The organism is Sporosarcina contaminans, assembly GCF_042679045.1.
In the GTDB taxonomy this organism is placed as follows: Bacteria; Bacillota; Bacilli; order Bacillales_A; family Planococcaceae; genus Sporosarcina; species Sporosarcina contaminans.
The window spans coordinates 1-57,671 of record NZ_JBHTLT010000001.1 but is presented as its reverse complement, the minus strand read 5'-3'; the positions used below and the strand labels follow the sequence as shown (position 1 = coordinate 57,671).

Genomic DNA, 57,671 nt, shown 5'->3' with positions numbered 1-57,671 from the left:
GCAAGAAGGACATTTATTCCACACTATCAGATTATCACCTTATGATTGCCCTGTATAATGCCGGCTAATTGCCCTACTCCACTTTTAAACCATATACCCCGAATAGCAATAGTGAAAGGCGCTCAGACGCTGAATCTATCAGCTTGTAGACGGTTCTTTCATTCACCAAATATTCCTTTGCGATTTCCTCAATTGCCCTCTGCTCTATGAAGCGTTTATGCAGAATATCATAGTGCCTACTTGTCGGCTTGTCCTCTTTCTCTTCCTGGAGACAGATAAACTGCAAAGCTTTCAGGGCATTGTCCAGGTGACGGATCATGATAATTGTCCGTTTCGTAGTCATCCGGATGGACGCCACGATATCTTGGCTATTCAAGATTAATTCGCGGATCGGCGTCTCTTCCGTGAAATCTTCCCCCTCATGCTCTTCCGCATATTGCCGGAAAGAGTGATAGTTTCGCAAAAGAAGCTTCGTGTTGCGTAGTCGCTTGTCTTTTTCCTTTTTCGCTTCCACCCGTCTGTTCTTCTGATCCTCTTCCCGGACGGATTGCTTCACCAGCTCGACGATTTCTTGTAAGTTAGCTTCCATTCCCGATTTCCTCCAATCTTGCCTTGACGGCTTCCAGCAACGCGTCTTGGCCTTGTTCTTTTCCTTGCAGCACTTTCAGAACCTGTTCGTCCGCCGAATCTTCGACAAGAAGGTGATGGACGATGACACTGTTTTTCTGCCCTTGCCGGTCCAGTCTTGCGTTGGCCTGCTGATACAGTTCCAAGCTCCAGGTCAGCCCAAACCAAACGATGATATGCCCACCGTCCTGAAGGTTCAGGCCATGGCCGGCTGAAGCCGGATGGGCGATAAGCAAAGGGATTTCACCTTTGTTCCAGCGGGAAATGGAATCGTCCTGGTTCAACTCTTCGGCAAATTTGAAGCGCTCCAGGATCCGATCCCGGTCATGCTTGTAGCTGTAAAAAAGCAGAATCGGCTGTCCTTGGCTTTCCTCGATGACTTCTTCAAGCGCGTCCAGCTTCCGGTCGTGGATATGTACCGTTTCGCCTGTATCGTCATAGATTTCACCATTCGACAACTGAAGAAGCTTCCCGATCAGACCGGCAGCATTGTTGGCCACGACGTCCTGCCCGTCAAATTCAAGCAGCTTGTCGCGCTCCAGTCGCTTATACAGTTCGCGCTCTTTCGGGCTTAGCTGGACGCTTATCACATTGTCAATCCGTTCCGGTAGCTGCAAGTAGTCTTTCGCCTTCATGGATATGCAAATGTCACCTATGCGCTCATGAATCGCTTCTTCGGCCCCGTCTTTCGGCTCCCAGGTGTAGACGATGAACTTCGACGGATCCCGGCGCCCCGGGTTGAAATACTGATTGCGGTAGCCGGTGATTGTCGTTCCAAGCCGTTCGCCCCGGTCAAGTAGATATACTTGCGGCCATAAATCTATCAGGCTGTTGGGTGCAGGCGTTCCGGTCAGTCCTACAATCCTTTTGATAAACGGACGGACTTTCCGCAACTGCTTGAAACGTTTTGCGGACGGTGACTTGAAACTGGATAGCTCGTCAATCACCACCATGTCAAACGGCCAATCCTTTCCGTAATGCTGGACAAGCCAGTCCACGTTCTCCCGGTTGATAACGTACAGATCAGCTTTCTTTTCAAGGGCTGCCTTCCGGTCTTTCTGCGGGCCTAACACTTTGGCCACTCTCAAATACTTGGTGTGCTCCCACTTTTCTGTTTCACGGCTCCAGGTATCTTCAGCCACCCGTTTAGGTGCAATCACCAAAACCTTATGCACCTCGAAACGGTTATGCAGCAGTTCCGTGATGGCCGTCAATGTCGTCACCGTCTTGCCCAGGCCCATGTCCAGGAAAAGACCGATCTCCGGTTTCTCAATCACTTCGTTGATGGCATACGCCTGATAATTGTGCGGTATGAATTTCATGACAAACCTCCTTGATCCGGTCGATGGAATCCACTACTTCCACCTGGAAGCCCAAAGCTTCAAGATCCTTTTTCCTTTTCAGCTGAAGCGGCCGTAATTTCTCCCCGGGCTTTTTCAGTTCAGCGAATACTACCTTGCCCCCCGGAATCAAGACGATCCGATCCGGCACCCCAGCCATCCCCGGGCTTGTAAACTTCAATGGCAGCGACCCTGTTTTCTTAATCGCTTCCGCAAATTTCTTTTCCAGATAGCTTTCCAACATTTCTATCCCTCCCGTTCCGAAAAACAAGGGCGTAAACAATGTAAACAATGTTAAGCGATTTCCTATGATACATACGTATATAAGGATTTTAAGAATATATACACGTGTATATGCGTATATGTTTTCTTATTTCTTACTTATACTACTTTAATAGAAAATATTGTTTACATTGTTAACGGTAGCCCCTTAACCGTTGGTGCTATTGGCTTAAAGGCGTTAACAATAGGTGTAAACAAACTGAAAAACTTTGTTAACATTGTTTACGCTCCACACTTCAGGTGTTAACAATGTAAACAAACTATTCACGGTGTAAACAAACTTTGTTAACGCTCTTTACGCCAAAAAGTCGAATAACTGTTCCTCTTTTCCGGCTGTTTCCTCCGGAATTTCCTCTCTCACATACGCCCTTTGCGTGCCGATTTCCGGGCCGAACCGAAGAAGTCCGGACTTGCTTCCGTCATGCTGCTTCCACCCAGGCATACGTCTTAATATGGAATTGATCTCCCGGCGTTCCAGCATCGGGAACTTTTCGGGGCGCCCATGAAGCAATTCAATCCATATTTCAAGGGCGCATACCCGGTCACGTTTCACAAGTGTTTCCCCGTCGTCCGTCAAATCAAAAGCGTCATCAAAGAAGGAACGGCGCTCCTGCATGTCCATGCTGTTGAAGTTCGTCGGAACCAGGCGCTCCAGGTGCTCCTGGATTGGCCCGAACAGCGGGCTTTCTTCGGAGTGCCCTTTTTGGATCTCCCACATCTCTTCTTCCAGGTTCTCCGGAAGATAAAGGAGTTCACCGTCCTTGAAACGTTCGACGGCTTCAGCCCATATCTGATTCACTTCGTCTTGCGTGAGGGAATGCCACGGCCTGCGGATCTCCTGCTTGCCCACCGGCATGACCCAAAAGCGGCGGTTGCCGGTTGCATCCCGTAGAAATTCCACGTCGTTGGTCGTACCGACAAAAATACATTGTCGGGGGAAATCGGTGACGTGCCGGCCATACGCGACCCGGAACCTGTCCACCCGTTTGGTGAGGAAATGCTTGATGGATTCCACGTCCGCTTTTCTCGTTGCAGACAGTTCCCCCATTTCAACAATCCAGGCGCCTTGCAGCTGTTCATACGCTTCCTTGCCGGTGACGCTTGTCAATGAATCGGAAAACCAATCGGACCCCAAGCGGCCGAACAAGGAAGATTTCCCAAGACCCTGGGCGCCGACTAATGTCAGCATGTAGTCCATCTTGCAGCCAGGTGTCATGATCCGGGCGACAGCTGCGGCGAACGTCTTGCGCGTGACGACCCGGTTCAGTTCCGTATCTTCGGCGCCAAGCGTGTCAATCAGCAGCGTGTCCAGGCGCTCACGTCCATCCCATTCCAGGCTGTTTAGATAATCGCGGACCGGGTGATACTTATGAGCATGGAACACCTGGGCCAAGGCATCCTGCGTTTTCAACACGGACGATATTCCATAGACACGTTCCAGGTAGTTCCGCAAACCGGCTTCGTCGAAGTCGTTGAAGAAGTCTGCCGGGCCTTCGCATTTGCGCCAAGGAAGATCCCCTTTTATCAATGCCCTTTGGGCGAACTCATTGAGGGCGAATCTGCCTTTCAGGTTCGGATCATTCTCCAAAATCAGCAGCAAGTTCGTCCGGGAATCTTCGAAGTCGCCGCTGTTCGTGATAGCAAGCTTCTTCATCCAGCGGTCGTCCGTCGTGGCTGTTTCTCCTTCCGAAACTCCATTACTATTAATAGAAGGAGCTTCTTCATCGGCAAAGTCGAACTCCGCATCAGCCAGGCGCTCGCTCACAAGCGTCTGCTTGACCCGGCCGTCACTCTTCGCCAGCTTGTTCATGGCCAAAGTTGACGGCATCCGGGAAATCGGCGTTCCTTCCTTCGCGTCATCGTCCAGCACGTTGTACTTGTGCAGCCGGACCAGATCGAACGCATTGACCAACATGCCGCTTACTGGATCCGTTCCGTGATGGGAATAAGCAAACTTGCCGTCATCGTACAGAACCAAACCTCCGGCCGTGCTTCCCTCGTTGTAGGTGTAGCGGCCTTCTGAGTGCTGGGTGTATACATCATTCAGAAACGTTTCGATGGCTTCTTCAATCGAATAAGAACGGCAGAACGCGCCGACCATTCCGGCTTTCTCATGCGGATCCCCCTGCCTGTCGGCCAGGCGCTTCTGTACTTGCTTCTGCCTGGAGGATTCCGGCCACTCCAGCGGATCGCGCCAGTCCTGGTAGCGGGAAAGGACCGTGTCCGGGTCCAGCCATTCGGCATCCTGGAGTTTGAAAAGGTATTCGGCATCCGACGCCGTGGACGGCCAATACATTAACCGGTGCGGCTCATACGTGGTGTCGTCAAACATGTCGATGCCGATATCTGCCGCAAGACGTTTGGCAACGGCCACGTATTCCTCCGGTGTGACGGTCCGCGACAGCGGGATGACCAGGCGGACCTTCTGCCGGTCCGGTCTGTGCGAATGCGTGGAATAAGCTACACACGCACTGTCAAACAGCATTTCCACAAGTGGCCAGAAATCGCCTTTTACAAAGTCTGCATCCAGCGTGACGACTTGGCGCCATCCGACAGCTTCCGCTTTCCGGCGTCCACCCTTCAGGGATCCGCCGACAAAACCGCCCACGTCCTTTACCTTGCCCTGTTCCTTCTTGGTCATCTTCTGATAGTCCGCGTAGGTTTCAGGCGTCCGGGTAGTCTGCGACAGCTTTTTCACAAAATCGGACCAAAGGATCTCCGAGTTCTTCCATGACATGGAGTGCCGGCTGTTTGCCGTGGATATCACGAATGAGCCGTCATGTTGGATATTAAATTTTTGTATGTTTTCCGCTTTCTGCATCATGTGGAACCTCTCCTTTGCCGGGCAATCACTCCGATCTGTTTATGCTGTCAGCTTCGCAAAAGCCATTCGGATATCGTTTTTCCAGCTTTTTAATATTGCTTCTTCCTACCTCTTCAAAATCAATCCCCAGCATGGAGCAAAGACCGGACGCATAGTGCAGCACGTCTCCTATTTCGCCAATGAGTGCGGCCTTGTCGATTTCATGGCCATGGTGAAGATGCTTCTTCAATAAATCCACCACTTCACCGGCTTCCCCGGCAAGCCCCATGGCGTAGTTCGACACGTTCAGCTTGAACTCTTCAGGCGACGTCGCCGGGCCAGGCATTGTCCGTTTGCTGAGTTCCTGGTATTCCAGGAGTGACATTTCTTTCACGTCTTTCAATCTGCGAATCTCTTTCTGCTGATATTGCAGGGCATCGACCAACTCTTCAATTATCATCGTCTGCCAGTCATATTTATTCGGCGGACAATCGTCCAGCGTGTGGGAATACTTATTCACGCCCTTTTCCGTCTGCTGATCTATGCGCCGGCCGATATCGTCCAGAATGGCTGCCTTGATAGTTGAGACAGGTTCGGCCGTTCCGGCTTTGAAATGGTGGACCCCTTCAACCGGCTCCGGCGGAGCTGCGGGAACTACTTCGGCAGCGTTCACTGTTTCTTCATTAAGTACCGTATCGGTGTAGGTTTCTTTTTTCGTTTCTTCCGGTTCTGGAGCCGGTGCCAGGCGTTGGCCAATCAGACCCTCTTTGTGTTTCCACTGATTAAACTTCACGCCATGCCAGCCCAGCTGCTCCTTAATCTGCCTGTCTGTTAGGCCCAGGGCTTTCATATCCAAATACGTTTCCCTTGTCAGATTCTCTTCGGTCAAAGTTTCTAACACGGTCATTTTCCTCAACTCCCTGAATTTTTCTATGATTTTTTGTTTGTTGCCAATCAACACTTGGCCAAGTTCCCGGATCCGCCTTGCAGCTTCACAATCGCATTTTGTCTTATCAGCATAAACGCCCTCCTGGACCCGACCGGAACACACGTCACACCGGAACCGATCCAGGTAGTTGATGTATTGCAGGATATTGAAACGCGCTTGCTTCAGCTCTTTCATCTGCGCCCGTTTCTGCTCCGGCCAGAACGTCATTTTCGGTGCTCCTGCCAAGCCTTGTGAACGGCAGGGAAATGCGCTTTCGTGTAAGCGTCAACCGCAATCGCATAGTCTTGAATCTCTGCCTGGGCATCATGGCCAAGACGCTGATCCAGGAAATGAAGAACGCTTTGCAATGAAGCCGTCCAATACCAACGGACGTACATACCATACGCCGGTAGGAACAGACGGGCTTGTTCCGGCGCAATATCGTTCAGCAATGCAAAGTTATACAATTGTTCGCCTTCTTCTACATACTGCATGAGCGCTTTTGTGAACTTGTTTCCTATTGCAGTTTTAAGAGTTTCACCGCTGCCCTGTTTGCTGTTCTCCGGTTTGCTTCTCCATTCGGTAGGTGCCGGAATGTAAAACTGTTCATCTTCGGAAATGTATCGGCGGCTGGATTCGTTCCAGGCGTCCATTGTGTGGTCGCTGCCCACAACGTATTTCCACCATTGACGAGCTACCATGAGCGGCGCGTACACTTCAAATTGCAGGGAAGCATGGCGCAAAGGCGAAGTGTGACCCTCCCGAATCAAGAAGTTTATGAGCCGTTCATCTTTGCTGTCCATTTCGGCTTTCTGCTTGTCGTAAGAAACACGGGCGCTGTTCACGATTGTCAAATCGCTGCCCATCACGCCGACAAGCCGAACGTACCCTTTATCCAAAACTTGCAATCTATCCATTTAGCAATTCCCCTTCCTCACGTAACCGCCGGATTCGTTTGGTGACGGAAGCATAGCTGCGCTTCAGTTCTTCGGTCATCTGCACGGCGGTTTTCAGTCCGCAGTTGTTTTTCAAATACTGATCTTCCTCTTCAGTCCAGCGCAAATGCTTTTCCGGTCTGTTCGGATCTTCTTCCCATCCAAGCTGTCTGCCGTATTCCCGAAGCCGTCCGCTGATAGGACAGCTCCTGCAATTCTTATGCGGCGTGTTGCCCCCATTAAACGGGCATACGCGGCAGTAGTTATCAAGTGTTGTTTCTACTTGGAACAGGACGGCTACCCTCTCCTGCCTTGTAAGCCTGTCCTTTTTTCTGCGGTTTTCCACGCCGTACACCTCCCCGGAACGTGGTTCCGGCATCGAAAGTGTAGCGGTCGCCGTTCCATTCGATGACCGTAGGAATACCCTTCCTTTCTTTGAGGACAATCACCTGGTTCCGGCGCTTTTCCTCTTCCAGCCGATGCACCACGTTCATGACTTCTCGATAAAGCACTTCATCTACACGGCCGGCAGAATCTTTATAGTTTGCAATCATTTCAGCAAGAAGCTCACTCATTCAGTTTCAACTCCTTTACGTTGTTCCCGCCCAAAAGCCCAGAACAGGAAATTCACAAAAGCGAAAAACATCAGGAAACCTATGTCGAATCTTGAAGGCATATGCCGGCCCAGGAGGAATGCTGCGAAGCATCCCAGCCAGTAACCGGCGGCCAACCCGTAAATTAATCTCATTCGATAAGCGGCCTTTTCGTTAGGATTTCAAGCGCCTGGGCTTCCGTGAAACCTTCATGCAGAAGGCTGTTGTATTTTGCACTGAGTATTTTCGCGTTCACCGCGTTTTGTTCTATAATTAAAGGCAGCATAGCTTTCAGATTGTCCAGGCCTATTTGAATTTCAAGGTTCAAGGCTGCGCTGTTCATTGGTTTATAAGGTTGTTTTTCTTCAGGCATTTCAAGACCCCCAAACTATGTCATAGATTCCGTTCTCGTCCGGTTCCGCTGTCACACGGATTTCAGATGGCAGATTCAAAGCGGGACGAACGCCGCTGATCCCAACGTACGCGGTGCTGTGGGAGATAACCCCAGAAGTGTTCACGCTACGCGCGCTGCTCGAGTGCCCGGCATGCGGGGTTCTGAGCCACCACCAATCAGCTTCATTCGGATCCCCTTCATTGTCGTTTTGCGTACATTCCGGAGTAGGATAAGCTTTCCGGGAATCGTCATCGGTGAAGATGGCCAACGGCTTTCCATCGTCCGACAAGCCAACTTCTCCAGCCGACAGTAGGAACACTTTGCCTTGGACGGAATCATTGATCTGCTGGATGAACTCTTCACTGAAGTTGGCCAGGAAGCCCTTTTCGTCTGCATACGGATTGCCGTATACGTGTTCCGCTGTTGGAGCCTGGTCATATTCATGCAGCGGTGTGAACCAATCGTCTTTATAACTGTTCAGCCAAAGCCCGATATTAGAAACCTGGTATTCGTTATTGCCCCAATCGGCACGTCTTTCATCCGGATTGTTTGGCTCCCTTGCGTCAAACGCTTTGAAGGCCAGGATTCGTTCAGCCAGGATCATTGACTGTGTTGGCCCATAGTAGCCATGGTCAGCGACCAGCCAAACGACAGGAGCACCATAATATTTAGTGTTCTTGTCGCGGATCTTTGCACCGACAGGCAGCTCATGGAGCGCCTGCGTTTTTTCATTACCCATCCGCAATTTAATTTCAAAGATGATGGATTCCATCGTGCCGATGAGCACTTCTGTCGGCTGTTCCTTCAATGGAACTTGCCAGTTCTTTTCGTAAATTTCAGCGATTTTCGTATGAATCTCAGCCAGCGCTTTCTGCACTGCCGGAGTAATTTTTTCGGTTGTCATAGTAAATCCCCCTCAGAAAATAGTTAGTTGCCGTAAGTCCGATTCTTGCAGATCGCTCAGCGTTTCAACGGCGTTCTGCTTCTTGGCCAAGCCCCTGCCCCATCTGAATATGTTGCCGGGTGTTTTCCAGGTTTCATAGAACGTCAAGGCCAGCGTGTCGCCGTGAAGCACTTCTGCGTTCATCCCCAAAAGCGAAAACTGAATGTAACTCATGTGAACGGCCTTCTTGTCAATGTCCTGGGCTATCACCCGGAGGACTTGCTGCGGGTTGTACCCTTTTGCCCGGAGCGCATTGAACAGGGCTATGATTGTCACACCGCCGCCGACCGTAGGCTCGTTCACCGTCACAAAACCTTTTTCCTCAATCAGTTGGATGCTGTCCTGAAGTGTCAATTCAGCCATGAGCTGTGAGACGGACATAGGTGTGAAGAATTGCCCTTTCCAGCTGTCATACAGTTCCAATTCCATGAAGAGCCGGCCAAGGTAGTCATCCGGTCGATGTTCCAGCGCCATGATAAGACGCGCCATCATTTCCGGGAATATATTCACTTCGCTTTTATCGTATTGGCCGATAATTTGCATATAGCGGGCTTCCCGTCTTTTGTATTGAACCAGATCCACGCTGTTGGAAATCGTGATGGCGATAAGCTCCAGGAAGTCCTCAAATACTTGGTGAACGCCGTGCTTGTAGCGCATCGAATTAAAACGCTTGGCCATTTCCTTTACATGATCCACGGCTCTGCCTCCTTAATAGCTACGAACGGGCATAAGCAGGACTTCAACATCATCCGCACTCATGAGAATCGGACGGAAGCCGGAAAGACTTCCCGATACTCCCACTTTGCCAGCGTAGCCTTCAAACACTTTCAAGCATTGCAGAAGGCGCTTGCCGTCAAGGTTTCTTTCCAAGCTCTCGCCTTCCCCGATCTCCCAGCTGCCGCTGGAGCCGTCCAGGAGCTTAAAGGAAAGATATATTTTCCCTTCTTCACCGGATAGCTTCACGACCGGTATCTTCTCAGAAGCGTCCGACTTACTCATAACAGCTATGAAAGCTGCGGCTGCGTCCAACCAAGATTCAACGTCTATCGTAGCGACCGGATCTCTGTCAGGAATCAGCCGGTGCAAGTCAACTTTCTCCGCATCCTTTACGGGCTTCCCTGATAGTGTCAGGATCTTCGGTTCTCCCGCTTCCGCTATTTTTACTTTCAGAAGCTGGATTCCATTTGTAGCAAGACCGAAGCCGTCCTCATCCACCTGATAGCCCCGGACAGCCACTTTTTCGTGTTCCGGATCAACAAAATTTTTCAAGTGTTTATGAAAAAGCGATTCCAAGCTCTTCAAGCAGATCCTCTCCTTTCGGCAGCTTCATTCCCGTATAGAAAGGCTCCAAGTTAAGCAGGGTAAGCCTTCCGGCTTTGTACCGGATTTCCAGCGTGTCGTCCACGAAAACAGCCGACAGTTCCAGGGCAGGAAGCTTCTTGATGAATTGCTTCAGCAGCTTTCCATTGATGACAAAACCGTTTGCAAATTGCACCGGTTCAGATGAAGCCATGTAATACTTTTTGCGCTTCTCCAGCTGTTCGATTTCATGTTCAAGCCGGTTGGCTTCTCTTCTGTTCTCAGCTTTCAAAGCTTTGCGGTATTCCTTCCTGGAATCCGTGATGGCCGATTGAATTTCTTTTTGCATGTCCTTCATTGCAGTTTTCACGTAAAAGCCCCCTCTATTAAGCTTTTGAAATTTTGATTTTTTTCCCTCATATCTTGAACGAAGTTCCCCAAACGATCCCAGAAGCAAAACTCTCTATTAGCCCCTTTGCTGAAGAGCCAGAACTGCATTTTTTCCAGTAAGGAGTTCATAGTCACACTTCGCTTTCGTATTCTGTTTTTCAGTAAAGTTCAAAGCTTCGGCTTCTTTTTCCTTGCCGACCGCAATCAAGGCACAATGTTATTGCAAAAGATACGTAAGACAGACATTTCTCGCAAATATCAATGCCGCAACGATCACACACGAGAATTTCATCATCTTCTTCACCGCATTTTGCGCAACAGTTGTATTTCAGCATAGTTCTCGCCCTCTTTTAATCTTTCATATAAAATTCAGTTTCAAAGCCGTCTGCATCCAGCGGCAGCCCCGGCGCCCAAGGAATCGGCTGTGACATGATTTCTTCAACTTCTGCCAGGCTTCCAAAGCCGTAAGGCGTATCAGTCACCAATTCGTCATGGACGTGCATGACGATCTTGTAGCCGGCTTTCTCGACGTTCATCATGGCGTATGCCAGACAATCCCGGGCGGTAGCCTGGACGATGTTCTCCACAAGCTTTCCGCCGTATGTTTCAACCGGACCCCATTTGTTTGCAGCGTTCAAGCCGTCAAATTCAATGGACGGCTGTCCGAACTTCCCTGTGATGATCCGCGGCTTTACGTATGCCAGCTTCCTGCCGCTTGGCAGTGTGATGTAAAGAATCCCCCTATGATGATGGAACTCCACGCCATGCGTCCGGACTTTCGACTTGTATTGGATCGCTTCGATAGCAGCACGGTTACACGCCCACCAAAAATCTACAATCTTTGGGTTCGCTTTTCGCCAGGCGTCCACCAGGCCTTGCAGCTCCCCTTCTTCAAGGCCCATGTCCAAGGCGCCCATAGAGACAAGTGCACCAGGCCCGCCTTGATAGCCAAGGGCCAATTCGGAGACTTTACCTTTTTGCCGTAACGGTGATCCGCGGTCAATCGTTTCAATCGGTACGTTGAACATTTCCGCGGCCGATGCTTCATAGATTTTCCCGTGCGTCTGGAAAACGTTCAGGCGCCATTTCTCCTGGGCGAACCAGGCAATCACGCGGGCTTCAATTGCGCTGAAGTCAGACACAATCAAACGGTTCCCCGGAGAAGCGACAAGCGCCGTCCGGATAAGCTGAGAAAGGATATCGTTCCGGCTTTCCTTGAAGAGCAAGTCAATGGCATCGAAAGCGCCGGCCTTCACCAGCTTGCTTGCATTTTCAATGTCGTGAATGTAGTTCTTTGTCAGGTTCTGCACTTGCACCAGGCGACCGGCCCAGCGGCCCGTCCTGCCGGCTCCGTAGAACTGAAGCAGGCCCCTCACACGTCCGTCTGAACAGACAGCCCGCTCCATTGCCCTGTACTTCGAAACGGACGCCCTGGAAAGTTCCTGCCGGTGCTCCAGGACCGTGCGAACGGTCGGCGTGATATCATCTTTCAACATTCGTTCCACGTCATCTTTCCGGAGTGTTTCCGTCTTGGCCCCGTTTTCCTTCAGCCATTCCAGCAGCTGGGCGCGGCTGTTCGGATTGGCCAATCCGGTCAACTTCCTGGATTCCTCCATGAGCTGCCCCGCAAATTCTTCATTACAAACGATGGCTTGTTCCATGAGCACTTTATCCAGCTGGACGCCACGGTCGTTTATGTGCTGATCCAGTGACCAAAGATCCTGTTCAAACTTGCTTACTTCAAGCGCCGGATCTATCTTCTGCCGGATGGCCATTTCCACTTCAACATCACGGCGGTTATAGTCAATGTACTGCTGCCATCTTTCCGGATCGTGTTCCGGAAGGTTTCGGGTACGTCCGCCGTTGGTCTTTGTCGGTTTACACGGAAGTGAGAAGTATCGGATCAGCGCCTTACCCGCTGTATCTTTTTGAATGTCCAGCTTCAGCGCCTGGGCCACGCCCTCCAAGTAACCTGGTAAGCCAAGCCGGGAAGCGTCAACCGCTGTACATTTCCATTGTTCGGGCGGCATCGGCTTGTCGAATTGCGCCGCGATACACGTCCGTTCAAAGTTCGCGTTGTATGCGATTTTCTGGATGCTGTCATCTGTCAAGGCTTCAAGAATATCGTCAGGCAACTGTTCGCCCTGGGCCATGTCTACCACCTCAACCGGGCCGCCATCTACGGAGTAGGCAAACAATAGAATCTCAAAATCAGGCGAATCGGCGTAGGCGTACACTCCGGACTTCAACAGATCCACGCCGCTGTATGTCTCAATGTCGATATTTAGAGTTTTCAAGAATCCCCCTCCCTCTTTTCTTGTACAAAAATAGGGAGCCTGGAAGCCCCCTATTCGATTTTATTAAGACAAGAAGTCAGGCTCGTCACCGTCATCTTCAAAGTCAAGCTCTTCAGCGAAGTCATTTTCAGCAGCATCTTTCCCAGCGAAACGCTCGCCGTCACGGGTAAAGAGAAGGTTGTTCAGCCCTGCCGCAATCCCCATGGAGCCGTTGAAGTTGTATGCGTAGAAGTTGATTGCCGCTTTGCAATAGCATCCGCTATAAAATTCATCTTCGCTTGTAATCTCGATTGTCTTGACCGGGCTTCCAGCTGGAGCCTTTTTCACTACGCCCGGTTTCGTTTTAGATGAGCAGTTCAAGAACATGTGGCCTGCATACGCTGGATCATCCGGACGCTCTTCATCGCCGTCGCGGAATGTCGTTTTCGGCTTCAGCGGGAACTTCTTCCCGAACTTTTCAACGCCGCCCTTGCGTGCTGCTTCAATGCCTTCCTCAATCAGTTCGATTGTTTCCGTGTCCTCTTTCGGAATGAGAAGTGAAATGGAATACTTCGCGTCAGAATCACGGTCCGTCATGGAAGCCGGTTCGAATACTTGTGCGTAAGAAGCGCGCACTTCGTTTGTGATGAGTTTAGTTCCTGTCAATTTAGCCATGTTAAAATTCCTCCAGTGATTTTAATATTTTTTGATTTTCAATGTTTCATAGACTGTCGGCAAAGTCGTCCTCAGCCGATTCCCTGGATTGCAGTTCCGGGCGTTTATCCGATACTGGAACAAGGGTAGGCTTTCCAGGCGGCTTCTCAATCAAGTCCGCCAGGACTTCAGCGAATACCTTCTTGCCAAGCTCTTTCTCCAGGGCCGTGATAGTTTTGAGTTCCTGCGGTTTGAAGATGGCAGCAGGCTCATATTCCTGTTCAAGCAGCAGCTCAGCGACTGCTTCCGGATTCGTGTATTTCCGATTGCTTCGACCCTCGACCAGCTTCCAGCCGTCAAACTTGGCGCCGTGCTTCTCAGCCTGTTCAAGCGCATATTCAGCGATATCTTTCGCCCACTTCTGAAGCTCGTCTGCCTGCTCCAGTATTCTTGCAATCTCGTCATGGGAAAGAGTTGGCGGATCCGCAAAATCATATTCAGCCATCTTCAGATTCTCTTCAGCGCGTGCCCGGCAGACCGGAGCTACTTTGCAAAACCGGCAGTGTGATCCCGGAACAAATTCGCCTTCGCCGTTCCAGGCCATTTCCGCTTTCGGTTTCACTTCGTTTTCACCCCAGGCAAGCAAATCAACTGCCGATAGGGTTTCACTTGAAATGCTGTCCAAGCGTGGCTGAACAATCGTCATACGTACCCGGTCAATGTCATACAACATGCTGTACCGGTCATAAGCACCTAAACCGTACAGGCGCATTTGTGAATTGTTCTCAGCGTCCACCGGGACGCCTTTTCCATACTTCAAATCCACGACTTCAAGCTGTCCATCGGCCAAGATCAGCACGTCACCGGTTCCAAAGCCTTCCGGTACCCATTCGCTGAAGTCAAGCCGCTGTTCGATCAAGACAAGTGCGTCCGGCGTGGAAGCGCGGGCTTCATTCACCCGTTCCATTACTACGTCTACATAGGACTGAACGTAGTCCTCCATGGCCTGGGAATAGTGTTCATTCGTCCGTTTGAATTTGTTCAGACGAATGGAGCGCGCCCGTTTACTTATATCTCCGATTTCATGAAGTAAGAAAATCTCTGAAAGCTCATGCGCTGCCGTACCCTCTTCAGCAAATATGGAAGAAGTGTCAGGCTTGTCGCTTTCAAGTGCTGCGGAAGGAGTACAGGCCATCCAGCGGGATGATCCGGAAGCGCTCAGCTTCGCGTGTGCTCTTTCACTGTGTGGTACTGTCATACCGATAGCCCTACAAGTTCAAGCAGTTTCTTGTAATCAGCCGGATTAACATCAGTCAGTTTCTTCACACCGAAACGGCTGAGAGCGTCCACTACTTGCTTTTGATTCTCTTTTCCACCTGCCGAGAAATCGGCCAGCTTGCCGCGGACCACTTCAAGAGAAATCAGCTGTTCCGCTTTTTCATCCCCTTCAGCCTCCGGTGTTGGTGTTGGTTCCGATTTCGTCCGTTGCTTTGGCGCTTCTTTGACCGGATCCTGTTTTGTTTCTTCCTTGGCTGGAGCGTCCTGCTTTTTGGTTTCAGCTTTCGGCTTGTCCTGTTTTGACTTATCAATTTCTTTTGTTTCCTCTTGCTTTGCTGTTGCTGGAGTTGTCAAAGGTAAAGGGTTATTCATTGAACTGAGAGCAGCAGCCAAGCTTTCAATCGCCCCTGCCAGTTCAGGCGCGTCAATTGTAATTTTTAAATTCATTACTGTTTCCTCCCGTTACGTGTTATAATTGTTCAAACAATATTTTTCCAAGCGCCCACTTTGCCGAGTGGGTGTTTTACTTTTCGCCACCAAAGATTTCAAGTTCCTCTTCCATCCGCTTATCAGTGAAATAGACTTTCCCCGCATCACCCATGAAATCTACGTCAACTTTGATGGTTTTTTCATCTTCATCAAAGTAGATCTGAAACAGACCGTCTTTGTAGAATAAGAAGTAGTGGTGATCGTTCAAATTCAACTCTTCACCGTGTTTCTTTTCCAATTCATCGAGGAGCGTTTTCGTCAGTTCATCCATCCGGCTCACCTCCTTTCAGGCGTAGCGCCTGGACCCCAGGAAATACTTACTTCAGGAATCAAGTTGAACGGAGAAGACTTATCCTCATGCTTATGCACATATCCGGCAGCAGTTAGATACTTGCTGATTACATTCAAGGCTTGTCGGTGTTCAAAATCCTGCACCGTAACTGATATTGCTGTTTTGCCTTCAAGTGCCGCGTTTTCAATCCGCTGCATAATATCCCGAAAAACCGGACCCTCCATGACCGCTGTTTCAAATTCCTGTTCCTTCTGCTTCGCAAGATCTGCCATGGAAGCTGCAGAAGGTATGTCGAATTTCAACATTTCCTTTCCCCCTTTAACGTTTAGCTGCAAAGTACAAGAGGCCAAGCTTTTGTTCCAGTGTCAGACCATTCCAGATTTTCGCTTTGATTTTCAAGGCAGTTCCTCCTTTCACTAACCGGTCAGCATGGTTCAGCGTATCTCAGGATGCTCCGCTGAACTTCACCTCTTCGACCGTTATCCCGGGGTTGAGGATTTTAAAGAGACTAACTTCTAACTCCTTCGGGAGTTTCACTTTCGACAAATCCTTTATGATATGACCATTCTTGTCTTTATTGATAATGCGCTTCATAGTTGCACTCCCTTTCATTTCGTTGGGTGCTGAGTATTTCACGTCCATTCCTCAGCCATCCGTTGATGGACTCCGTGCCGTAATGGCCCCCAATATTAAATGCAAGCGGAATCTTTTGTTTCCATATTGGCAACATCAATAGTAAAAAAAATGTTTATATCGTTAGGCGTTATCCCTAACTTGCTTGAAATAACGGAGAAGTCCTCCACCGTGATGGGAAGTTTTCCGTTTTCTTTCTTGGAATACGTTCCCTTTGTTACCTCCAAAACGTCTGCCATGTCCTGTACAGTCAATCCTTTTGCAATACGTTCAGCTTTCAAACGATTGTAGTTGAACTTCAAGACCATCACCTCACTTTCTGTGTGACCTTATATTATATCATTGTTTCCGATGCGTCAACACAATTCCACAAAAATATTCTTTTTTATATTTTTTAAAGACTATTGTTTCCTATTAGGAAACATGTTATAGTGAAATTCAGGAGGTGAAAATATTGAGAAACTCTACTGAAGTGGCTGAATACATTCAAAAATTACTTGACCAAAAAGATATGAAGCCAACTGAATTAGCGAACAGAATCGGTGTCGATAGGAGTACAGTCTCAAGGTATTTGAAGGGAACTCGGAAAATAAACATGGATGATATCCCAAAAATAGCGGCTGCTCTGGGAGTTTCGCATTTAGACATTTTGTTGGATAAAAGCGAAATACCGGACAACTTGAAACCAGCTTCCCCTAATACAGTATTGATCCCTATTCTTGGAACAATTGCTTGCGGTGATCCGATCCTCGCTGAAGAAAACATCAAGGGTTATCGTGAAGAACCGAAAGACAAGCTTCCAAGTGGGACTCTTTACTACTTAGAAGCTAAGGGTGACAGCATGGAGCCGGTTATACCAAATGGCTCTCATGTACTTATCCGTGAGCAGCCAGAAGTGGAATATGGCGAAATTGCTGCTGTACTCCTAAATGGCGACACTGAAGCAACATTAAAAAAAGTGACACGACAAGGCAACACAGTGTTGCTTGTACCTATCAACCGTGAGCATGAGCCTATAGTCGTCACTGAAGAGAACCCGGCACGAATTATTGGTAAGGCCGTGGAAGTGAAATACAAACTTTAATTTTTAGCGCTAAAGATTAATGTAGAGAAGAGTGGCTCATGCGCTACTCTTTTTCTTTAACGGTTTGGAGGAAGGTGTGAGTATGGATGATTAAGAAAACGTCTCTGCGTGTGTTTATCTATATTCGAGTATCTACTCAGGAACAGGCGAAAGAAGGGTACTCTATAGGAGCCCAGGAAGAACGGTTGCGTGCATATGCCAAAGCAAAAGGGTACACCATCGTGAAAGTGTATACCGATCCCGCTTATTCCGGAGCCAATATGGACAGGCCCGCTTTGCAAGAAATGATTAAACAGATAGAGAAAGGTGTTGTAGATCTTGTCCTGGTATACAAGCTTGACCGTCTCAGTCGTTCACAGAAGGACACCTTGTTCCTGATTGAAGAAGTGTTCTTGAAAAACAACGTAGACTTCATAAGTATGAATGAATCGTTCGACACTTCCACACCATTCGGTCGCGCCATGATAGGAATACTTTCTGTGTTCGCCCAGCTGGAGCGTGAACAGATCCGTGAGCGTACAATCATGGGAAAAGAAGAAAGGGCCAAGGAAGGAAAATGGCATGGCGGTGGTGGTGAAACCCGGATTGCGACAGGCTATGACTATATAGACGGGGCTTTATGTATCAACGAATACGAAGCTGAGTGCATTAGAACGATCTTTACTGAATATAACAAAGGTCTTGGCGTTTATAAAATCTTCAAGAAAATCCAGGACAAGTTCCCTGGAGTGTTAGCCTGTGAAACTACAGTTCGGAATATCCTATGCAATCCGCTCTATACCGGGAAGATTAAATATAAGGGTGTTGTATACGATGGACTTCATGAGCCGATCATTGAGGAAGAACTTTTCTCCCGTACCCAGGAGCTTCTGAAAAAGCGTACAGTTACAGAAGAACCTTTTCGGAAGCAATACATCTTCAGCGGCCTGGTCTATTGCGGCCATTGCGGAGCGCGCATGTTCGGGAGAACTGGAGGGAAACTTAAAAATGGAGACAACATGCGATATTATGTTTGTTATTCAAGACAAGGCCACCGCGAAAATATGATAAAGGACAGAAGCTGTCAAAAGAGTTCGGAACGTAAAGAGAAATTTGAGCAACTCATCTTTGATGAGATCAAGAAAGTGAACATGCGGTTTGTAGAGGAATACCGAACAGGTGAAAGTGACGTTTCAGGAAAGATTGAGACATTAGAAAAAGAAGCACAGCAAATAGACAAGCAAATAGCAAAATTGATTGATCTGTATAGCCTGGACAACATTCCTCTGGAAATCATGTCAAAGAAAATGGAGGGTTTGAAAGCGGATCGGGATAAAATCCGACAGCACATAGAAGAAGTAAAAGGTGAAATTGAAGTAAATAATTTAGAAGACATAAAAGAAACAGTTTCCCAGTTGTCCGACTTTGATTGGGACAACGAGGAAACCGACACGAAACGATTGTTAGTCGCCAAACTAATCAATAAAATAATCGTTTCTAATGACCATATTAACATAGAATGGGCGTTTTAATCGCCCTCATATTCTATGTTGCAAATAACTTCAACATGACTCGACTGCGGAAACATATCTACCGGCTGTATTTCCTTCGTTCGATAGCCGCCGTCTTCCAAAATTCGTAAATCCCTTGCTAACGTCCCCGGGTTGCACGATACATAGACAACACGTTTCGGTTTGTATTTCAAAATCGTTTGCAACAGATTTTCGTCGCAGCCTTTCCGAGGTGGGTCAACGACTAATACGTCAAACCGTTTTCCTTCCGCATACCAACGTGGGATAACGTCCTCCGCCGCTCCTGCTTCGAAGTGGGCATTTGTAATGCCGTTCAGTTCGGCATTGCGTTTAGCGTCTTCAATTGCTTGTGGTACGATTTCGACACCATACACTTCCATCGCGTTTTGAGCTAAGAAGAGGGAAATTGTGCCGATGCCGCAGTAGGCGTCAATAACCGCTTCATTTCCGGTTAGCTGTGCATAGTCCAGTGCTTGTCTGTAGAGTACCTCGGTTTGCACCGGATTCACCTGATAGAAGGAACGAGCGGAAATTTCGAATTTTGTGTCTCCAATCTCGTCAATGATGACTGATTTTCCGTATAGATTAATCGTTTCATTGCCGAAAATGACATTCGTTTTTTCGTTGTTAATGTTTTGCATAATCGATGTCACTTCGGGCACGACTTTTTTAATCATGTCAATGACCGCATCTTTTTGTGGGAACTTCTTTTTCGTCATCACAAGTACAACCATCACTTCCCCAGTTGCCCGCCCTTTTCGGACGATCAAATGGCGAAGCATCCCTTTATGTGTTTTCTCGTCATACGCGGATAAGCCCAATTCAAACATATGGTGTTTCAGCGTTGACATGAGTTCGTCTGCTTCTTCGCTTTGGATGATGCATACATCTGTATCGACAATATGATGCGTCCTTGATTTATAAAAGCCGGAAACAATTTTCCCATTCTGTTCACTGAAAGGGATTTGCGATTTATTGCGGTAGCGCCAAGGGTCTTCCATCCCTTTTACCGGATGGACAGGCACGTCAGGAAGCTTCGCAATCCGGTCAATGACGTCACGCACTGTCTTCCTCTTTTGCTTCAATTGACCTTCGTATGATAAATGTTGGAGCTGACAGCCTCCGCATTCCCAAAACACATGGCATGGAGGCTCAACTCGGTCCTCTGAACGTTTCTTTATATTCAATAGACGGGCGAACCCGTAATTTTTCAATGTTTTTCCGACTTCAATTTCCACTTCTTCGCCAACTAAAGCTCCCGGGATGAATAGCGGATACCCTTCGACTTTAGCGACACCCGATCCGTCATGTGTCATATCTTCCACTTGAACGGTAAGGCGGTCATGTTGATTTACAATAAAAGACATAGTTTTTCCTCCAAATTTCGTATGTACACAGTTTATCATGTTTTTCGCCTTAATCATAAAGAAGGACGCCCCTTTTAAGGACGTCCGTCGTTTTGTTCTTCCTTTCCAACCGCCCTATCCATCGGTGCAACGATAAAGCCAATGACAATCGCTGCAATCAAAATAATGAAAGGCGCATAGAAAATAATGAAAGTGGACATGTCTTTTCCTCCTATGCTAAGCATGGAAATTCTTTTTTCCTTTGACGTACGCTTTATTGAACAGGAATAGCCTCATTAGCAAAATGAGTGAAGGGATGAGCAAGCATAGCCCTAATATAAATGCGACGATCAGTGAGATGGCCATTGCGGGATTCGTAAAACTATCGTAAATTGTCAAATATGGGTATAGCAAATAGGGATAATGCGATGCCCCATAGCCGAAGAATGCAAAGGCGAACTGCCCGGCAAGCATACCGAACGCCCAGCCGTAATGGCGCCGCCTCCAAAATAGCCAAACCGTTCCGATGAACAGAATGAAGGAGATAAGAAACATCGGCCAAAACGTTTGGATATTTGCGTAATGTTCGTAATTATGGTTACTCAGCTCAAAAATGATGCCACCCGCCGTAATAATTGTTGGCAATGACCAAATAAGCGCGTATTTGCGCAGCAAGTCCGTCGCTTCACGATCCCCTGCTTTATTTGCATACCATGTTAAGAAAACAGCCGATATATAAAGCGTAGCGGACAAGCTCAAGACGACGATCGACCATGTGAGCGGACTTGTAAATAGCTCCCAATAGTCCAATACCGGATGACCGTCCACCATTTCAATGAATCCGCCTTCTGATATCGTCAAAACGATCGATAACGAAGCGGGTATCAGCAAGCCTGCGAGCCCATACATAAAAGAGTAGCCTTTATGTCTTCTTGCACCATACGTTTCGAAAGCATAATATGAGCCACGGATCGCCAATAGTATGATTCCGAAACTAACCGGCACTAATAGCGTCGTGCCATAATAAAATGCAGTTTTCGGAAAGAAGCCGATAATGCCAACGAAGAAAAACACTAAAAATACATTCGTCACTTCCCAGACTGGGGATAAGTAACGTTGAATTACCTTCGTCAAGATGCGTTCTTTTCCCGTTAACAGGCTATAGGCATTGAAAAAGCCTGCCCCGAAGTCAATTGCGCCGACAAGAATATAGCCAAACAAAAATGTCCAAAGAACGGAAATTCCGATGATTTCAAGGTTCATTGCACATCACCGCCCTTTTCCATGTGACGTTCCTCCAATTCACGTTCCACCGGATTCCGTTTAAACATTCTCCGAAGAACAACAACGCTTCCGATACCTAATATTAAATAAAGCAGCGCAAACAACATCAGCATTACATCAACTTGCCCACTCGTCGTTGCCGCCTCATCAACACGCATAATATGCCTCAAAATCCAAGGCTGGCGACCAACTTCAGCAAGCCACCATCCTGATTCAATTGCCAACACAACAAGTGGTCCGCCTAACACGATCAACCATCTAAACCAATTCGTCCGGACGTTCTTCCAGCCTCTCCTCATGCCGATTAAATACCAAGCGGCCAATAATACCATCCACATGCCGATGAATACCATAATGTTGAATAGGTAATGAATATACAATGGCGGCTGTTCATCAACCGGGAATTGATCTAAGCCGATCACTTCTGCTTTCGGATTATTATGAGCCAAAATAGATAATCCGAACGGCACCTTAATCGCATATTTCGGCTCGCCGTCCTTTAATACACCTAACAACAAAAGCTCAGCGCCTTCCTTCGTTTCAAAATGCCACTCGGCTGCCGCCAACTTTTCCGGCTGGTATTCCGCTAAGTATTTACCTGAAAAGTCACCGATGATTGCGGATGCTATCGCAAATACCAACCCAAGCTTCATCGTTAAATGAAGTGCCTTTTTATGGTATATATGGTTGGATCCTTTTAAAAGGCGGAAAGCCGCAATTGCCGCCAATATGAAAGCTGAAGTCATGTATGCCGTTATAACGACATGCGCAACTTTTGTCGGCATCGCTGGATTGAACATCGCAATGATCGGATTGATGTTGACCAATTCTCCGTTTACAAGATCAAAACCACGCGGTGCATTCATGAAAGCATTCACAATCGTAATGAATACTGCGGAAAATGAAGCGCCGATAGCGACCGGCACTAATAGCAGCAAATGCTTCTTTTGATTTTCAAACCGGTCCCATGTATATAAATAAATCCCTAAGAATATTGCTTCGAAAAAGAATGCGAACGTTTCCATGAAGAGCGGAAGTGCGATGACATTCCCCGCCAATTCCATGAAATTCGGCCATAATAATGACAGCTGTAAACCAATAGCCGTACCCGTTACGACACCTACCGCAACTGTTATGACAAAACCACGCGCCCAACGACGTGCAAGCAATATATAATGCTCGTCATTTTTCTTAATGCCTACCCATTGCGCAATCATAATCATTAGCGGAACACCGACACCGATTGTCGCGTAAATAATATGGAAGGATAATGTCAGTTCTGTTAACACGCGCGAATAAAAAACCGCATCTTCATTCCCCATCTAATGTTCCTCCTTTAACTACCAAAAATTCGCCCTAATATGGATAGGAGCATAATGCCGGCCACGATAAATGACAGATAGATTAGACGCTTCTCCTGTTTTTTATACATAAGCACCCCACCTTTTAAGTCTGTATATATCTTTTCCCTAATTCAGAGAGGAATAACAATGGGTAAATCAAAAACATGTGAAAGTTTTTCAACGTAAACAGCCACTTGAGAAATATATGAATCTTGCGTATAATAGATTAATTAAAGCGAGGTGGACACAATGGAAATTAAACGAAAAGTATTGGCTTACATTACAAAAGGGGAAAATGATGACCGTAAAATCCTTGTGTTCGAACAGAAGGATCATCCAGAAGCGGGATTGCAAGTGCCTGGTGGAACGATTGAGGAAGATGAATTGCTCATCGATGCGCTCTATCGAGAAATCGAAGAAGAAACAGGCTTGCATCGCGAACAGCTTGAGCTAAAAGGGAAAGTGAATAAGAGGAACTATTTTCCCGAAAATCGGGAAGATGTCATACACGAACGAAACATTTTTCATCTGTCATTTACTGGAGAGGGCATCGAGGAATGGGATAACGAAGTGCATAGTACCGGAAAAGACGATGGACTTATTTTCCACTGCAAATGGCTGCCGGTCGACCAATTGCCTGAGCTTGCCGCTGAACAGGATGAGGCGATTGAATTTATTACTTAAATATAAAAGCTGCATGGCGTTGTGAGCCGTGCAGCTTTCATCATTATTCGATCCGATCCTGCTCGCGCAGTTGATCGATCGGGGCAAACATTTCAATATGGCGATAAAGATTTGTGAAAGTAGCTGGAAGTACCCCACCATATTCACCATCCAAGTTGAGCAAAACTTCTTCCGATGACGTGACCTTCACTTTTTCAGCCTGTGTAGCTATAAGAAGTGGGTCATCTAAATGCTCTCCGCGGATTGCCAGTGAAACGATTCTTATGAACTCAGCGATATTGCACTTCTTCAAGATGAATAATGAAAATTTGCCATCATTAATGCTTGAATTGGGTGCAAGCTTTTCCAGTCCTCCGACCGAATTCGTCAACCCGACTAAGAAGAGCATCGCTTCCCCTTCAAACACTTCGTCATCGTATTCAATGCGCACATCACTTGAATGGATGGAAGGCAGCATTTCAATTCCTTTTAAATAATATGCTAATTGCCCTAATAGGGTTTTCAATCTACTTGGCACTTCATACGTCAGCTCGGTCATTCTACCTCCGCCAGCGATGTTAATGAAGTAACGATCATTCATCTTGCCGACATCGACTGGAATTGTATCGCCTTTAATGATAATATCTAAAGCTTCATCTATATCTCGTGGAATGCGTAAAGCACGGGCAAAATCATTTGTCGTTCCAGTAGGTATCAATCCTAACTTCGGACGATTTTCAAATTCGGAGACACCGGATACGACTTCGTTCAGCGTACCATCCCCTCCGGAAGCAATGACTATATCAAATCCTCTTTCAACCGCTTGTTTTGCAGCTTCCACTGCATCTCCTTCACCGGTTGTCGCGTGAGCGGATGTTTCATACCCCGCTTGTTCTAATTTCTCGAGGACTTCAGCTATATGCTTTTTAAATACTTCTCGTCCTGCTGTTGGATTGTAAATTATGCGTGCACGCTTCATCCTACGTCCCTCTCAATTCATACTAATTCTGCTGCATGATTCATGTTCTGTCCGGCAATAGGACGTTAATGCCACTCTATAAGTTGCTTGCAGCTCTATCAAGATATTTCTTGCAGTGCAGGCATGAACGTTTTTCGAATATCTTCATACACAGTGAGCCATAGTTCAGGTGTTGTTGTATATTCAGTCATTAAATTATCAATGAATTTTTTATGCGCTTCTTCATAGTTGGCATCGTCCTTCGCCGGCAATTGCTTTCTTCTTTCCAAAACGTCTTCTTGGATGGAAGCCGCACGTGGTCCCCATTTTGCAATGACTTCTCCATTCGTATCAAGCAGCAAATAAATCGGGATGGATCTGCCGCCATTCGTTAAATAACGATCAATTAAATCCGTATCTTCATCGCGATAAACAGCTTTGACATCCAAATCGGCGGCTTCTGCGATTCGGCGTAAGATTGCATTGTTCATCATTGCGTCTCCGCACCAATCTTCTGTAATAATGAGGACATTTGGCTTCTTGTCTTTTAACATTGTAATAAATTCATCGTCTTGCGGTACTTCAAACTTTTCGTAAATGCCAAAGCTGTTGTCTTTATGCTTCTCCATCCGCTCCATATAATCCGATAAGGCAATTCCACTTTCAAAGTACTCTTTTTCTGTCTTCATGCCCACTCACACTCCTTTTTCTTAAGTGTAAATCTAATGATCCAGCGAATCAAATAAGTGGATTCAAGCAGAAAATCCATCATAAAACGCCCTATGCGGACCAATTCCTCACGCATAGGACGCAACTCTTTATCGTTTGTTAATTTCTTCAAGAAGTAATTTATTCACTAACGGAGGGTTCGCTTGTCCTTTCGTCGCTTTCATTACTTGACCAACAAGGAAACCGACAGCACGGTCCTTACCGTTCTTATAATCTTCAATCGATTGCTCGTTTGCATCTAATATTTCCGTAATGATTTTGCGCAATGTACCTTCATCGGAAATTTGGACAAGACCTTTCGCTTTAACGATTTCGGCTGCATCTCCGCCATTTTCGGCCAATTCTTTAAACACCTTCTTCGCGATTTTCGAAGAGATTGTGCCATCGGAAATGAGCTTAATCATGCCTGCAAGACCTTCCGGCGTCAATGCTGTTTCATGCAATTCCTTTTGCGCTGCATTCAAATAGGCAGATACTTCACCCATCAAATAGTTGGATGCCAATTTAGCATCTGCGCCTGCTTGGACAGTCGCATCAAAGAAATCGGACATTTCTTTCGTCAATGTTAAAACATGCGCATCGTATTCAGGCAATCCTAATTCAGACACGTATCGCTCTTTACGAGCATCCGGCAGTTCAGGAATTTCAGCGCGGACTCGGTCCATCCAAGCTTGGTCAATATGGATCTCAGGCAAGTCAGGATCGTTAATGAAACGATAGTCATTCGCACTTCCTTTTACACGCATAAGGACTGTTTGTCCAGTCGCTTCATCGTATCTTCGTGTTTCTTGCTGAATCGTACCGCCAGCCAATAGAATTTTCTCTTGGCGCTCCACTTCATTCGCAATCCCTCTACGCACGAAGTTAAAGGAGTTTAAGTTTTTCAGTTCCGTTTTTGTTCCAAATTCCTTTTGGCCATACGGACGCAATGAAATATTCGCATCACAGCGAAGGGACCCTTCTTCCATTCGGACATCCGAAACGCCTGTGTATTGGATGATCGCTTTCAGTTTTTCAAGAAATGCGTACGCTTCTTCAGGAGAGCGGATATCCGCCTCTGTAACAATCTCGATAAGTGGTGTTCCTTGTCTATTCAAATCGACAAGCGAATATCCATTTTCAGAGTGTGTCAGCTTTCCTGCATCTTCTTCAAGATGGACGCGTTCAATTCGGATTTTCTTCTTCTTGCCTTCCACCTCGATTTCAATCCAGCCATTTGAACCGACTGGACGTTCATCTTGAGAAATTTGGTACGCTTTTGGGTTATCCGGGTAAAAATAATGCTTCCGGTCAAAATTCATTACTGGAGCGATATCGCAATTAAGCGCCATAGAAGCCTTCATTCCAAAGTCAATTGCCCTTTTGTTCAGCGTAGGCAATGTCCCCGGATAAGCTAAGTCTGTAATATTGATGTTCATATTCGGTTCTGCACCGAAATGGGCTGGTGCAGATGAGAAAATTTTTGTATCGGTTTTCAGTTCAACGTGCACTTCCAACCCGACAATTGTTTCGAAATTCATTATTCATTCCCCTCCCCGATAGATGGAGTTTGTTTATGGAAATCTGTCGCCTGTTCGTATGCATGTGCTGCTTTATAAATTGTCATTTCGTCAAAATGATTGCCAATAAATTGAAGGCCAATCGGCAATCCGTCTGCAAAGCCGCAAGGAACAGAAAGAGCTGGAATACCCGCTAAGTTTACCGGCACAGTTAGGAGATCATTCGCGTAAAGCGTAATCGGATCGTGAACTACACCGCCGATTTTATAGGCAGTCGTTGCGCTTGTTGGTCCAACGATCAAATCATATTTGTCAAACAATGTTGCGAAATCTTGTGCAATCAAAGCTCGCACTTTTTGTGCTTTTACATACAAATCTTCATGATGATCCGCGCTCAATGCATACGTACCGTAAAAAATACGCTTTTTCACTTCTTCACCGAAACCTTCCGCACGGGAGCGTGTATAGATTTCATCTAAATTCGTGACACCTTCAGGGCGATAGCCATAGCGGATACCATCGAACCTAGCAAGGTTCGAAGATGCTTCTGCAGTTGCGATCGCATAATATGTCGGTGATGCGTATTTTGAATGCGGCAACGTCACTTCTTCCCATGTTGCGCCAAGAGATTCCATAACATTCAATGCTTTGCGCACTGCGGCTTTCACGTCTTCTGCAACGCCTTCACCAAGGTATTCCTTTGGAACGGCAATTTTCATGCCTTTTAGGTCACCCGTTAATCCTGCGCTATAATTTTCGACAGCTTTGTCGGAAGAAGAAGAGTCGTGGCGATCAATACCTGCAATCGCCTGCAATAGCAATGCATTATCTTCTACAGTGCGAGTCAGCGGACCGATTTGGTCTAAAGAAGAAGCGAATGCGACAAGACCGTGACGAGAAACTCTGCCGTAGGTTGGCTTCATCCCGACGATACCGCAAAACGCTGCTGGTTGGCGTACAGAGCCGCCAGTATCCGTACCTAATGCAAATGGAATTTCTCCAGCTGCAACTGCAGCAGCCGAGCCGCCGGATGATCCACCCGGAACTGTTTCCAAATTCCATGGATTGCGTGTTGTTTTGAAAGCAGAACGCTCTGTTGTCGATCCCATTGCAAACTCGTCCATATTCAATTTGCCGATTGAGATCATGCCCGCATCATTGATCTTTTCAACAACAGTCGCGTCGTAAACTGGAACGAAGTTTTCGAGCATTTTGCTTGCACAAGTTGTCGTTACTCCTTTTGTGACGATATTGTCTTTAATCCCGATCGGTAGCCCGAAAAGTGGACCGCGGTTTTCCATCGGCGCATTATCTAACTGCTCCGCCTTTGAAAGTGCAGCTTCTTCTGTCACTGTAAGAAATGCTTGCACTTGTCCGTCTAATTTTGCAACTTGCTTCAATGCATCCTCAGTTACTTCTTTGACAGACACTTCCCGATTATGTAAAAGCTTTTGAAGTTCTGTAGCCGTTTTTGTCGTTAACGTCATCTTTAATCCTCCTATAAACCCGATTATGACAGGATATTTGGAACTTTGATCATTCCTGCTTCGTGCTCTTTTACGCTTGAAAGCATTTCTTCACGGTTTAAAATGTCTGCCGGCACATCTTCCCTTAGCACATTGTAAATCTGGAGGGGATGTGTCATCGGTGCTACGCCTTCCGTGTCGGCTTCTTGTAGCACATTAGCGAATTCGATCAGTTCAGCCAATTGTTCCGCATACATTTCCGCTTCTTCTTCTGTAACGGCAATTCTTGCGAAGTTCGCGTAATATTGCACATCGGCACTTGTAAATTTTGTTGTCATCGTTTGTTCCTCCCCGTAACACAATTGTACGATCAATGATACCACCTTCACGGGCGGATGAAAAGCGACGATCCACCCGGCAAAGACATGTTCGCTATGCATTTAAAAAATAAATTATCTATAAAAAGATGTTTCCCTTTTTAACCCATTGTTATGATAAGTTACATTAATAACCGTAAATATGGACGAAGGGCTCTTCTTCGTTCGCTCTTTTAACGATTAATGCTTCTGGCCCGTTTACTGACGTAATGCTCACTTCTATGTCAATTTTCGAGAAATATTTATTGACGAGCGATGTCATATATTGAGTAAATCCGATCGTCTCGCTCGTTCCATAAAACTGAATTGGCACCTGAATTTTCAGCGATCTCATTTGTCCTTCTTTTAAAAATGCGGTACCAATGACATTAACGAAGCTCGGAAAATATTCATCGATATCTTGTTTAAAATTGTTAAAGGTTGTATTGATCTCACGATAATTATCAATGCTTGAAGAAGCTGGCAGCAAGACGTATTGTTCATTCACTTCTTTCCAGCCGCTTGCCGAACTTTTTCCTTTGTCCGCATAAGCAGTCGCAAAATAAGTACCTGGCACGATTGAATTTCGTTTTTCCTGTTTAAACAAACCGATAACAATTGGAATATCACTTAGTCCTTCTTTTGCCCTCAGCCTGCTGACAATCGTGTCCGCCATTTCAATCCCTTTCTTTTGCAGTTCCTCATCAGAAAGCTCTGTCTCCTTGCCATCTGCTCCATAATAGACCGAATTTAACGCGAGACCGATTGAAATGCCTGATAATCGAAGCTTCTTGTCATCCGTCATCGTCAAATAGTTCTGCTCCACAATATGTGCGAGATAGATCGGGGCATCATCCTCTCCTTCTTTACCGGAAGGTGGGTTGAGCCCTGCATCATTCACGGAACTTCTCGCCAGCCATGCATTGGCAGTTTTCCTGTCAATATATTGACCTTCTTGGAAATAATAGTTTTTCGGATCAAAATGCAGTGCGGAAAGCCGTAAAAGACCTTCTTCCGCCTCTTGCATGTCGTATTTTGTGTAAATATTGTTGACGACTAGGCCGCGACTTGCACTTTTCTTGAATGGAAGGACCGTATTATAAAACTCCTCTTTCAATTGCATATCCGGAATCATTACTGTTTCTTCTAATTGCTCTTCGTTTTCTTGTATAACTTCTTCTTGATCTGGACCAAATGACGGCAGGCAGCCCCCTAAGAGAAGGACCGCCGACAAACTGGACATAAACCATAACCTTTTCATTGCTAATTACTCCTTTTCGCCGAGTGCTTCGACCAACTCTGTTTCATTCCAAACGGTAATACCAAGTTCTTCTGCTTTGGATAGTTTGGAACCCGCCTCTTCACCGGCAATGACAAGATCCGTCTTTTTACTAACGCTCCCGCTCACCTTTCCACCTAATGCTTCGATTTTTTCCTTCGCTTCATTACGCGTCAAAATGGATAGTTTCCCTGTTAATACGACCGTTTTCCCGGCAAATGGTCCTTCGGATGGAACCTCACTTCGGGCTCTGCCTTTATAATCCATATTCACTCCATAATCCTTCAGCTTCTTTAATACTGCGCTGACATCTTCATTGCCAAAAAACGTGACGATGGAATCGGCAACTTTTTCACCAATTTCATGGATGGACGTTAAACGTTCCTCATCCGCTGCTGCAATGGCGTCCATCGTGCCAAACTCTTCGGATAAAATCATCGCAGCCCTCGCTCCGACATGGCGGATGCCAAGACCAAATAATAACCGCTCTAACGAATTCTTTTTCGATTGTTCAATCGCAGACAGTAAGTTTGTGACCGATTTCTCGCCCATTCGTTCCAATGAAAGCAAGTCTTCTTTTGTTAAACGGTAAAGATCGGATACATCGTGAACGAGCCCGGAAGTATAGAGCTGCTCAATAACACGCTCCCCAATTCCTTCAATGTTCATAGCATTGCGGGAAACAAAATGGATGAGTGCTTCTTTCATTTGAGACGGACATTGCGGATTCACGCAACGGAGCGCTACCTCTCCTTCTATGCGAATCAACTCGGAGTCGCAGACCGGGCAATGATCCGGCATATCGAAAGGCTGTTCATCCCCAGTCCGTAAGTCGACTATTGGCATGACGACTTCAGGAATAATATCACCTGCTTTACGGATGATGACCGTATCGCCAATTCGAATATCCTTTTCTTTGATCAAATCCTCGTTATGCAAAGAAGCTCTTCCGACAGTCGTTCCAGCTACACGGACTGGTTCCAAAATAGCTGTCGGCGTGACGACACCTGTCCTGCCGACGCTCAATTCGATATCAATCAGTTTTGTTTGCACTTCTTCCGCTGGAAACTTGTATGCAGTCGCCCATTTAGGGCTTTTTGCGGTAAAGCCTAATTGCTCCTGATCTTCGTAACCATCAACTTTTATAACGATGCCATCGATTTCATAGTCCAAAGACTGACGCTTTTCCTGCCAAGCTTCTACAAATTCAATTACTTCCTCAATCGTTTTGCAACGCTTGCTATTGCTATTCGTTTCAAAGCCTAACGAATGCAAATAGTCCAATGAATCCGAGTGGCTATCTTGCCCGTAAGCGCTGCCGTCCCCGCCGATTCCATAAATGAAAATGGATAAGTTTCGACTTGCAGCAATTTTAGGATCCAACTGCCTTAAAGAGCCCGCAGCTGCGTTCCGAGGATTCGCGAATGGCTCTTCACCATTTTCATCGCGCAGGGCATTTAATTTTACAAACGACTTTTTCGGCATATATGCCTCTCCACGCGCCTCAATCGTCACTGGCTCCGTAAGCTTCAATGGGATGGAGTGGATTGTTTTCAAATTGGCTGTAATATCCTCACCGACAGACCCATCGCCCCTTGTCGAACCTTGGACAAATAAGCCGTTTTCATATTTCAACGATACAGCCAAACCATCGATCTTTAGCTCGCAAATATACGTAACCTCTCCCCCAACACCTGCTCGTACGCGCCTATCAAAATCCCGAATATCTTCTTCATTGAATACATTGGATAAACTGAGCATCGGGAATTCATGGACGACTTTTCCGAATCCGGATAGTATTTCGCCGCCCACCCGCTGCGTCGGAGAGTCTGGATAGATCAAATCCGGGTACTGCTTCTCAAGGGATAACAGCTCTTGCATGTGCTGATCGTATACGGAATCGGGTACAAGCGGCTTATCCAAAACATAATACGCATGACCGTACTCATTGAGCAAATCGTTGAGTTCCCGGACACGTTTTTCAATTTCGTTTCGATCCATGATTTCCTCTCCCTATGCTTTTTCTATCGGGGCAAATTTGGCCAACAACCGCTTAATGCCGACTGGCTGCGGGAATGCAATGTCAAGTTCAACATCATCTGCATTGCCTTTGACACTAACGACCATGCCTGTGCCCCATTTTTTATGAACGGCTTTATCTCCAGCTTTCCAACCAATTTTGTCGCCGCCGCTCGCCTTTAAAACCGGCTTTTTAACAGCAGGACGCACCGGAGTTTTCTGTTGAACAAAACCGCCGCCAAATGGATAGTCCTGATTAACAGAAACAACTTCAGTAATGTCTTCCGATATTTCATTAATGAACCTGGACGGATTATTGAAATTCGAACGGCCAAATAACGTACGATAACCTGCGCAAGTTAAAAATAACTTCTGCTCCGCACGTGTAATGGCTACGTAAGCTAACCGCCTTTCCTCTTCCATTTCTGCTTCGTCGCCGATTGATCTTGAATGAGGGAAGATGTTCTCTTCCATCCCGATGACAAAAACGACAGGAAACTCAAGACCTTTTGCGGCATGCATCGTCATTAGGACGATTTTTTCACTTTGTTGGTTCTCCTCTTTATCTAAAGAATCGATATCCGCAATAAGTGCCAAATCGGTCAAGAAAGCGATCAGAGAACGGTCACTATCTTCTTCCTCCGCTCTCTTTTCGAACGCTTCAGTGACGGATAAAAACTCATCGATGTTTTCTAAACGGCTTTCCGCCTCGATCGTCTTTTCCCGTTCCAGCATTTCCCGGTAGCCTGTTTTTTCCAACACTTGCTCCACCAATTCAGTGACTGACAAGTATTCCTGCATCTGTGTAAAACCGGCAATCAGCTCCCGGAATTTTGTCGCTTCGTTTGCAGCTCTCGCAGTTAAGCCCATAAAATGGACTTCCTGTAAAGCATCAAAAATAGAACGGTCATTTTCAAGCGCAAACATGGCCATCCGTTCAAATGAAGTTGCTCCAATGCTACGCTTTGGCTCATTAATGATCCGTGCGAGCGATAAGTCGTCATCATTATTCGCAATCAATCGCAAATAAGCGAGTAAATCCTTAATTTCCTTGCGGTCATAGAACTTCGTGCCTCCTACGATCGTATAATCCAAATTTGATTTAACTAAATATTCCTCAATGACACGCGACTGGGCGTTCGTCCGATATAGGATTGCGAAGTCATTTAATGAAAGATTCTTCTCCTCTTTTAGCTCAATGATCTTCTGAACGATAAATTGTGATTCATCCTTTTCATCGGATGCTTTGTAAACGGTAATTGTTTCACCTTCATCATTTTCTGTTCGGAGTTTTTTATCGTACCGGCTTCGATTGTTCTGAATCACATCGTTTGCCGCCTGCAAGATGCGTTTCGTTGAACGATAGTTTTGCTCCAACAAAATGACTGTCGCGTCTTGATAATCTTTCTCGAAAGACAAAATATTGCCGATGTCTGCGCCTCTCCATCTGTAAATCGATTGGTCGGAGTCACCTACGACACAAAGGTTGCGGAATTTCGCCGCCAACATTTTAACAAGGCGATATTGCGCATGGTTCGTATCTTGGTACTCATCGACGTGGATGTATTGAAATTTATTTTGATAAAACTCAAGGACTTCTGGTACTCGTTCAAATAGCTTAATCGTCATCATAATGAGGTCATCAAAATCTAATGATTGGTTTTGGCGAAGTCTTTTCGAATAGCTTTCATAAACTTCTGCAATCGTCTTTTCGTAAGGATTATGCGGATTTGCTTGTGCCTTGTATGTTTCTGCGTCGATGCATTCGTTTTTCGCAGAGCTGATGGCACCTAATAACGAACGCGGTTCATATTGCTTCGGATCAATATTCTTCTCCTTCAAAATGTTTTTAATGACCGTTAACTGATCAGATCCATCCAAAATTGAAAAGTTTTTAGAAATGCCGATCCGATCAATATTACTTCTTAAAATGCGGACACACATTGAGTGGAATGTCGATACCCACATCCGTTCACCAGTCCCCGGACCCAATAAGCCATCGATCCGCTCCCGCATTTCGCGTGCTGCTTTATTTGTAAATGTGATGGCCAATATTTTTGAAGGGTAGACATCTTTCTCTACGATTAAGTAGGCGATCCGATGTGTCAGCACCCTCGTTTTTCCAGAGCCAGCGCCCGCCATGATGAGCAAAGGGCCTTCCGTTTTTTTCACTGCCCGCGCTTGTTCAGGGTTCATGCCTGCTAGTAAATCTTCCGATAATCTATTCAAAAGTATCCCGCCTTCCATGGAACGTTTGTTCTTTATTATAACTGATGATCCGTGTCAAAGGGAGACTGAAACTGATTTCACTGCTTCAACTGTCGATAAAGCTGCTTTCAAATCTTCGTAAATAATATTGCCAACGATAACTGTATCTGCGATTGTAGCCATTTGTTTCGCTTGCTCTGCATTGCGGATGCCGCCGCCGTAAAACAGCTTCGTATTTTCAAGAACGCTGCCCGCTGCACGAACGACGTCTACATCGCCAAATTTGCCGCTATACTCCAAATAGAAAACTGGAAGAGTAAACAAATGCTCAGCCATTCTTGCGTAGGCGATCACATCTTCTTCATCAGGAACAGTCCGTGCACCAGTCAATTCGGCTGCTTTGCATTCCGGATTCATTATGCAATAGCCTTCGGTTATGATTTCATCCCAATTCATCATGTGGCCATATTCCTTTAATGCAGCATGATGGATACCGTTCATCCATTTCGTATCCGTCGAGTTTAATACGGTAGGGATGAAAAAATAGTCAAACCCAGGCGTGACGGAGTCGATAGTCGACACTTCCAATGCAGCTGGGACTGAAAACCTTCGGATTCTTGCCAATAAATCAAGAACATTTTCCAACGTCACACCATCAGTTCCGCCAACTATGATGGCATCTGTTCCCGATTCCGCAAGCAACTCCAACTGTTCGTCTGTTATTGTTTTTGCAGGGTCCACTTTAAAGGCGTGGCGCCAAGATTGATAATCCATTGTTTAACCCACCTATAATTCATTGTTTACCTATGTAATTGACATAGCTCTCCTACATTCATTAACTGTAAATCCCCTTCCCCTAAGATTTTGCTAAAATCTTGGATGGCAGTGGTTATAAACAATTAATGAAATGATTTGATTCTTCTTGTAAACTTCGGAGACGTTGCTCCTGCTAAGTGAAGTTTCATTGTACAGTATACCAAAAAAACCGGGCGGATAGCTTCTCCGCCCGATTTTTACTTATTCTGTTCAGTTTGTGCGATTAACTCAGGATACAGGCGATCCAACACAGTATTATACCCGCCAGAACCATAGTCGACACAGCGTCTCACCCGTGAAATCGTTGCTGTGCTTGCACCAGTTTCGTTTTGAATACGATCATATGTCTTTTTCAGTCTTAGTGCGTGCGCTACTTCCAATCTTTGCGCCATCGACTGTAGCTCACTCATCGTACATAAGTCATCAAAAAATGTATAGCATTCATCCAAATCCTTTAATTCCAAAATCGCCTTGAATAGCTGATCCATCTGCTCGCCGCGTATTTTATCGATTTGCATGCCCTTACCTCCCTCTCCTGTTGAATTGATTAAGGAGTAAAAGTGACCGATTTGTCAATTCCCGCAGTTGTCGGTATGATATGGATCCAAGTTTTTCCTTGAACCAATTTTGCCGGAATACCGTTTTCCGTAGGAACTAAAAAGCCGTCAAGATTTTTCCATTCAATCTCTTTTGCAATTCCTGCATGGAAAAGCATTGCTTTGCCGCCGGATTCAATATCAACAGCTTGTCTGCCGACACTATCAATTGTCCGATGCGGCACTTCTAACACAATTATATTTGAAACTTCCACCGGCTCATCGTTCTCTTTATCTATCGTTACATTGCCTTTAACAGCCCGCTCATACGTCTCTTTCGTTGAATCATAGGTGAACGTACTAATGAAATCTTCATTCGCGCTGAATTTAATGACAATGTTTGAAGCGATATCTCCTATTTTAGCACCCTCCGTAGATTCATGGAAAGAAAAAGGAGGCGTTTTTTCCATGACTGTTGAGGAGTTTGTTTTTTCCATCGCTGCTATGACATTTTCACCACTAATATAAGAGTTATGCGGCGCCCTCCGCTCCTTGGATCGCTTGAATAACGTCCCATCGTATTGCATACCGTTTACATTGTCGACATATCGGCTCGATAGCAGCTTTTGGGCGTCTGGACTGTAGCCATGTGCAACGTAAAAAGCGTCCATTCCTTTAGCCATGTAAACAAAATAATCTCTCGCACTACGGATAGGCCCGATCTGCTCCGGTAGATCACTTTGGAATAAAGCCAAAAATCTCGTCACATTGCCTTCAGCTAAAAATTCATAAATGACATCGGCTTGACTAATGCCAGACTGTGGTCGCGCCAATGGATGGTTATTGATCGTTGCAAGGACAGGTCGATCTTTCTTTTCTTCCTCTGACCACACTCCTGTAAATGGATCTTGGAAGAGGAGACGGCCCTCTTCTTCTGGTTCCTCCTCTTCAACAATTATTGGTTTTTCATTTTCTTCAGGTTCATTGACTTCTTCTTCCGCATCTACTTTTTCTTTTTTTGAGCATGCGGATAACAGCAACATTGCTACGGCTAATAATAGCAGCCAGCCTCTCATATTCCCTTTCATGTTCGGGTCCCCCTTATCTTTCGTTAGCCGGTATGATCCACTCATTTTTCATGACTTGATACAATCCCGATTGCGACACTCGTACGTATGGCAAATGGGTTGACTGCAGGAAAAGGAATGTGTAAACGGCATCTCCATGCCCATATCCGCGGTCTTTCAATGCCTTCTTCAACGCGCGCTCCTGATCGATCAGCACATCTACTTTCTCTTCGGATAGACCGCCGCCAATCGGTAAAGAAAGAGCTTCAACTACACGGCCATTTTCAGTAAGAACCATTCCGCCGGACATCCGTTTCATTTCATTGAACGCATGAAGCATTTCTTTTCGATCTTTACCAAGGAGAATGATATCGCCTGTATTCGAATAAGAGGAAGCAAATCCTTGTATACGGTTTGCGAATCCCTTAATGAATGTGTTGACGCGCCATTTCCCATTGCGGTCTATGAGCATGAGATAACACTCGTCATGGTCCTCCGATAAAGTTTCCGCTGACCGGTCGATCGTCACTTCATACGGTTTTGTAATAACGTCATTGACCATTTTTATGCCAACAGAATATTGGAAGTCAAAATCCTTTTTATCCAAATCAAAGTTCAACTCGAAAGCAGGAATGATCGACCAGTCAACAGCTTGGAACGGTTTAATTGGCTGCTTGTCCCGCAATAGCCACTTTCCTTTTGAAAGCACGTCAGTCGGAACCGGATTCATCTCATTCTCAATGAAATTAAACGTTGCAAAACGCCCCGTTGCAATCATCCCGTGTCGATCATCTATACCGTAATACCGGGCAACGTTATAAGATGCCATCAAATAAGCATCGATCGGATCGACTCCTGCTTCAATTGCAGCGCGAATGCATTTGTCCATCACACCATCTGTATGAAATGAAGGCGTAGAGCCATCTGTTGTCATCATTAGATGGTCGAATACGTTTAATTCCTTATCAACGATCCCTTTCAGCAAGTCAGGTAAATCCGGACGGATAGATGAGTAGCGAAGCGTCACTGCATACCCTTGAAGCAGACGAGCCTCTACTTCATCTACTGTCATCGCTTCGTGATCTCCATCCGCGCCAATGAGCTTCATCCGTGCCAAAGTCCGTTCGGATGCTCCCGGAAAATGTCCTTCGATTTTCTTTCCTGCTTTCTTCGCAGCCATGAGAGCGTTCATCATGTCAACATCACCATTCAATAGCCGTGGCCAACCCGTTAATTCCCCTCCCATTAAAACGTCTTCACGTTTCAGCCATTCAGCAATCGATTCCAAGTTAAAAAGCTCTTTTTCTTCCCGCAACACCGTTTGCGAATCAAATCTTGCCCACCAATAAAATGAAAACGGCAACTCGTTTAACTGATCGATAATCTTGAAAGCCTTTTCATTTCCAAGGTTAATAAAGAACGTCAAGTTGTCCGATAAAAACGTTGTCGTTCCTACTCTTCCAGCATATTCAGCGAACGTTTCTGGATTGTACAATTGGAATGGATGAACATGCGGTTCTATGTAGCCAGGTACAATTTTCTTATTTTCCGCATTAACAATTTCCGCTCCTTCTGTTGTTGCAGGCATCCTGCTGCCAGCATATACAATCCGATCTCCTGAAACCCAAATGTTTCCTTCCACCCATTTTTTATAAATCGAATGAAGATATGTCGCATTTGTAATAATTAAATCGGGTGCTTGCTTGGCATTCAGTATCTCTATTTGATTTGCAATCTCTTGTTGGTCCCACATCTGTCCAAACTCCTTTGCTACGATAATCGAATCCCCTTGTTGTTCATAATTTTATCGTAGCATAGCGTCCGGCTGAAAGGTAGTGCAAAACTTCTATGAAAACAATACGATTTATCTCCTATACCTAAAAGTTAATCGTTTACAATTTGATTCGCCAAAGGAAGATTTCTCATGCTCTTAGTAAGGCAAAAGATCGTACGTTAGGGCATACACACTACTTTTAGAAAAAATGAAAGAAAAGATAGAAGATATAGTATACAATATTGGAGTGCAAAACATTCCTATTTACTAGATGGCCTCTGAAGTAGAAAGAGTTAATCGAAATAATAACAAATGCAATTAACATGATTGTTATTTCACAAAAGGTGGGACATAAATGAAGGCTGTGCGGCTATTATTAATAAACTCATTTCTAATGAATGTAAGTTTTTTTGCTTTTATTCCTTTTTTATCTGCTCATATTACAGGAAATCTATCACTTTCTGCCGGAATTGCCGGGGTTGTCCTAATGCTTCGGCAGTTGGTGCAGCAAGGAACGTCTTTTTTATCGGGCATATTAGCAGATCGATTTGATTATCGGATTATGATTAGTGTTGGCATGATTTTGCGCGGAGTCGGCTTTGTCTTATTCGCTTTTTGCAGAACCCCGCTTGAGCTAATCATCGCAGCTATTACAACTGCAATCGGCGGTTCATTGTTTGAACCGACTAGTAAAGCGGCATTTTCCATTTTTGCTCCCCCTGCTAAAAGAGGTGAGATTTTCGCCTTGGATAAAATAGTTCGTCATTCGGGGATTATTTTTGCAGGAATCATGGGCGGCATCTTATTGCAATTCGACTTTTTCTATGCGTCTTTCGTATGCGGCGGAATTTTTATTATAAGTGGGATCATCACATTTCTTTATTTGCCGAATGAAAGAGTCCAAGTTCCGAAGCAATCCTTGGCAGACTCATGGGATAAAGTAAAATCGGATCGTCTGTTTATCTTCTTTACGATTAGCATGACGGGATTTTGGTTCATGTTCATGCAGCTCTATTTGACGATTCCTCTCTATGCTGTCAATGTATTCAATAACACGGCATTCATCTCCAGTTTATTTATTGTATATGGCGTCATTGTTGTGTTTCTACAGTATCCTTTGCAAAAATGGTCAAAACGCTTTCAGCGGTTAACGGTCATTAAAATAGGGATGACGATTATGGGAATGGGAATTCTATTGTTAGGAAGCTCTACGAATGTCCTTTTATTCTGGACAGGCTTTTGTATGTTTGCGATCGGTATCATGCTGGTAGAACCGACTTCGTATGAATATACCGCAGAAATAGCCCCACCACAATTTTCCGCTAGCTATTTTGGGGTTGCATTAATGGCGATGGCTGTTGGCGGTGGAATTAGTCAAGGGGCAGGCGGCTGGATGTATGAGCATATGCCAAATATCAATTGGGGAATTAGCGCTGCGTTAGGCATTTCTTCTGCATTTTGCATTCATCTTCTGCAAGGTTGGACTCGGAAAGCGAAAGAAAGAAGCCATATGCCAGAACAGTCGTAATTTCATTTAAAATTGCTAACACAGTTTTCTCTACTACATTTATAAAGCTTTATAGCGTCAAACAGCTTGTTGACAAACGCTCACATACTGCGAATCGAGCAGCGAAGGGTTCGATTGGCCGTATTGCGCTCTTAGCAGAAATTACGGCACCCCTAGGACGTGGCGTTCTGAGGTTGCCTTCCTTGGCAAGCGTTTTCAAGCTAAGATAGGCAAACACCTATCTTATGACTACAAACCTCAAAAGGACTGTAGACAAAATGTATATGGCATAAACATGAAGCAAAAAGGAGTGATGATATGAGTGAAGATTTAACGTTTAATGAAGAAATGGCTACCGAATACGACAAAGGCGTGCGGCGTACGTTGCCGACATACGATGGTCTTTTCCGTTTAACAAAGGCTTTTTTGCAAAACCACTTGTCCGACCATGATAGGTTATTAGTAGTAGGCGGTGGCGGAGGCAATGAATTAACGGCATTCAGTGCCAATCACTTAGAGTGGAGGTTCACGATTGTAGATCCTTCTGAAGCGATGCTGAGCATTGCAAAATCGAAAGCTGAACGTTTAGGCATTACTGAGCGCACAGAATTTATTGGAGGAACTGTTTCCGACCTGACAGCAGAAAACAAATACGATGGTGCGACTTGTTTATTAGTCCTCCATTTCATTTCCGAGCAGAGTGAGAAAATCGATTTGCTGAAAAAGATTAGAGCATCTTTGCCTACAGGAGCTCCATTTGTGTTGGCTTCGATGTATGGAGATGAAAACGATGCCTCGTTTCAAGATTTGTTCAATCTTTGGAAAGCGTATTGGATTGACTCGACAAAGTTAACGGAGGCGGAAGTAGAAGAAATGGAAAGTAGCGTTCGCTCTCTTTCATTTTTGCCCGCAAATGAGATTGAGGCACTTTTGAAGGAAACGGGATTTCACCGTATTACACAGTTTTTCCAAACGAATATGTTCGGCGCATGGATTTGTTTCGCTGAATAATGATTGCTCCCTGCTAAATTTAGTAGGGAGCTTTTCTATTGAATGTGTCCGTGCGTTGATTCGATCAATTCATAAACAATGCTTCGGATACATTATTCATGTATCTCAGCTTGTTGACAAACGCTCGCATACTGCGAATCGAACAGCGAAGGGTTCGATTTGCCGTATTTCTGCGACCTTTGCAGAAATTAAGGCACCTTTACGACAGCATAAATAGGTTGCCTTTCCTTCGCTCGTCCCCTCATGAACCTATAGTTCTATTCGGGTCTTCGCTCGACTTCGCGCGGGCCTGCACGATGCAGGTCATGCAGTCAATCGAACGGCGAAGGGTTCGATTTGCCGTATTTACGCGCCCTTTGCGGAAATTAAGGCACTGCGGACGTCGCGAACTTAGACTGCCTTCCACGTGACAAGCGTTTTCAAGCCAAGCTGGGCAAACGCTTATTCCATGACTAAAAACCTTAAAAAGACTGCAGACAAAGTAAAATGATACTTTGTCTACAGTCTGGGATACATTATTCATGTATCTTTTACATTTAATTCGGGAACGCTATGGGCAACTATTTTTAAAATTTCTTATGAAGGGAGAGTTGCAAATGACTGAGAAAAAAGCCCCTCCTTTATTCGATGAATTAAAGAAAGATTTTGTACATTCGGATGATCTTGTTCAAACACAGCTGCAAATTAAAGGTCAATTTGCCTTCCTCTTCTATTTGAAATCAGTTGTCGATGGGGATAAACTTCAGCAAACAGTTATTAGACCATTTTTTGAAATGTCCTCAGAGGAAAGCTTTACATCCTATATACAATCCTTGCCAAATCAATATGATATGCCCTATAAAAATAAATTGCTTTTAATGTTAAGCGCTGGATATATATTGATCGTAATTGAAGAGAACATGTTTTTACTGGATCTTCGTCTCGTACAAAATAGTGATGTGCAAGACACGATGTTGGAACCTACTATCCATGGACCTCAGTTAGCATTAAGTGAAAATCTTGAAGTAACTATTAACTTAATTCGGCAGCGTTACCATAAATCTTCTTTAAAAATTGAAGACATTATCCCGGCTGATCAAACAAACAGAGCAGTAACTTTGCTATATGATAACGATCGAGCTGACCCAGACATCGTGAAAAGAGTGAGAGATCGAATTAAAGAGATTGACGCCCCTTTATTCCAATCTGCTGGTGATCTCCAACACCTCATCAATAATGGAAAAAGGAATCTCTTTCCTTCAACATTGATCACAGAGCGACCTGATCGAATTGTTTACAATTTAAACGGAGGCAAGGTCATCATTGCAATTGATGGAAGCCCAAATGTCATTATTGCACCTGCCATTTTTTTCGATTTCATGTCTTCAATGGAAGATAATTATCACGTCTTCGGTATAACAAGCTTCACCATTTTATTAAGATATATCGGGATGTTTATTTGTATTTTTCTTCCCAGTTTATATGTTGCCATGACCTCTTATAATCCTGACATTCTAAGAATCGAGCTTGCACTCACCGTCGCTGGAGGAAGGATCGGTGTACCTTACCCGTCCTTTATCGAGGTTCTTTTTATGCTATTTTTCATGGAATTATTAACCGAGGCAAGTATGCGATTGCCAAAAGCCGTTAGTGCCACAGCAACTACTGTTGGCGGGCTAATTTTAGGAACAGCGGCAACAGAGGCTGCTCTTACCTCAACGATCATGATTATCGTTATATCTGCGGTTGCAATTTCCACATTTATCATTCCAATAAACGAGATGAGTTTTGCAATGCGAATTATTAGGCTCGCCCTGCTTATTTACACTACATTATTTGGGATGGTCGGGTTATTAATTGGATTAATCGGTATCGTTATGATTTTAGCAAATAAAGAAAGCTTTGGCGTCCCTTATTTACGAATTCCATGGATGAATAAAAATGAGGAATTAAGGATGGACAATAGATGAGCCGTTTCCTATATTATTTAATTTTGATTAATATGCTCACGAATATGGTTGCCATTACCCCAAGATTCCTAATAGCTGGAAATAAAACGGGTTCAGTGGCTGCACTCATTCCTGCCCTAATTATCGGGATGGTGCTGACCTATTATCTCGTCAGGTTATTCAGTTTTTTCCCGGAGCAAGGATTGCCTGAAATATTGAAGAAGAATACACCAAAATGGATTGCAACACCCCTGCTTCTTCTTTTCTCATTAACATGGTATTTTGTAGGACTCTCAATCCTTATTATATACGTGGCAATCATCTTTCGTTTCTTGACGCCTGAAATGTCGATTTACACAATTATTTTAGCTTTTGTTCTTGTCACTACGTTTGGTATTTTCATGGCTTCCCGAAACATATTATATATGTCTGAAATCATTCTTCTAATCGTCGTCCCATTTATTCTTTTCGTTCAAATTAAAGGCTATTTTAGTCCGAACCTAGACTGGGATTATATACGTGTTGCCATCATGCATATTAACCATTTGCCAAATTACACGTCTTTTTCCACATCGCTTTTCATCGTTTTAGGGGCGGCTAACTTAGTCATTTTCAATCGTTGTTTTGCGAAACTGAAAAAACCTTCAGGTAAAAGCATGGTGCTGTTATCATTTATTTGCACATACATCTTGCTTACAACCTATTTCCTGCCACTCGGCTTTGGAGGCTTTGACTCTCTTGAGAATGTAGTGTTCCCATGGATAACGACAAGTGACTCTATGCGTATGAAGTTTGGAATTGTTGAAAGAATCGTCTTTTTTTTCGTCGGTGCTTTTTTGGCCTTAGGTGTCATTAACATAACAATAAATTGGCATGTGTCCATTCACTTACTGTCGAGCGTCATTCATTTTAATCGATTCAAAGTTAGATCGGTTAATTTAACTTTTCCAATTTTCATCTCTATCTTTTGGATTATCGCATTCATTTTGACAAGAAGAATTACAATAAATGATCTTTTTCGGTCCGCCGCATTATTTGATGATATCTTATTGCCAATTATACTTTTTCTACTTTTCGGCAGTCTGCTGTTAGCTAAGAGGAGAGGGGCAGCAACAAAATGTCCAAAAAGCCAAAAATAATAAAGTCTTTTATTTCTATTTCAATTATTATTTCCTTGCTTTTACTAACAGGATGTGCGTTTAAAGATATCGACAAAAGGATGTTTGTAGTTGGAATTGGCATAGATCCCTCTGAAAAGATAGAAAACGGTTTTAAGGTGACATTGAAATTAGCCAAGCCTGTCGGCAACGTTAAAGAAGCCACTGAACCAACATATGTGTATTTGTCGCATGATTCCGAGTCAGTGGCGGAAGCTATACGATCGATGGTAACACATATCGACAAAGTAGTGGATTTTGCCCATAACAGAATTATTATGTTAAATAAGGACTTGCTTTCTCAAGATTTAGATACGTTTATGGATTTTTTCACACGGCGAGGAGATATTCAGTTGATTTCTTACGTTGCCGTCGCCGAATCCACTGCTGAAGAAATAATAACTTTTGAACCGGTAGCTGAAACACCAACATCGATTGCTTTGTCTAACTACTTTGATAATACAGGAACAGAGAGTCCTTTCGTGATTACGACATTTCTGTTCGAATTCAGGCGTGAAGTTCTCGGTAAAGGGAAAGATACGATATTGCCCATAGTCGAAATTGATGAAAATGGTACCGAATTCGTAATCCATAAATCGATCATCCTTAAACGTAATACACAACCGGTTGAATTGAACTCGGTTGAAACAAAATATTTCAACTCACTTATGAACAAAGCAAAAGGCTTTAGTTATAAAATAAAAGAGGATGGTTTGATCCTAATATTGAACATCGACACAGTGAAAATGAAATATAATATTATCCTCGACGAAGGTGTCCCCCCACGTATTGATATGACTATAACGAAATTCGGTGTCATCGGAGAGTCCAATAAGCGTTTAAGCTTAAAACATTTAAAAAAATACGATGAAATTTCCGCCATTGAGATGAAAAAGAAAGTAATAGAATTGTTAACTAAATTGCAGGAAAATGACGTTGATCCATTCGGATTCGGTTTGCGCTATCGTGCGACAAGATTGTCATATGAAGGCATGATCGAAGAATGGGATCGAATTTATCCAGAAATAGAATTTAATGTTACATTGAAAGTTGATTTGAAAAGTACAGGAGCGATTGAATAATGAAAGAGACTACACTTTGGTTCGTGTAGTCTCAAAAGAGGATAGGACAGACCATTGAAAAAGGCAATACTAAAATTGTTCCATCCTCATTATTTTAAAGTTTACTGCTATTAGATAAATGTTTCTGCGCTTTACTTACAACGCTTGCCAAGTGAAAGGCAGACCAAGGCTTATAAGTCCTTCTGTCTCCCTTTCCAGTAGAGTTAAAAAATTTGCAAGCATTTTTCAACATTTGGAAACCATTCCTACAGTTTTGTCTGGTCAATTTTCCGATTATAGCGTTCGCCAACCGATATCCGTCCGATAGAAAAATCCATTCCATTGCATACTATTCAATTTGCTATAAACGATTTTTTGCGCTTCTTGCAATGTTTCAGCCTTTGCTGAACATAGCAGTATACGACCGCCATTGCCAACATATCGCTGAGCCGAGACATCTATAAGTTTTGTTCCTGCATGGAAGATCTCAAGATCATCGATAAGCGTAAGATCAGGCAATTGCGTACCTTTCTCCCCATTCCCCGGGTAGCCGTCTGAAGCGATGACAACGCCGACTATCGCTTCATCATGCCACTTCAATTCATATGGTTTTTTATCCATGAGCGCCATCATGAATTCACCAAAATCAGATGCCATACGTGGCAAAACAACTTGTGTTTCAGGGTCACCGAAGCGTGCATTGAATTCAATCACTTTCGGTCCATCTTCGGTTAAAATAAGCCCGGCGTAAAGGATTCCTGTGAACGGTGCACCTTCCGCTTCCATTGCACGGACAGTTGGGACAACGACTGTGTCATAAGCCTTCTGCACAACTTCATCGGAAATTTGAGGGACCGGCGAATAGGCGCCCATTCCGCCCGTATTTGGCCCTTTATCCCCGTCAAAAGCCCGCTTATGATCTTGCGCGATGACCATAGGATATATTTGTCCATCATGGACGAACGACATATAAGAGAATTCTTCCCCATCAAGAAATTCTTCAATGACAACGCGGGATGAAGACTGTCCGAATCTTTCATTGCCAATCAGTTCATCAACTGCATTAAGCGCCTCATCTACCGTCATTGCGACAACGACGCCTTTGCCTGCAGCCAATCCGTCTGCCTTGACGACGATCGGTGCACCTTGCGTTCGTATAAATGCCTTCGCCTCTTCTGCATCAGTGAACGTGCCATAGGCTGCAGTCGGGATGCTATATTTTTTCATCAAATCTTTGGCAAATGCCTTGCTGCCTTCTATACGAGCAGCTGCTTTCGTAGGGCCAAAAATTCGCAAGCCTCGTTCAGAAAAATAATCAACTATACCATCTGATAGCGGCTGTTCAGGCCCAACAAATGTTAGGTCTATTGATTGTTCGACCGCAAAATTGGCAAGCCTTTCAAAATCCGAAGCTTCAATTGAGACACATTCCGCATCCTCTCTCATACCATCATTGCCAGGTGCAACAAACACTTTCGTTACGGATGCCGAGTTTTTGAATTGCCGGGCGATTGCATGCTCACGGCCGCCGCTGCCGATGACAAGTATTTTCATTTCGATCTCCTTCCCCTAAAAACCTCAATGTTTGAAATGGCGGACGCCTGTAAATACCATGGCAATTCCGTATTCATTTGCTTTTTTTATAGAAGCCTCATCTTTCACAGAGCCACCTGGTTGAATAATCGCTGTAATGCCTGCCTGATGGGCTGCTTCCACTGTGTCATCCATCGGGAAAAACGCATCCGAAGACAGCGCTGCTCCCTTTGCACGTTCTCCTGCTTGTGATAAAGCTATACGTGCAGCACCGACACGGTTCATCTGACCTGCACCGACTCCTAACGTCATTTGACTGTCCGTTACTGCAATCGCGTTAGATTTAACGTGTTTCACGACAGCCCATCCTAACTTCAAAGCTTCCCACTCTTGTTCTGTAGGTTGACGTTCTGTAACAACACGAATATCTGCATCTTTGTATCCGTAAGTGTCCGGCTCTTGAATGAGCAAACCGCCTTCAACAGAAACGACATTCCATTTATCCTTTTTATGCTGATCGAAAGGAATCGTTAATAGACGAATGTTTTTCTTTTTCGTCAACAACTCCATTGCTTGTTCTGTAAACGCGGGAGCAATAATAATTTCCAGGAAAATTTCGGATAGCTTTTCCGCTGTTGCTTCATCTACTTCGCGATTTAAAGCGATAATGCCGCCGAAAATGGAAACTGGATCTGCTTCATGAACTTTGTCGAATGCTTCCTTCAACGTTTCGCCAATGCCAACGCCACAAGGATTCATATGTTTCACAGCAACTGCTGCTGGTTTTTCGAATTCCTTTACAATTTGGATTGCTGCATTGGCATCTTGAATGTTGTTGTAAGATAGCTCTTTGCCGTGCAATTGTTCCGCATAGGCAATCGAGAAATCTGAACTGAGCGGCCGACTGTAAAATGCAGCATGCTGGTGAGGGTTTTCCCCATAACGCAACGGCTGTTTCAGTTCGTATGTAAATGTCAGCTGTTCAGGGAATTCTTCTCCAGCCAAATCCGTTAAATAGCCTGACACGAACGCATCATACGCCGCAGTATGACGAAACACCTTTGCTGCAAGTTTACGACGTGTCTCTATAGAAGTTTGGCCTTCTGTTTTTAATTCGCCTAAAACATAGCCGTAATCTGTAGCATCTACAATAACCGTCACATAGTTATAATTTTTGGCAGAGGCACGTAGCATTGCCGGGCCACCGATGTCGATATTTTCAATCGCTTCCTCTTCTGAAACATCACGCTTAGAGATTGTTTCTTTAAACGGATATAAGTTCACACAGACGATATCAATCGGCTGGATTCCGTGCTCTTCCATTTGCGCTTTATGGACAGGGTCATCCTGCTTAGCAAGAAGCCCGCCGTGAATCATCGGGTTCAATGTTTTCACCCTGCCTTCCATAATCTCAGGAAAGCCTGTCACTTCGTCAACAGCTGTAACAGCGACCCCATTCTCCTTCAAATGCTTCATCGTTCCGCCGGTCGACAAAATTTCATATCCTAATGATTCGAGTTCTTGTGCGAACGGCAAAAGCCCATTTTTATCCGACACGCTTAACAATGCACGTTTTTTCACGAATAAACCCTCCGATATCCATTTCACTTTTGACTCTCTGACGTTGTGTAAATTGGTTTAAACAACTGCTGTAATGTTTCTTTGTACAAAACATGCTCCACTTCATGTATTGATTGTGCTGTTTTCTCCAAATCATTATGAACTACAGCTACCGCTTGCTGCGCTAAGATTGGACCTGTATCCATTCCTTCATCCACTAAGTGAACTGTAACACCTGTCACTTTCACGCCGTGTGCAATTGCTTGGCCAATCGCGTCTTTTCCTGGAAATGCCGGTAACAGTGATGGGTGAATGTTCACAATACGTGACGGGAATGCGTTCAATAAAGTCGGTCCAATTAATCGCATATATCCTGCCAAAACAAGCCATTCAACACCATCATCTGCTAAACGCTCGACTATCGCTTTTTCAAACGCTTCCTTCGAACGAAACGCCTTTGCCTCGTATGCGGCAACAGGGATATTCATCTTTTTCGCACGCTCAATTACGTAAGCAGCTGGCCGATCTGTAATGACGACAACGATTTCAGCGAGTAATTCACCACTGCGACACGCCTGTGCAATTGCTTCAAAATTACTTCCACTTCCTGACGCAAAGACAGCAATCTTCGTTTTTCCCATTACTCCTGCAAGCTCCCATCATGCTCACCGACAAACCGAACACCAGCACCATTAACGACCTTACCGATTTTATATGCTTTCTCTCCATGCTCTTCTACAATCTGTATAGCACGATCCGCTTCAGCAGCTGGCAATGCGATCACAAAGCCGATCCCCATATTGAAAACGCTGTACAAGTCTTTGTCCGCCAACTCGCCTATTGCTTTTAACATGTGAAACACCGGTAAAACTGGCCATGTATGCAATTCGATTTCAACGCCTACACCTTCAGGCAACATCCTTGGCAAATTTTCGTAAAATCCACCGCCAGTAATATGGCCCATCGAATGGACATTCAGCTCTTCATGTATTTGCATAGCAGGCTTCGCATAAATTTTTGTTGGCGTCAACAACACTTCCCCAACTGTTCCTATCGATTCAAATCCTTCAATCACATCATCAATCCCATAACCCGCATCTTCCAAAATAATTTTTCGGACTAAAGAGTATCCATTGGAATGAATGCCACTTGAAGCAATCCCAATTAACACATCACCATTGACCGTTTTCTCGCCAGTGATCACCTTACTTTTTTCACATGCTCCAACAGCAAATCCTGCAAGGTCATATTCGTTGACATCATACAGTCCTGGCATTTCTGCAGTTTCCCCGCCAATCAATGCAGCGCCTGCCTGTACGCAACCATCCGCAATTCCTTTCACAATTGATTCGACTTTCTCGGGAACTGCCTTGCCGAGTGCAATATAGTCTAAGAAATATAACGGTTCTGCACCTTGCGCCACAATATCATTGACACACATCGCAACACAGTCGACGCCAATCGTATCGTGCTGATCCGCCATGAATGCCAATTTCAACTTCGTGCCGACTCCATCTGTTCCTGAAATGAGGACAGGCTCTTTGTAATGCAGGCTCGAAAGATCGAACATGCCTCCGAATCCGCCAAAGGCCCCCGCCACTCCTTTACGTGCCGTTCTTGCTACATGTGATTTCATCCGCTCTACAGACGCATAGCCAGCCTCTATATTGACTCCCGCTTTCTCATAAGCTTTCGACATGTCTAGGCCTCCTATCGACCAAGTTCTTTTTCATGCGGCAACACGGTGTCCGCGTAAATTTCAGTTGGATACTCTCCAGTAAAACACGCCAGACATTGACCGCAATTTTTCATTTCTGCCGGCCGTCCAATCGCTTGCAGCATCCCTTCAACAGAAAGAAATGTGAGTGAATCAGCCCCGATCAATTCTCGCACTTCATCAACAGATCTGCCTGTCGCAATTAGTTCAGAATCCGTGCTTATATCCACCCCGTAAAAACAAGGACTCACTAAAGGAGGTGCTGCGATCACGACATGCACTTCCGTCGCCCCTGCATCTTTCAGCATTTTAACAATTCTTTTGGAAGTCGTACCGCGTACAATTGAATCGTCCACCATGACAACTCTTTTTCCTTCGACGACTTGGTGCACCGGGGATAGCTTCATCTTCACGCCTCTCTCACGCATCGCCTGTGTCGGCTGAATGAATGTTCTGCCGACATATCTATTTTTAATCAACCCTAATTCATACGGAATGCCGCTTTCCTCCGAGAAACCGATCGCTGCAGATATGCTTGAATCGGGCACACCGGTTACGACATCTGCATCGATTTTTATCTCTCTCGCCAACTGCTTTCCACAACGTTTTCTCGCCATATGAATATTCAGTCCATCAATATCCGAGTCTGGACGGGAGAAATAGACGTATTCCATAGAGCAGATCGCCCGCTCGCCCGGTTGTGCAAAACGTTCTGAGTGCAGCCCGCTGTTATTGATTGTCAACAGTTCTCCAGGTTCAATGGACCGGATCGTCTCTGCTCCAATAAGATCGAACGCGCAAGTTTCAGAGGAGACGACATACGCATCCCCTAATTTACCGAGGGAGAGAGGGCGCAATCCATTCGGATCCTGTGCAACCATCAATCCTTCTTCAGTCAATACGACAAAAGCGAACGCACCTTTCAACATTGACAAAGCTTTCTTCACACGATCCCGTTGTGTCAACGAGCCACGGCTGCTTCGCTTAATTAAATGCGCCAACACTTCCGTATCAGATGTCGTCTGAAAAATGCTTCCTTGCTGCTCCAAGCTTTCCTTCAGTTCTTTTGCATTGATTAAATTGCCATTATGTGCAATTGCCATGCTGCCCGTCGTTGAGCGAAAGACGAGTGGCTGGACGTTTTCTATCCCACGCCCCGCCTCTGTCGTATAGCGCACTTGACCAATTGCAGTATGACCGGTCAACCCTTTTAACGCGTCTCCGGAAAACACTTCGTTGACAAGCCCTTCTCCTTTAAGGACATGCATGCCTTTTCCATTTTTCGTCGCTATCCCTGCACCCTCTTGACCGCGATGTTGTAGGGCATGCAAACCATAATAGCTAATTTGCGCGGCTTCATCATGCCCCCAAATGCCGAACACACCGCATTCTTCGTTTAAGCCTCGCAATTCAGCAAGCATGGAATAGCTCCTTTCCAAGCAGAACGGAACTCTTCCACCGTTCCGTCAATTAACACGGATTCATCATCACCTTCAAAAATAATCCGATGATCATTCGTAACAATTCCAATTTTCACTGCATCTTTCGTAATGTCCTCAAATGCTTCTGCGTGCTCTTCTTTGACAGTAACTAAGAACCTTGATTGCGTTTCGCTAAATAATGCAGTAACAGCAGAACCAGTTATACGTACTTTTGCTCCTAAGCCTTCTGCACCGAAAGCTTTTTCACAAAGCGCTGTCGATAGCCCTCCTTCAGAAAGATCTGTTGCAGAAGCGATTAAGCCTTTCTGTATGGAAAGGAGCAATGACTTCTGTCTATCGACCTCAACTTCCAAGTCAATCGCAGGCGCCTTGCCGAAAATTCGACCTTCGATCATTTGCTGCAATTCACTTCCGCCGAATTCAGTAGCTGTTTCGCCAATTAAGTAAATGATATCTCCAGCTTGCTTGAATGACGTTGTCGTCACGTGAGACAAATCATGGACGATGCCGACCAAGCCAATCGTTGGTGTTGGGTAAACTGGAACACCGTTTACTTCATTAGACATCGATACATTTCCACCGATAATTGGAGAATTTAACATGCGGCAAGCTTCCGATATGCCGTCCGCAGACTTCTCAATTTGCCAAAATACTTCCGGCTTGTCAGGACTTCCAAAATTCAAGCAATCCGTTGCGGCAATCGGCTCTGCACCAGAGCAAACCAGGTTGCGTGCCGCTTCTGCAACCGCAATTTTCCCACCCGTCTCCGGATCCAGGTAGATATATCTCGAATTGCAATCTGCCGTCATCGCTAGCCCTTTATTTGTACCGCTTATACGTATGATGCCTGCAGATGAACCCGGTGCAACGACCGTATTGGAACGTGCTTGCGAATCGAATTGATTGTAGACCCATTCCTTCGAAGCAATTGTCGGGCGTTTCAACAAGTCCATTAATGTCTCTTTCAAATCGTTGACAGACGGTTCTTCATTCTCAATCGCTTGAAATTCTTTGAAATAAGCCGGTTCTTCTGACTTTTTATAATACACCGGAGCATCTTCAGCCAATGCATCAGCTGAAACTTCCGCTACCATTTCACCTTTATGGAATAAACGGAGCATCTTATCATCCGTCACTTTCCCAATCGCAACGGCTGCAAGACCATATTTTGTGAATAAATCAATGATCTCTTGCTCGCGGCCTCGTTTCACAACGACTAGCATACGTTCCTGAGATTCAGACAACATCATTTCGTACGCTGTCATACCCTCTTCACGCTGCGGAACAAGATCCAAATTCATTTCCAAGCCAAAGTTAGCTTTCGATGCCATTTCAGCAGATGAGGATGTTAACCCCGCTGCGCCCATGTCCTGAATGCCGACAAGCGCATCTGACTTCACCAATTCGAGACAAGCTTCCATTAGCAGCTTTTCGAGATATGGGTCGCCCGCCTGCATGACTGGCAATTCTTCCTCTTTATCGACAGCTACTTCCGAAGAAGACATCGTCGCACCGTGAATGCCATCACGGCCCGTTTTTGCCCCGACATACATCACCGTATTGCCAACGCCCGAAGCAACGCCTTTTTGAATATCTTCGTGACGTAATAAGCCAACCGCCATCGCATTGACTAGTGGCCTCTTCGAATAGCATTGATCGAATTGGACTTCGCCTGCAATTGTAGGAATCCCGATCACATTGCCATAGCTCGCAATTCCAGCTACCGCCTCTTCAAATAAATAACGGTCCCTCTCTTCAGACAGATCTCCAAAGCGCATCGAATTGACTAATGCGACTGGTCGAGCCCCCATGGAAAATACATCCCGGATAATGCCGCCTGCTCCTGTTGCAGCTCCGATGAACGGCTCGATTGCAGAAGGTGAATTATGCGATTCCAATTTAAATACGGCAGCCATATTGTCCCCAATATCAACAATCCCGGCGCCTTCCCCAGGCCCTTGCAAAACGCGTTCGCCTTCCGTAGGGAATTTGCGCAGCACAGGTTTCGAGCTTTTATAAGAACAATGCTCAGACCACATTGCCGAAAATAGCCCGGTTTCTGTATAGTTCGGCAGCCTGCCCAACATATCTACTGCACGGTTGAACTCTTCATCCGTCATACCCATTTGGCGATACAATTTCTCATCTTTGATCTGCTGTGCTGTAGGTTCATGCATGACTGACATTCGATTCACTCCCGCTTTTCAAAATTGATTGGAATAAAGGCAAACCATCTATACCACCGATCATTTCTTCCACCGCGCGTTCGGGCAAAGGCATCATGCCAAGCACATTGCCTCGTTCATTTAACACGCCCGCAATTGATTCCGTACTGCCATTTGTATTGCTATCTACATATGAAAACACGATCCGATGATTTCTCTTCAACTCTTGGACAGTTTGCAAATCTACGAAATAATTGCCATATGCATGCGCGAAAGGCAATGTAATTTGCTGCCCCATCTCGTATTCTGAAGTGAATATAGTAGAAGCATTTTCAACGATTACCTCCGTTTTCCCGCTTCTGAACTTCAAGCTTTTGTTTTTCAAAAATGCGCCCGGCAATAAACCTGCTTCCACTAAAATTTGAAAACCATTTCCTACTCCTAATACCGTTTTTCCGTTCTGTGCAAATCCCTTTAACTCTTCAATCGCTCTTGAACTTTGCGCAAGCGCGCCCGGACGCAAATAATCGCCATAAGATGCACCAGTTGGAATGAGAACCGCATCAAAATCTTTCAGCACCGCATCATGATGCCAAACGATTTCTGCTGTTCCACCTGCCACTCTGTTCACCGCTTGCAATAAATCAACATCACAGCTCGAACCAGGAAAACTTAAAATGGCAATTTTCATTTCCCGGCAGCCTCCTCAATTTCAAAGTGGTAATTTTCAATTACTTTATTCACAAGCAGCTTGTCACACATTTCTGTTACACGTGATTCAATTTCATGTTGATCGCCTGCAATATTCAACTGGATCATTTTGCCGATCCTTACGTTTTCCACTTCATCAAAACCCAATGTGTTCAAAGCATCCTTTGTTGCAATCCCTTGTGGATCTACTACACTTTCACGCAATGTTACATATACATTTACTTTTGTCATATCCGTTTGCCCCCTGAAATGGAATTTATAAAGTATATTGCAGTGCTTTAAGTTGTTACTTCGTCCACACACCGATAGAATCAATTTCTTCTAATACGCTATCAAGTTGATCTCCTAAAATCGTGACGTGGCCCATTTTTCTTTTTTCTTTCGCTTCCGCCTTTCCATAAAGATGGACGGACCAATCTGCCTTGTTCGTGATCACTTTCTTTAACGGCGCAACATGCTCCCCTAAAACATTAACCATCACTGCAGGAGACCATAATTTCGGCTTCCTAAGCGGCCAGCCGCAAATTGCACGGATGTGCTGCTGAAATTGGGAAACATTACAAGCCTCAATTGAGTAGTGACCTGAATTATGAGGACGCGGCGCCAATTCATTGATGACAATCGAGCCGTCTTTCATTACAAACATTTCAACAGCCAATGTCCCGACTAAGTTAAGATGATCCGCAATTTTCTTTGCAGCCCCCTCTGCGGCCTCCAATACATTTCGACCAACCCGAGCCGGAACGATTGACTCATGTAAAATATGGTCTTTATGGATGTTTTCTGCGACTGGCAAGCAGTAAGACTGACCTGAAGGATTCCGCTGAATAATAACCGAAATCTCTTTTTCAAAAGGTACAAATGCCTCCGCAATGCATGCAGAATGGTCAAATAAGGATTCTGCCTTATTCAGTTCATTTTCAGAGTCGATTTTCATCTGCCCCTTGCCGTCATATCCGCCAAATGCTGTTTTTACAATGCACGGAAACCCGACTTCGCCAATTTTGTTTTTCAACTCATCAAATGTTTCCGCCGCAACATAGTTGGCAACCGGCACGCCCGAAGCATTGATTTCTGCTTTCTCACGAATACGGTTCTGCGTTATTCGGACAAGTTCAGCTCCTTGAGGAACATAGGCAATTTCCGTTACTCTTTTCAAACCTTCATAGTCGATATTTTCAAATTCATACGTAATGACATCGCTTACCTCACCCAATTCTTCCAAAGCAGCTTCGTCATCGTATTGAGCAACGATGCGAATATCCGCCACCTGTCCGCATGGAGAATCCATCACTGGATCCAAAACGGCAATCTTCAACCCCGCTTCTTTCGCAGCAAGTGCCATCATCCTGCCAAGCTGTCCGCCGCCGATAATTCCGATCGTTTGCCCAGGCAAAATTGTTTTCATTGCAAATCACCACTGCTTTTCATAGAAGCTTCACTCATTTGCACTCTCCGTTGTTCAAGCCGATCTTGCAATGCATGATCCTGCACAGCTAAAAAACGTGCTGCCAACAACCCCGCATTCACTGCCCCTGCTTTCCCAATCGCCATCGTTGCCACAGGAACGCCGCCCGGCATTTGCACGATAGACAACAAAGAATCCATGCCATTTAATGCTTTCGATTGAACAGGTACGCCGATCACAGGCAATAGCGTTTTTGAAGCGACCATCCCTGGCAAATGCGCTGCTCCACCTGCTCCTGCAATGATTACTTCAATGCCTCTCTCACTCGCCTGTTCCGCATACGCAAACATTAAATCAGGCGTTCTATGTGCCGAAACAACCTTCTTCTCATATGGCACTTGCAATTCATCCAATACTTCACAAGCATGCCTCATCGTTTCCCAATCGCTCGTACTTCCCATAATGACACCGACTTTTAGTTCCACCGGTAATCCGCTCCTTTTCAATAAAAAAATCCTTGAATGAACTATTCTCCATATACATGGAAAGCAGTTCATTCAAGGATTATGACATTACGCCAAAAACATCGTTCTCGAAACGATTGGCGCCATCCTAAAATTCGCTTTCCCGCATAGTCCAGACATTTACGGTGTCTTGGTAGAGACGTTAGGGCCAATTCCCTAACATATATGTGGGCTTCTTTTCTTCTTACATTCTAACAATAGAATTACATGACGTCAATAAAAATACGAACAATGTGAAATACACATACAAAAATCGTTCGTATATTTAACTATCTAATAAAACTCCTTTAAACTTAATCAATTGCCGGACTGGAACGTATTCGCCATCCACTTGCTGAAATAAAGGCTCCTCTTTGCGTCCCATCGGCGTATATCCTTCTTCTTTCATTCGATTCAAGCAATCTTCTATTGTTTCATTTTCCTGCACTTCAAACCAAACCGTTTTCTTCTTTTGACTCATTTGAACAGTTTCCCTTTCCTCACAGTTTTCACCCAAAAGCCGCCATGAATTGTTTTCGGTTCATGCGATACGACAAATGCTTTCGGATCAATTTCCTTAATTGTATCATACAACTTCCATTCGTCTTTCCGAGGAGTCAAAATCTGCATCGCTGATCGTTTCCCATGAAGCCCATTTGCAGACCAATCTGTCACACCAAAACCTTTTTCTCTTAAAATCTTCGGCATTTCCTTATCTTCAACTGCAGTAATAACACTCACCGTAATATATCCAAGCGCCAACTTCTCTTCTATCTTCGTTCCGATAATAATTCCTAACCCAAATCCCAATGCATAAGCGATAATATTTTGGATTTCATTCAAATTATCCAAAACAAGCCCTAACCCTACAATATATATGACAACTTCAACCATACTGACAAACGCGGCTATGTAGCGATATCCTTTCAAAGTAAGGATCATGCGAACCGTAAAAAGCGATACGTATACAATATTAATGATGAATATAATGAAAAACATCTTCAATTTACACGCCTCCTATTAGGCTTCTTATACAATCTCTACCCTCGCCCACATGAGATATGCGTGTTTTTATCATTTCTACGACTTACTGATTCCATTTTATACCAAAGTATTAAAATACCCCATAAACAACTCTCACGTGGATAAATTGCTACCGAAACGCATTAGACAAAGTTCCATCCAGCGTATAAATGAACAGAAACGCATATTTCAAAATTCCAGCGCATAAATGGATACAAAAACCCTTATTTCAAAATTACAGCGCATAAATGGATACAAAAACCCTTATTTCAAAATTCCAGCGCATAAATGGATACAAAAACCCTTATTTCAAAATTACAGCGCATAAATAGGTACAGAAACGCATAATATTATTTACTCACTATTAATTGCTACAAAATGGTTCATTCTATTAGACATAAATGAACAGCGCTGACTATTAAGCATATCTATCCCACAATACAGCATTTGTGCCGCAGACATCATACTAAAAATAGTGAGCAATATAATATGACAATATTTAGCTCACATCATTTACAACTTCATAGCAACACAGTATAAAATGTATCTTAACGTACGAAGGGCATAACTATGGCATCCCTCCTCCGTGTAAGCATTCGAAATACTTTCATGATAATGTTTTTCTTTATTAATTAAATTTGATCAACAACACTGCCATCCGGAAAATTAGGAGATCGGTAAAGGAGTACTTGGAAGTCAGCAATATTTGGAAAGTGAATTTTGAACACAAAAAAACCATCCCCCGTAGGGAATGGCCTTTGCCTGGCGACGTCTTACTCTCACAGGGGGAAGCCCCCCACTACCATCAGCGCTGAAGAGCTTAACTTCCGTGTTCGGGATGGGAACGGGTG

General features: G+C 44.9%; 57 protein-coding genes, 1 rRNA gene and 1 riboswitch. Of the genes, 8 read left to right on the top strand and 50 right to left on the bottom strand.

The genetic code is table 11. The features are described from left to right. Positions 1 to 73 precede the first annotated feature (73 nt). The 21 genes from ACFQ38_RS00290 to ACFQ38_RS00190 form a co-directional block, all read right to left on the bottom strand. Positions 74 to 589: a hypothetical protein gene (locus tag ACFQ38_RS00290; RefSeq protein ID WP_381479447.1), complete on the bottom strand. Its 516-nt coding sequence runs from the start codon at positions 587 to 589 to the stop codon at positions 74 to 76. Further along, positions 579 to 1,949, bottom strand: coding sequence for an SNF2-related protein (locus tag ACFQ38_RS00285; RefSeq protein ID WP_381479446.1), 1,371 nt, complete (start codon positions 1,947 to 1,949; stop codon positions 579 to 581). The genes ACFQ38_RS00290 and ACFQ38_RS00285 overlap by 11 nt, the downstream gene beginning before the upstream one ends. After that, positions 1,897 to 2,211: a VRR-NUC domain-containing protein gene (locus tag ACFQ38_RS00280; RefSeq protein ID WP_381479444.1), complete on the bottom strand. Its 315-nt coding sequence runs from the start codon at positions 2,209 to 2,211 to the stop codon at positions 1,897 to 1,899. Before ACFQ38_RS00280 ends, ACFQ38_RS00285 begins: the two co-directional genes overlap by 53 nt. A gap of 333 nt (positions 2,212 to 2,544) precedes the next feature. Continuing rightward, positions 2,545 to 5,073 carry a VapE domain-containing protein gene (locus ACFQ38_RS00275; protein ID WP_381479442.1) on the bottom strand — a complete coding sequence of 843 codons (2,529 nt, stop codon included), beginning with the start codon at positions 5,071 to 5,073 and terminating at the stop codon, positions 2,545 to 2,547. A 25-nt stretch (positions 5,074 to 5,098) separates the two neighbouring features. Continuing rightward, on the bottom strand, positions 5,099 to 6,208 hold the full coding sequence (locus ACFQ38_RS00270) for a nucleoside triphosphate pyrophosphohydrolase family protein (protein WP_381479440.1): 1,110 nt from the start codon (positions 6,206 to 6,208) through the stop codon (positions 5,099 to 5,101). Beyond that, positions 6,205 to 6,897, bottom strand: coding sequence for an FAD-dependent thymidylate synthase (thyX, locus tag ACFQ38_RS00265; protein ID WP_381479438.1), 693 nt, complete (start codon positions 6,895 to 6,897; stop codon positions 6,205 to 6,207). The genes ACFQ38_RS00270 and thyX overlap by 4 nt, the downstream gene beginning before the upstream one ends. A 111-nt stretch (positions 6,898 to 7,008) precedes the next feature. Beyond that, positions 7,009 to 7,185 carry a hypothetical protein gene (locus ACFQ38_RS00260; RefSeq protein WP_381479437.1) on the bottom strand — a complete coding sequence of 59 codons (177 nt, stop codon included), beginning with the start codon at positions 7,183 to 7,185 and terminating at the stop codon, positions 7,009 to 7,011. Then, complete coding sequence (locus tag ACFQ38_RS00255; RefSeq protein ID WP_381479435.1) at positions 7,182 to 7,490, bottom strand: hypothetical protein; 309 nt, start codon at positions 7,488 to 7,490, stop codon at positions 7,182 to 7,184. The genes ACFQ38_RS00260 and ACFQ38_RS00255 overlap by 4 nt, the downstream gene beginning before the upstream one ends. Before the next feature lie 169 nt (positions 7,491 to 7,659). Beyond that, the gene (locus tag ACFQ38_RS00250; RefSeq protein WP_381479434.1) at positions 7,660 to 7,881 is read right to left on the bottom strand and encodes a hypothetical protein; all 222 of its coding nucleotides are present in this window, start codon (positions 7,879 to 7,881) and stop codon (positions 7,660 to 7,662) included. 1 nt (position 7,882) lies between these two features. Further along, positions 7,883 to 8,806: a DUF6273 domain-containing protein gene (locus ACFQ38_RS00245; RefSeq protein WP_381479432.1), complete on the bottom strand. Its 924-nt coding sequence runs from the start codon at positions 8,804 to 8,806 to the stop codon at positions 7,883 to 7,885. A gap of 12 nt (positions 8,807 to 8,818) precedes the next feature. Next, on the bottom strand, positions 8,819 to 9,541 hold the full coding sequence (locus tag ACFQ38_RS00240) for an N-6 DNA methylase (RefSeq protein ID WP_381479431.1): 723 nt from the start codon (positions 9,539 to 9,541) through the stop codon (positions 8,819 to 8,821). A gap of 12 nt (positions 9,542 to 9,553) precedes the next feature. After that, complete coding sequence (locus ACFQ38_RS00235; protein WP_381479429.1) at positions 9,554 to 10,147, bottom strand: hypothetical protein; 594 nt, start codon at positions 10,145 to 10,147, stop codon at positions 9,554 to 9,556. Next, complete coding sequence (locus ACFQ38_RS00230) at positions 10,119 to 10,514, bottom strand: hypothetical protein (protein ID WP_381479427.1); 396 nt, start codon at positions 10,512 to 10,514, stop codon at positions 10,119 to 10,121. Before ACFQ38_RS00230 ends, ACFQ38_RS00235 begins: the two co-directional genes overlap by 29 nt. Before the next feature lie 370 nt (positions 10,515 to 10,884). After that, the gene (locus tag ACFQ38_RS00225; protein ID WP_381479425.1) at positions 10,885 to 12,831 is read right to left on the bottom strand and encodes a DNA polymerase; all 1,947 of its coding nucleotides are present in this window, start codon (positions 12,829 to 12,831) and stop codon (positions 10,885 to 10,887) included. Positions 12,832 to 12,894: 63 nt separating this feature from the next. Then, a complete protein-coding gene (locus tag ACFQ38_RS00220; RefSeq protein WP_381479424.1) occupies positions 12,895 to 13,485 on the bottom strand; it encodes a DUF2815 family protein in 591 nt (196 codons plus the stop codon). Positions 13,486 to 13,531: 46 nt separating this feature from the next. After that, positions 13,532 to 14,722, bottom strand: a complete 1,191-nt coding sequence (locus ACFQ38_RS00215) for a DUF2800 domain-containing protein (RefSeq protein WP_381479422.1) — start codon at positions 14,720 to 14,722, stop codon at positions 13,532 to 13,534. After that, on the bottom strand, positions 14,719 to 15,189 hold the full coding sequence (locus ACFQ38_RS00210) for a hypothetical protein (RefSeq protein ID WP_381479420.1): 471 nt from the start codon (positions 15,187 to 15,189) through the stop codon (positions 14,719 to 14,721). Before ACFQ38_RS00210 ends, ACFQ38_RS00215 begins: the two co-directional genes overlap by 4 nt. A 76-nt stretch (positions 15,190 to 15,265) precedes the next feature. Further along, positions 15,266 to 15,502, bottom strand: coding sequence for a hypothetical protein (locus ACFQ38_RS00205; protein WP_381479418.1), 237 nt, complete (start codon positions 15,500 to 15,502; stop codon positions 15,266 to 15,268). A gap of 5 nt (positions 15,503 to 15,507) precedes the next feature. Further along, the gene (locus ACFQ38_RS00200; RefSeq protein WP_381479417.1) at positions 15,508 to 15,828 is read right to left on the bottom strand and encodes a hypothetical protein; all 321 of its coding nucleotides are present in this window, start codon (positions 15,826 to 15,828) and stop codon (positions 15,508 to 15,510) included. A gap of 139 nt (positions 15,829 to 15,967) precedes the next feature. Beyond that, entirely contained in the window at positions 15,968 to 16,117 is a 150-nt protein-coding gene (locus ACFQ38_RS00195) for a hypothetical protein (RefSeq protein ID WP_381479416.1), read from the bottom strand. Positions 16,118 to 16,212: 95 nt separating this feature from the next. Beyond that, complete coding sequence (locus ACFQ38_RS00190; protein ID WP_381479414.1) at positions 16,213 to 16,458, bottom strand: helix-turn-helix domain-containing protein; 246 nt, start codon at positions 16,456 to 16,458, stop codon at positions 16,213 to 16,215. Between the two features lie 152 nt (positions 16,459 to 16,610). On the opposite strand from ACFQ38_RS00190, the gene ACFQ38_RS00185 reads away from it, so the two are divergent. Continuing rightward, positions 16,611 to 17,240: a LexA family protein gene (locus ACFQ38_RS00185; RefSeq protein WP_381479412.1), complete on the top strand. Its 630-nt coding sequence runs from the start codon at positions 16,611 to 16,613 to the stop codon at positions 17,238 to 17,240. 86 nt (positions 17,241 to 17,326) lie between these two features. Beyond that, positions 17,327 to 18,751, top strand: a complete 1,425-nt coding sequence (locus tag ACFQ38_RS00180; protein WP_381479410.1) for a recombinase family protein — start codon at positions 17,327 to 17,329, stop codon at positions 18,749 to 18,751. Here the strand turns inward: ACFQ38_RS00180 and rlmD are convergent. The 4 genes from rlmD to ACFQ38_RS00160 form a co-directional block, all read right to left on the bottom strand. Further along, positions 18,748 to 20,118 carry a 23S rRNA (uracil(1939)-C(5))-methyltransferase RlmD gene (gene rlmD / locus ACFQ38_RS00175; RefSeq protein ID WP_381479408.1) on the bottom strand — a complete coding sequence of 457 codons (1,371 nt, stop codon included), beginning with the start codon at positions 20,116 to 20,118 and terminating at the stop codon, positions 18,748 to 18,750. The genes ACFQ38_RS00180 and rlmD overlap by 4 nt on opposite strands. 74 nt (positions 20,119 to 20,192) lie before the next feature. Next, on the bottom strand, positions 20,193 to 20,318 hold the full coding sequence (gene cydS / locus ACFQ38_RS00170; protein ID WP_336822217.1) for a cytochrome bd oxidase small subunit CydS: 126 nt from the start codon (positions 20,316 to 20,318) through the stop codon (positions 20,193 to 20,195). Positions 20,319 to 20,334: 16 nt separating this feature from the next. After that, positions 20,335 to 21,360, bottom strand: a complete 1,026-nt coding sequence (locus tag ACFQ38_RS00165; RefSeq protein WP_381479406.1) for a cytochrome d ubiquinol oxidase subunit II — start codon at positions 21,358 to 21,360, stop codon at positions 20,335 to 20,337. Beyond that, positions 21,357 to 22,703, bottom strand: a complete 1,347-nt coding sequence (locus ACFQ38_RS00160; protein WP_381479404.1) for a cytochrome ubiquinol oxidase subunit I — start codon at positions 22,701 to 22,703, stop codon at positions 21,357 to 21,359. Before ACFQ38_RS00160 ends, ACFQ38_RS00165 begins: the two co-directional genes overlap by 4 nt. A 270-nt stretch (positions 22,704 to 22,973) precedes the next feature. Here ACFQ38_RS00160 and ACFQ38_RS00155 point away from each other — a divergent pair, with 270 nt between their 5' ends. Continuing rightward, positions 22,974 to 23,408 (top strand): NUDIX hydrolase, encoded by a 435-nt coding sequence (locus tag ACFQ38_RS00155; protein WP_381479402.1) that lies wholly within the window; start codon positions 22,974 to 22,976, stop codon positions 23,406 to 23,408. Between the two features lie 43 nt (positions 23,409 to 23,451). On the opposite strand, the gene ACFQ38_RS00150 is transcribed toward ACFQ38_RS00155, so the two are convergent. The 12 genes from ACFQ38_RS00150 to ACFQ38_RS00095 form a co-directional block, all read right to left on the bottom strand. Beyond that, positions 23,452 to 24,366, bottom strand: coding sequence for a diacylglycerol kinase (locus ACFQ38_RS00150; protein ID WP_336822213.1), 915 nt, complete (start codon positions 24,364 to 24,366; stop codon positions 23,452 to 23,454). A 98-nt stretch (positions 24,367 to 24,464) separates the two neighbouring features. Further along, positions 24,465 to 25,034: a thioredoxin family protein gene (locus ACFQ38_RS00145; RefSeq protein WP_381479400.1), complete on the bottom strand. Its 570-nt coding sequence runs from the start codon at positions 25,032 to 25,034 to the stop codon at positions 24,465 to 24,467. A 129-nt stretch (positions 25,035 to 25,163) separates the two neighbouring features. Next, positions 25,164 to 26,594, bottom strand: a complete 1,431-nt coding sequence (gatB, locus tag ACFQ38_RS00140) for an Asp-tRNA(Asn)/Glu-tRNA(Gln) amidotransferase subunit GatB (RefSeq protein ID WP_336822211.1) — start codon at positions 26,592 to 26,594, stop codon at positions 25,164 to 25,166. Next, entirely contained in the window at positions 26,594 to 28,060 is a 1,467-nt protein-coding gene (gene gatA, locus ACFQ38_RS00135; RefSeq protein WP_381479398.1) for an Asp-tRNA(Asn)/Glu-tRNA(Gln) amidotransferase subunit GatA, read from the bottom strand. Before gatA ends, gatB begins: the two co-directional genes overlap by 1 nt. Before the next feature lie 23 nt (positions 28,061 to 28,083). Beyond that, a complete protein-coding gene (gene gatC / locus ACFQ38_RS00130; protein WP_336822209.1) occupies positions 28,084 to 28,377 on the bottom strand; it encodes an Asp-tRNA(Asn)/Glu-tRNA(Gln) amidotransferase subunit GatC in 294 nt (97 codons plus the stop codon). A 166-nt stretch (positions 28,378 to 28,543) separates the two neighbouring features. Next, positions 28,544 to 29,656, bottom strand: a complete 1,113-nt coding sequence (locus tag ACFQ38_RS00125) for a CamS family sex pheromone protein (protein WP_381479396.1) — start codon at positions 29,654 to 29,656, stop codon at positions 28,544 to 28,546. Positions 29,657 to 29,662: 6 nt separating this feature from the next. Continuing rightward, the gene (gene ligA, locus ACFQ38_RS00120) at positions 29,663 to 31,675 is read right to left on the bottom strand and encodes an NAD-dependent DNA ligase LigA (protein WP_381479394.1); all 2,013 of its coding nucleotides are present in this window, start codon (positions 31,673 to 31,675) and stop codon (positions 29,663 to 29,665) included. Positions 31,676 to 31,687: 12 nt separating this feature from the next. Beyond that, positions 31,688 to 33,922 carry a DNA helicase PcrA gene (gene pcrA / locus ACFQ38_RS00115; protein ID WP_381479393.1) on the bottom strand — a complete coding sequence of 745 codons (2,235 nt, stop codon included), beginning with the start codon at positions 33,920 to 33,922 and terminating at the stop codon, positions 31,688 to 31,690. 54 nt (positions 33,923 to 33,976) lie between these two features. Further along, the gene (gene pcrB / locus ACFQ38_RS00110; RefSeq protein ID WP_381479391.1) at positions 33,977 to 34,675 is read right to left on the bottom strand and encodes a heptaprenylglyceryl phosphate synthase; all 699 of its coding nucleotides are present in this window, start codon (positions 34,673 to 34,675) and stop codon (positions 33,977 to 33,979) included. Between the two features lie 239 nt (positions 34,676 to 34,914). Continuing rightward, complete coding sequence (locus ACFQ38_RS00105) at positions 34,915 to 35,235, bottom strand: YerC/YecD family TrpR-related protein (protein WP_336822204.1); 321 nt, start codon at positions 35,233 to 35,235, stop codon at positions 34,915 to 34,917. 29 nt (positions 35,236 to 35,264) lie between these two features. Further along, positions 35,265 to 36,341 carry a DUF3048 domain-containing protein gene (locus ACFQ38_RS00100; RefSeq protein WP_336822203.1) on the bottom strand — a complete coding sequence of 359 codons (1,077 nt, stop codon included), beginning with the start codon at positions 36,339 to 36,341 and terminating at the stop codon, positions 35,265 to 35,267. 13 nt (positions 36,342 to 36,354) lie between these two features. Further along, positions 36,355 to 38,073, bottom strand: a complete 1,719-nt coding sequence (locus tag ACFQ38_RS00095) for an adenine deaminase C-terminal domain-containing protein (protein ID WP_381479388.1) — start codon at positions 38,071 to 38,073, stop codon at positions 36,355 to 36,357. Between the two features lie 376 nt (positions 38,074 to 38,449). On the opposite strand from ACFQ38_RS00095, the gene ACFQ38_RS00090 reads away from it, so the two are divergent. The 5 genes from ACFQ38_RS00090 (at position 38,450) to ACFQ38_RS00070 (ending at position 44,779) form a co-directional block, all read left to right on the top strand. Continuing rightward, positions 38,450 to 39,622, top strand: a complete 1,173-nt coding sequence (locus ACFQ38_RS00090) for an MDR family MFS transporter (protein ID WP_381479386.1) — start codon at positions 38,450 to 38,452, stop codon at positions 39,620 to 39,622. 297 nt (positions 39,623 to 39,919) lie between these two features. Continuing rightward, on the top strand, positions 39,920 to 40,612 hold the full coding sequence (locus ACFQ38_RS00085) for a class I SAM-dependent methyltransferase (protein WP_381479384.1): 693 nt from the start codon (positions 39,920 to 39,922) through the stop codon (positions 40,610 to 40,612). 596 nt (positions 40,613 to 41,208) lie between these two features. Then, a complete protein-coding gene (locus tag ACFQ38_RS00080; protein ID WP_381479382.1) occupies positions 41,209 to 42,561 on the top strand; it encodes a spore germination protein in 1,353 nt (450 codons plus the stop codon). After that, entirely contained in the window at positions 42,558 to 43,679 is a 1,122-nt protein-coding gene (locus ACFQ38_RS00075) for a GerAB/ArcD/ProY family transporter (protein WP_381479380.1), read from the top strand. Before ACFQ38_RS00080 ends, ACFQ38_RS00075 begins: the two co-directional genes overlap by 4 nt. Next, entirely contained in the window at positions 43,658 to 44,779 is a 1,122-nt protein-coding gene (locus ACFQ38_RS00070; protein WP_381479378.1) for a Ger(x)C family spore germination protein, read from the top strand. Before ACFQ38_RS00075 ends, ACFQ38_RS00070 begins: the two co-directional genes overlap by 22 nt. Before the next feature lie 273 nt (positions 44,780 to 45,052). Here ACFQ38_RS00070 and purD read toward each other — a convergent pair whose 3' ends face one another. The 13 genes from purD to rrf form a co-directional block, all read right to left on the bottom strand. Further along, complete coding sequence (gene purD / locus ACFQ38_RS00065; RefSeq protein WP_381479376.1) at positions 45,053 to 46,312, bottom strand: phosphoribosylamine--glycine ligase; 1,260 nt, start codon at positions 46,310 to 46,312, stop codon at positions 45,053 to 45,055. Positions 46,313 to 46,336: 24 nt separating this feature from the next. Beyond that, positions 46,337 to 47,872, bottom strand: coding sequence for a bifunctional phosphoribosylaminoimidazolecarboxamide formyltransferase/IMP cyclohydrolase (gene purH, locus ACFQ38_RS00060; RefSeq protein ID WP_381479374.1), 1,536 nt, complete (start codon positions 47,870 to 47,872; stop codon positions 46,337 to 46,339). Positions 47,873 to 47,895: 23 nt separating this feature from the next. Beyond that, positions 47,896 to 48,492, bottom strand: coding sequence for a phosphoribosylglycinamide formyltransferase (purN, locus tag ACFQ38_RS00055; RefSeq protein ID WP_381479372.1), 597 nt, complete (start codon positions 48,490 to 48,492; stop codon positions 47,896 to 47,898). Next, positions 48,492 to 49,550, bottom strand: coding sequence for a phosphoribosylformylglycinamidine cyclo-ligase (purM, locus tag ACFQ38_RS00050; RefSeq protein WP_381479370.1), 1,059 nt, complete (start codon positions 49,548 to 49,550; stop codon positions 48,492 to 48,494). Before purM ends, purN begins: the two co-directional genes overlap by 1 nt. Before the next feature lie 11 nt (positions 49,551 to 49,561). Next, on the bottom strand, positions 49,562 to 50,989 hold the full coding sequence (gene purF, locus ACFQ38_RS00045; protein WP_336822192.1) for an amidophosphoribosyltransferase: 1,428 nt from the start codon (positions 50,987 to 50,989) through the stop codon (positions 49,562 to 49,564). Continuing rightward, the gene (gene purL / locus ACFQ38_RS00040; protein ID WP_381479367.1) at positions 50,965 to 53,196 is read right to left on the bottom strand and encodes a phosphoribosylformylglycinamidine synthase subunit PurL; all 2,232 of its coding nucleotides are present in this window, start codon (positions 53,194 to 53,196) and stop codon (positions 50,965 to 50,967) included. The genes purF and purL overlap by 25 nt, the downstream gene beginning before the upstream one ends. Next, entirely contained in the window at positions 53,180 to 53,866 is a 687-nt protein-coding gene (purQ, locus tag ACFQ38_RS00035) for a phosphoribosylformylglycinamidine synthase subunit PurQ (protein ID WP_336822190.1), read from the bottom strand. The genes purL and purQ overlap by 17 nt, the downstream gene beginning before the upstream one ends. Further along, positions 53,863 to 54,117, bottom strand: a complete 255-nt coding sequence (purS, locus tag ACFQ38_RS00030) for a phosphoribosylformylglycinamidine synthase subunit PurS (RefSeq protein WP_336822189.1) — start codon at positions 54,115 to 54,117, stop codon at positions 53,863 to 53,865. The genes purQ and purS overlap by 4 nt, the downstream gene beginning before the upstream one ends. Positions 54,118 to 54,172: 55 nt before the next feature. Beyond that, entirely contained in the window at positions 54,173 to 55,294 is a 1,122-nt protein-coding gene (gene purK / locus ACFQ38_RS00025) for a 5-(carboxyamino)imidazole ribonucleotide synthase (RefSeq protein ID WP_381479365.1), read from the bottom strand. Then, positions 55,291 to 55,779 carry a 5-(carboxyamino)imidazole ribonucleotide mutase gene (gene purE, locus ACFQ38_RS00020; RefSeq protein ID WP_336822187.1) on the bottom strand — a complete coding sequence of 163 codons (489 nt, stop codon included), beginning with the start codon at positions 55,777 to 55,779 and terminating at the stop codon, positions 55,291 to 55,293. Before purE ends, purK begins: the two co-directional genes overlap by 4 nt. 127 nt (positions 55,780 to 55,906) lie before the next feature. Beyond that, positions 55,907 to 56,007: riboswitch (purine riboswitch) on the bottom strand. A 76-nt stretch (positions 56,008 to 56,083) separates the two neighbouring features. Beyond that, positions 56,084 to 56,278, bottom strand: a complete 195-nt coding sequence (locus ACFQ38_RS00015; RefSeq protein WP_381479363.1) for an NETI motif-containing protein — start codon at positions 56,276 to 56,278, stop codon at positions 56,084 to 56,086. Continuing rightward, positions 56,275 to 56,796 carry a DUF2179 domain-containing protein gene (locus ACFQ38_RS00010; protein WP_381479518.1) on the bottom strand — a complete coding sequence of 174 codons (522 nt, stop codon included), beginning with the start codon at positions 56,794 to 56,796 and terminating at the stop codon, positions 56,275 to 56,277. The genes ACFQ38_RS00015 and ACFQ38_RS00010 overlap by 4 nt, the downstream gene beginning before the upstream one ends. A 784-nt stretch (positions 56,797 to 57,580) precedes the next feature. Next, a 5S ribosomal RNA gene (rrf, locus tag ACFQ38_RS00005) occupies positions 57,581 to 57,671 on the bottom strand; the annotation flags it as partial.

What these genes read in the sequence shown, in the direction of transcription:
- ACFQ38_RS00290 (WP_381479447.1), bottom strand. Translation starts at nt 589, where the DNA reads ATGGAAGCTAACTTACAAGAAATCGTCGAGCTGGTGAAGCAATCCGTC.
- ACFQ38_RS00285 (WP_381479446.1), bottom strand. Translation starts at nt 1,949, where the DNA reads ATGAAATTCATACCGCACAATTATCAGGCGTATGCCATCAACGAAGTG.
- ACFQ38_RS00280 (WP_381479444.1), bottom strand. Translation starts at nt 2,211, where the DNA reads ATGTTGGAAAGCTATCTGGAAAAGAAATTTGCGGAAGCGATTAAGAAA.
- ACFQ38_RS00275 (WP_381479442.1), bottom strand. Translation starts at nt 5,073, where the DNA reads ATGATGCAGAAAGCGGAAAACATACAAAAATTTAATATCCAACATGAC.
- ACFQ38_RS00270 (WP_381479440.1), bottom strand. Translation starts at nt 6,208, where the DNA reads ATGACGTTCTGGCCGGAGCAGAAACGGGCGCAGATGAAAGAGCTGAAG.
- thyX (WP_381479438.1), bottom strand. Translation starts at nt 6,897, where the DNA reads ATGGATAGATTGCAAGTTTTGGATAAAGGGTACGTTCGGCTTGTCGGC.
- ACFQ38_RS00255 (WP_381479435.1), bottom strand. Translation starts at nt 7,490, where the DNA reads ATGAGTGAGCTTCTTGCTGAAATGATTGCAAACTATAAAGATTCTGCC.
- ACFQ38_RS00250 (WP_381479434.1), bottom strand. Translation starts at nt 7,881, where the DNA reads ATGCCTGAAGAAAAACAACCTTATAAACCAATGAACAGCGCAGCCTTG.
- ACFQ38_RS00245 (WP_381479432.1), bottom strand. Translation starts at nt 8,806, where the DNA reads ATGACAACCGAAAAAATTACTCCGGCAGTGCAGAAAGCGCTGGCTGAG.
- ACFQ38_RS00220 (WP_381479424.1), bottom strand. Translation starts at nt 13,485, where the DNA reads ATGGCTAAATTGACAGGAACTAAACTCATCACAAACGAAGTGCGCGCT.
- ACFQ38_RS00215 (WP_381479422.1), bottom strand. Translation starts at nt 14,722, where the DNA reads ATGACAGTACCACACAGTGAAAGAGCACACGCGAAGCTGAGCGCTTCC.
- ACFQ38_RS00210 (WP_381479420.1), bottom strand. Translation starts at nt 15,189, where the DNA reads ATGAATTTAAAAATTACAATTGACGCGCCTGAACTGGCAGGGGCGATT.
- ACFQ38_RS00205 (WP_381479418.1), bottom strand. Translation starts at nt 15,502, where the DNA reads ATGGATGAACTGACGAAAACGCTCCTCGATGAATTGGAAAAGAAACAC.
- ACFQ38_RS00200 (WP_381479417.1), bottom strand. Translation starts at nt 15,828, where the DNA reads ATGTTGAAATTCGACATACCTTCTGCAGCTTCCATGGCAGATCTTGCG.
- ACFQ38_RS00195 (WP_381479416.1), bottom strand. Translation starts at nt 16,117, where the DNA reads ATGAAGCGCATTATCAATAAAGACAAGAATGGTCATATCATAAAGGAT.
- ACFQ38_RS00180 (WP_381479410.1), top strand. Translation starts at nt 17,327, where the DNA reads ATGATTAAGAAAACGTCTCTGCGTGTGTTTATCTATATTCGAGTATCT.
- rlmD (WP_381479408.1), bottom strand. Translation starts at nt 20,118, where the DNA reads ATGTCTTTTATTGTAAATCAACATGACCGCCTTACCGTTCAAGTGGAA.
- cydS (WP_336822217.1), bottom strand. Translation starts at nt 20,318, where the DNA reads ATGTCCACTTTCATTATTTTCTATGCGCCTTTCATTATTTTGATTGCA.
- ACFQ38_RS00165 (WP_381479406.1), bottom strand. Translation starts at nt 21,360, where the DNA reads ATGAACCTTGAAATCATCGGAATTTCCGTTCTTTGGACATTTTTGTTT.
- ACFQ38_RS00160 (WP_381479404.1), bottom strand. Translation starts at nt 22,703, where the DNA reads ATGGGGAATGAAGATGCGGTTTTTTATTCGCGCGTGTTAACAGAACTG.
- ACFQ38_RS00155 (WP_381479402.1), top strand. Translation starts at nt 22,974, where the DNA reads ATGGAAATTAAACGAAAAGTATTGGCTTACATTACAAAAGGGGAAAAT.
- ACFQ38_RS00150 (WP_336822213.1), bottom strand. Translation starts at nt 24,366, where the DNA reads ATGAAGCGTGCACGCATAATTTACAATCCAACAGCAGGACGAGAAGTA.
- ACFQ38_RS00145 (WP_381479400.1), bottom strand. Translation starts at nt 25,034, where the DNA reads ATGAAGACAGAAAAAGAGTACTTTGAAAGTGGAATTGCCTTATCGGAT.
- gatB (WP_336822211.1), bottom strand. Translation starts at nt 26,594, where the DNA reads ATGAATTTCGAAACAATTGTCGGGTTGGAAGTGCACGTTGAACTGAAA.
- gatA (WP_381479398.1), bottom strand. Translation starts at nt 28,060, where the DNA reads ATGACGTTAACGACAAAAACGGCTACAGAACTTCAAAAGCTTTTACAT.
- gatC (WP_336822209.1), bottom strand. Translation starts at nt 28,377, where the DNA reads ATGACAACAAAATTTACAAGTGCCGATGTGCAATATTACGCGAACTTC.
- ACFQ38_RS00125 (WP_381479396.1), bottom strand. Translation starts at nt 29,656, where the DNA reads ATGAAAAGGTTATGGTTTATGTCCAGTTTGTCGGCGGTCCTTCTCTTA.
- ligA (WP_381479394.1), bottom strand. Translation starts at nt 31,675, where the DNA reads ATGGATCGAAACGAAATTGAAAAACGTGTCCGGGAACTCAACGATTTG.
- pcrB (WP_381479391.1), bottom strand. Translation starts at nt 34,675, where the DNA reads ATGGATTATCAATCTTGGCGCCACGCCTTTAAAGTGGACCCTGCAAAA.
- ACFQ38_RS00105 (WP_336822204.1), bottom strand. Translation starts at nt 35,235, where the DNA reads ATGCAAATCGATAAAATACGCGGCGAGCAGATGGATCAGCTATTCAAG.
- ACFQ38_RS00100 (WP_336822203.1), bottom strand. Translation starts at nt 36,341, where the DNA reads ATGAAAGGGAATATGAGAGGCTGGCTGCTATTATTAGCCGTAGCAATG.
- ACFQ38_RS00095 (WP_381479388.1), bottom strand. Translation starts at nt 38,073, where the DNA reads ATGTGGGACCAACAAGAGATTGCAAATCAAATAGAGATACTGAATGCC.
- ACFQ38_RS00090 (WP_381479386.1), top strand. Translation starts at nt 38,450, where the DNA reads ATGAAGGCTGTGCGGCTATTATTAATAAACTCATTTCTAATGAATGTA.
- ACFQ38_RS00085 (WP_381479384.1), top strand. Translation starts at nt 39,920, where the DNA reads ATGAGTGAAGATTTAACGTTTAATGAAGAAATGGCTACCGAATACGAC.
- ACFQ38_RS00080 (WP_381479382.1), top strand. Translation starts at nt 41,209, where the DNA reads ATGACTGAGAAAAAAGCCCCTCCTTTATTCGATGAATTAAAGAAAGAT.
- ACFQ38_RS00075 (WP_381479380.1), top strand. Translation starts at nt 42,558, where the DNA reads ATGAGCCGTTTCCTATATTATTTAATTTTGATTAATATGCTCACGAAT.
- ACFQ38_RS00070 (WP_381479378.1), top strand. Translation starts at nt 43,658, where the DNA reads ATGTCCAAAAAGCCAAAAATAATAAAGTCTTTTATTTCTATTTCAATT.
- purD (WP_381479376.1), bottom strand. Translation starts at nt 46,312, where the DNA reads ATGAAAATACTTGTCATCGGCAGCGGCGGCCGTGAGCATGCAATCGCC.
- purN (WP_381479372.1), bottom strand. Translation starts at nt 48,492, where the DNA reads ATGGGAAAAACGAAGATTGCTGTCTTTGCGTCAGGAAGTGGAAGTAAT.
- purM (WP_381479370.1), bottom strand. Translation starts at nt 49,550, where the DNA reads ATGTCGAAAGCTTATGAGAAAGCGGGAGTCAATATAGAGGCTGGCTAT.
- purF (WP_336822192.1), bottom strand. Translation starts at nt 50,989, where the DNA reads ATGCTTGCTGAATTGCGAGGCTTAAACGAAGAATGCGGTGTGTTCGGC.
- purL (WP_381479367.1), bottom strand. Translation starts at nt 53,196, where the DNA reads ATGTCAGTCATGCATGAACCTACAGCACAGCAGATCAAAGATGAGAAA.
- purQ (WP_336822190.1), bottom strand. Translation starts at nt 53,866, where the DNA reads ATGAAAATTGCCATTTTAAGTTTTCCTGGTTCGAGCTGTGATGTTGAT.
- purS (WP_336822189.1), bottom strand. Translation starts at nt 54,117, where the DNA reads ATGACAAAAGTAAATGTATATGTAACATTGCGTGAAAGTGTAGTAGAT.
- purK (WP_381479365.1), bottom strand. Translation starts at nt 55,294, where the DNA reads ATGAAAACAATTTTGCCTGGGCAAACGATCGGAATTATCGGCGGCGGA.
- ACFQ38_RS00015 (WP_381479363.1), bottom strand. Translation starts at nt 56,278, where the DNA reads ATGAGTCAAAAGAAGAAAACGGTTTGGTTTGAAGTGCAGGAAAATGAA.
- ACFQ38_RS00010 (WP_381479518.1), bottom strand. Translation starts at nt 56,796, where the DNA reads ATGTTTTTCATTATATTCATCATTAATATTGTATACGTATCGCTTTTT.